The following is a 55,731-nucleotide window of genomic DNA, read 5'->3' on the forward strand; positions in this document are numbered from 1 at the left end:
GCTGCCGGGCCATTCGCGGGGTGTCTGGAGGAGGGAGAGCAGATTCAGCAGGCGTGCCGAGGTTTCACTCATACCGCCGATGATGCCGTGCCATATAGGACGACAACTGTCCGGCATACGGCTTTACGGCTACGGCTACGTCTGCGGCGGGTAGTCCTTGCCGTTCAGGGCGCGGTAGAGGAACCGGGTGGTCACCTCGACGGCCTCGTCCTCGGCCAGCTCGGGCAGCAGCTGCGCGGGTGCGTCCAGCATCGCGCTCATCAGCGTCAGAGTGGTCTCGACGGACGCCGGCAGGTTCCGTACGTGCGCCAAGTGGTCGGCCAGGTCTTCGAGCTGGGTGCGGCGGAACTGTTCGAGGGTGCGCGCGAAGTCCTCGTTGACCAGCGCCGCCTGGCGCAGCGCGAGCATGGTCGCCGCGTGCTCCCGGTGCACCCGCCAGTAGGCGGTCACGTGGTAGCGGATCGCGTCCGGGTCGGTGAAGTCGGACGTGTGCCCCTCGGCCGCGGCGAAGGAGTCGCTCGCCGTGGCCAGTTCGGCCAGCAGCGCCTTGAGCAGTTCTTCCTTGCTCGCGAAGTGGCGGTAGAAGGAGCCCGCCGCCCGGCCGGCTTCCGCCGTGATGTCGGTGATCTTCGTGTTCAGGTAGCCGCGGTCGGCGAACAGGCGCTTCGCCGCCTCGATCAGTGCCGCCCTGGTCTCGACCGCCTGCTCCGCGCGCTTCACGTGCCCTCCAGCTCCCTTGACAGCGCACGCTAGCAGCCCGCAGGATGAACTCAGATTCAGTGAATGGAGATTTATTATGAGGGTACTCGTGGTGGGCGGCGGGCCGACCGGGCTGACGCTGGGCATCGAGCTGGCCAGGCGCGGCGTCGCGGTGCGGGTCGTCGACAAGGCGGCCGCGTACTTCGACGGCTCGCGCGGCGACAGCATCCAGCCGCGCACGCTGGAGGTCTTCGACGACCTCGGCGTGCTGGACGCCGTACGGGCCGCGGGGGCGCCGCTCGCGCCGCTCCGCGTGTACCTCGACGGCAGCTTCGCGGGCGAGCACTGGATGACCGAGCCGCGCGACCCCGCGCCGGACGTGCCGTACCCGAACCCGTGGGTGCTGGGCCAGTCGCAGACGGAGGAGATCCTGCGGGCACGGCTGCTGGAGTTCGGCGTACGCGTCGAACTCGGCACCGGGCTGACCGGACTGGCGCAGGACGCGGACGGCGTGACCGCGCGGTTCGCCACCGGCGAGGAGGCCCGGTTCGACTACCTGGTCGGTGCCGACGGCGGCGCCGGCCTCGTCCGGAAGGCGATCGGCGTGGCCTTCCCCGGCACCACCGACGAGACCTTCCGGGTGCTGGTCGGCGACGTGTCCGTGCCGGGCCTCGACCCCGCGGTCGGGCACTGGTTCGCCGCGGCGGACAACCCGGTGTCCGGCACCGCGCTGACCCCGCTGCCCGGCACCGGCAGGTTCCAGTTCATCTCGCCCCTGGGCGGCGGGGGCGACGCCTCACTGGAGACGATGCAGGCCGCCCTCGACCGGTTCTCGGCCGGCCTGCGCCTGGCCGGGCACGGCTGGTCGACGGTGTGGCGGCCGAACGTACGGCTCGCCGAGCGGTACCGGGTGGGACGGGTCTTCCTGGCCGGCGACGCCGCGCACGTCCATCCGCCGACCGGCGGCCAGGGCCTGAACACGGGCGTGCAGGACGCCTACAACCTGGGCTGGAAGCTGGCCGCCGAGACCGCGCTCGACAGCTACGAGACGGAGCGGCGGGCGGTCGCGTCCCGCGTGCTCGGCGTCAGCACCGACCTGCTGGACAAGTACGCCGAGGGCCGGGCGGACGCGCACAAGCGCGGCGCGGAGAGCTTCGGCCTCGACATCACCTACCGGGCCCCGGACGCCACCGGCCCCCTCGTCACCGGCGACCGCGCCCCCGACGCCCCGCTGCTGGACGCGGACGGCAAGCACGTCCGCCTCTTCGACCTGTTCCGCGGCCCGCACTTCACCCGGCTGTCCTTCGGCGCGCCCGCACCGGACGAGGCGCACGCCTACGCCGTACTGCGCCCCGGCGAACGGCCCGGCGGCGGGCGCCACGTCGTCGACGCCGAGGGGCACGCGGCCACGGCCTACGCGGCCGCGCCGGGCGACACCTTCCTGGTCCGCCCGGACGGCTACCTGGCCTGAGCGGCCGGCGGGGAGGTGACGACCGGGACCGGGGCGCGCCCTACAGCCAGCCGTTGCGCTTGAAGCCGCGGTGGATGAGGAAGCAGACCGTGAGCGTGACGGCCGCGACCAACGGGTAGCCGAACACCCAGTGCTTCTCCGGCATGTAGTCGAAGTTCATGCCGTAGATGCCGCACACCATCGTCGGTACGGCCAGGATCGCGACCCAGGCGCTGATCCGCCGCATCTGCTCGTTCTGGGCCACGGTGACCTGGGCGAGGTGCGCCTGGAGTATGGAGTTGAGCAGTTCGTCGAAGGCGTTGATCTGCTCGGTCACCCGCTCCAGGTGGTCCGACACGTCGCGGAAGTACGTGGTGATGGCCGGATCGACCAGCGCCATCGGCTGGTTGGCGAGCGCCTGGAGGGGGCGGGCGAGCGGGGACACCGCGCGCTTGAGCTCCAGCAGTTCCCGCTTGAGCTGGTAGATCCGGCCCGCTCCGGTGCCGGAACCCTTCGTTCCGTGGCGCTTGTCCGGCGTGGGGGCCCGGCGGGCGCTCTCGGCGAAGACCTCGCTCTCGACGTCGTCTATGTCGTCCTGCACGGCGGCGGTGACGTCCAGGTAGTCGTCCACCACCAGGTCCGCGATGGCGTGCAGGACCGCCGAAGGGCCGATGGCCAGCTGGTCCGGGTCCGACTCCAGCTGCTCGCGCAGCGGGCCGAGCGAGCCGTGGCCGCCGTGCCGGACCGTGATGACGAAGTCGGTGCCGGTGAAGACCATGATCTCGCCGGTGTCCACCACCTCGCTGGTCTCGGTCAGCCGGTCGTGCTCGACGTAGCAGACCGTCTTGAACACCGTGAACAGCGAGTCGTCGTACCGCTCCAGCTTGGGTCGCTGGTGGGCGTGGACCGCGTCCTCGACGGCGAGCGGGTGCAGCCCGAACAGCTCCACGATGCCGGAGAACTCCTTCTCCGACGGCTCGTGCAGGCCGATCCACACGAAGCCGTCGCCGGATTCGCGCACCCGGCGCACGGCCACCTCGGCCGGGTGGTCGCCGGGCTGGCGCACGCCGTTCTCGTACACCGCGCAGTTGACGACGGCGGTGCCCAGGGGCGACCGTGCCGGGTGGCTGAGGTCGACACCACGGCGCCGCTGCTGTGGCAGGCGGACCGCTTTACGGAGGTTGCTGATCACCGACACGGGCACCAGTATGGCCCGCTCGTACGGCCGGGCGGGAGGCGCGGCGGCTCTTCCGCGCGCTGCCCGCCCGTACGGATTCTCCCGTTCCGCCGCGTACGCACCGGGCTCAGCGGCCCGCCACGTGACGGGGGCGCGCGGCGCCCAGACCCATCACCACCTGCGGAACCAGCAGCACCAGCAGCACGGCCACCGGCACCGTCCAGCCACCCGAGACGTCGTGCACGGCGCCCAGCACCGCGGGCCCGGTGGCCGCCAGGACGTAGCCGAAGCACTGGGCCATGCTGGACAGCTGTGCGGTGTGCCGGATGTCCGGGGCGCGCTGGACGATGAACAGCAGGGCCAGGCTGATGGCCGCGCCCTGGCCGAGGCCCAGCAGCGTCATCCACACGTACGCGCCACCGGCCGGCGCGGCGAGCATCCCGGCGAAGCCGGCCGCGCACAGCACCGCGCCGAGCGCCGCCAGCGCGCCCGCCGGCAGCCGCCGCCCGACGATCACCGGGGCGAGGAAGGAGCCCGCGATGCCCAGCAGCGAGGAGAACGACAGCATCCAGCCGGCGTCGCCCGCGCTCAGGCCGGCGTCCGTGAGCATGGTGGGCAGCCAGGCGGCAGCCGCGTAGTAGCTGAGCGACTGGAGGCCCATGTAGCCGGTGACCTGCCAGGCCAGCGGGGAGCGCCACAGGCCCCGCACGGGGTGTGCCGCCTGCTGGGCGGTGGCCGCGGCGGTACGGGTACGGGCCCGGGTCTGCGGCAGCCACACCACCAGCGCGACGACCGCCAGCGAGCCCCAGCACGCCAGCGTGGCCTGCCAGCTCAGCCCGGCCGCGCGCTGGACCGGCACGGTGACACCCGCCGCCAGTGCCGCGCCGCCGAACAGCGACATCGAGTAGAGACCGGTCATCAGCCCGGCCCTGGCCGGGAAGTCCCGCTTGATCAGACCGGGCAGCAGCACGTTGGCGACGGCTATCCCGGCGCCGATGACGATCGTCCCGGCGAACAGCGCGACCACCGAGTCCAGCAGCCGCAGCGCCGTGCCCGCGCAGATCAGCGCCATGGTGCCGAGCAGCGAGCGCTCCATGCCGAAGCGGCGGCCGAGCCGCGGCGCGACGGGGGCGAGCAGGCCGAAGCAGAGCAGCGGCAGCGCGGTCAGCAGGCTGGTCGCCGCGGCCGACATGCCGCTCTCGTCGCGGATGGTGCCGGCCAGCGGGGATACGGCGACGAGCGCCGGACGCAGGTTGAGCGCCAGGAGGATGACACCGGCACCCAGGTAGAGGGCGCGGCGTCCGGCGGCGCCCGGCGGCGGGGTGTGCGGGGCGGGGCCCTCCGCGGGTGCGTCCGGCCGCGCGGCGCCGCCGGTGCCGGAGGCGCTCACGGTGGCGGCCGGTCCGTCGTCATGCATGGTCTTCTTCTCCTGAACGTGCTGGGTCGTGCGGGTCCGCCGCCGGCTCGCCCTCGTACGGCCGCGCCTCGCGCAGCGCGTCCATGGCCTCGGTCAGGTGCTCCAGCGCGACGCGTTCGGCGGCGTCCGGGTCCCGGGCCTCGATGGCGTCGACGATGGCGGTGTGCGTGTCGGACTGGTGACGTACGGAATCGAGCAACGGCCGGCTGATGACGGCCTGGAGAGTGCCGCGCAGCGCGTCGCTGAAGTGCTCGTACAGCTCCGCGAGCACGCTGTTGTGCGCGGCCGCCGCGACGGTCCGGTGGAAGTGCACGTCCGCGTCGATGAACGCGCCGACGTCGCTGTTCGACCAGGCCCGGTCCCGCTCGGCGAGCGCGGCCCGCAGCGCGGCCAGGTCCTCGCCGGTGCGCCGCAAGGCGGCGTAGCGGGCCGCGTCGCGCTCCAGCGAGGCACGGACCTCGTACGCCTCCAGGGCTGCGGCCCGGCGCAGCCTGCGCTGTACGGCGGCCCCGAAGTCGCTGCTGGCCCTGACGTACGTGCCGTCGCCCTGGCGCGGCTCCAGCATCCCGGTGTGCACCAGGGCGCGGACCGCCTCGCGGACGGTGTTGCGGCCCACGTCCAGCGTCTCCACGAGCACGGGCTCGGCGGGGATCTTCTCGCCGACCTTCCACTCGCCGTCGGCGATCAGCTGTTCCATCTGCTCGATGACCAGGCCCACCAGGCTGGTGCGGGCGGTGCTGCGCAGCGGCATGGACGCCGTCCTCCCTCTCGATTCCACCGGTGATGGGAACATCCCATGTTTGGCGGTGTCAAACATCCGGCGTTAGCCTGGGACCGCCGGTGATCCTCGGGGTCCCGGTACGGCGGTGGGGCCCGCCGGCCCCCAACCGCGGCACGTCACGCCGCCAACGGTCCCTGCTTGCACAGCGGAAGCGCGGCACCCGCGCGCACCGCGCGAGTAGGAGACGCATGGAGACCCGAGCCCCTCACCCACCGGCACCCTGGCGCGGCCAGTGGGCCACCGTCGCCGCGGTGTCGGCCGGCGGCGGCATCGGCGCGGCCGCCCGGTACGGCGCCGGCCTGCTGTGGCCCACCACGCCCGGGACGCTGCCCGTCACCACGCTCCTCGTCAACGTCGTCGGCTGCGCGCTGATGGGCGTCCTGATGGCGCTGATCACCGAGCCGGGGTCGCCGCACCGGCTGCTGCGCCCGTTCCTGGGCACCGGAATCCTCGGCGGCTTCACGACCTTCTCCACGTACGCCGTGGATGTCGCGCACCTGGTGGAGACCGGACGCGCGGCCCTCGGCCTGACCTGCCTGGCGGTCACCCCGCTCGCCGCGCTGGCGGCGACGTGGTGCGCGCTGGCGGGCACCCGGTACCTGCTGGCCCGGCGGGGTGCGCGGTGAACTGGCTGCTGGTGGTCGTCGGCGCGATGGCCGGCGCGCCGTTGCGCTTCCTGGCGGACCGCTTCGTGCAGTCCCGGCACGGCACGGCCTTCCCCTGGGGCACGTTCGCGGTCAACGTCGCGGGTTCCCTCGTGCTGGGGCTGGTCACCGGCGCGGTGGCGGCGGGAGCGGCGTCCTCGCAGGCGCTCCTGCTGCTGGGGACGGGACTGTGCGGCGCGCTGACGACGTACTCGACGTTCTCGTACGAGACGGTGCGGCTGGTCGCCGGCGGGGCGCGGTTCCACGCGGTGGCCAACGTGGTGGCGAGCGTCACCGCGAGCCTCGGCGCGGTGTTCGCCGGTGTGGCTCTCGCGCGGGCGCTGTGGCCCTGAGCGATGCGCGGGTGACCGGGCGCGCCTGGTGGGCTCGGCTGTACGTCATGACACCCGCAAGAGTGAACGATTGAGGTCGAGTTCCGAACGGAACCTTTCTTCACCGCCGCCCGACAGCCAGCCGGAATACGCTGGTGGCGCGGTGCCCCGGACCCCGGTTCGCACGATAACGAGACAGCACGTGCACGTTCGCGTCAGGGGCGGGATGACCATGACTATCCACTACCGTATCGGCACGAAGAAGATCAAAGTAGTGCGTCCCGAGGGCGAGTTGGACCTCATGACGGCGCCTCGTTTCCGGAGCCTGCTGCGTCAGGGACACAGCCGTGCCACCGGCCCGCCCCGGCTGATCGTCGATCTCGCCGCGGTCACCTTCATGGACTGCTCCGCGCTGCGGGAGCTGTGCGACGCACAGGCCTGGGCCGTGGAGCAAGGGGGGTGGGTCCGGATCGTGCACGCCCAGCGGGGCATCGCCACCCTGCTGCGCGCGACGCGGCTCAGCAGCCGCTTCCCGCGCTACGCGAGCATCCGCGACGCGCGCTCCGACCAGTTGGCGAACTGCTCGCCCTGAACGGCACCCGACCGCCCGCCTCCACGGCCGGGTTCGCGAGGCACGGTGGTCACCAGGCAGTGACCGGGAGACCATGGCCGCCAGGTCGCCGACGGCACGCTCGACAGCGGCCTCGTCGAGGAGTACTTCCTCAACCGAAGGTGATTTCCTGGATCTGCTGGAGGACCGCATGGCAGAAGCCTTCTTACGGCGCCTGACCAGGTGGCAGGCCGAAGCGCAGCGCGAGGCCGTCGCCGATCTGTACGTCGAGGCGTACCGGGGCCCCTCGGGTGAGGAGTTCCGCGGACGGGGGGCCTTTCTGCGGCGGTTCGCCGAGCACGTCCAGCGCCCCGGGTTCGAGATGGTCATCGCCAGCGAACCGGCCCTGGTCGGCTGCGCCTACGGATTTCCCGCCGAGCGCGACGGCGGGTGGTGGCAGGGCTTCGAGGGCCGGGTGCCGCGCGAACTCGAAGAACTGACGGCCTCCGGGCAGGTGTTCGTCGTCGCCGAGCTGATGGTGCTGCCCGCGCACCGCCGCGGCCACGTCGCCACCCGCCTCCAGGAGACGCTGCTGGTCCGCAGCAGCGCCACGATGGTGGTCACCCTGGTCGGCACGGAGAACGGGGCGGCGCGCTCGGCGGTGCGGTCGTGGGGCTGGCGCCCGACGGGCCGGCTGCGCGGCGCGTCCGACGAGGAGCCCGAACTGGAGGCGTGGAGCCGGTCGCTGGCGCACTGAGCCACGGCCCAACGGTACGAAGAGAGCCGGGTGCGCGGGGCGGAACGCGTACGCGCGCGGCAGGGCCGGTATGACCCCGCCGCGCGCGTAGGCGCTGTCGGACCGTAACGCTCTCGTACCGTGGTTTCCCGGGTCCGTACGGCTGCCGCCGTGCTACCGGACCTGCCGGGGGAGCGGACCGGTCAGAGGCGCAGGCCCTTGAGGCCGTTGGCCCAGAGCTGGTTCACCTGCGCCCGCTCGTTCTGGTCCGGCTGGGAGTTCGTGCAGGACGGGCCGGGGCCGCCGCCCGACATCAGCTCGCTGCAGGGACCCTCGTAGTGGTCCGGCAGGCCCAGCACGTGACCCGTCTCGTGCGTGGTGACGCGGGTGGAGTCGTACTCCTGGTTCTGCTTGTAGTCGAGGAAGACGAAGCCGCGGCCGTGGCCGTCGGTGCTGGCGTAGGAGCCGCGCGCGTCGTCGCCCTCGCGGTACTGGAAGTCGCCGCCGCTGCCTTCCTGGAGCTTGACGTTCTGCACCGCGCTGTTCCAGATCCGCGCGCTCGCGGCTATCTGGCTCTTGAACGTCGGCGCGGCGCTGGCGTCGTAGGTGACGGTGACGGCCTTCAGGCCCGGGCGGGCCTTCTGCTTGGCCTTCACCGACTTCATGACGGCCTCGAAGAACGCCTTGGTGTCGGCCTTCTCCGCGGCCGAGCCGACGTACGCGGCGGCCGTGACCTTGGCGTGCTGGGGGGTGGGGGAGGAGGAGACGGTGCTCGCCGTGGCGGGGGCCGTGGCGGCCAGCGCGGCGACGAGGCCCAGGCCGAGCGCTGCCGACAGCGCCGTCTTGGGAGATCTCATGGGGGGACTCCTTAGCGCCCGTGGGGCCGTACGGCCGCCGTGTGGGGCGGCGGCCGGGGCCCTGCGGATGAACTTGTGGTCCGGAGAGTCTGTTCGAGATCATCCGGGGCGCGGAGATGCCAGGTGGCGATAGCACCAGGTGATACCCCTGGGGGGAAAGCGGCCTCAGCATGACCGGAGAGTCTGGTGTGACGTGCGCAAACGTCGTTATGCTCCGGTCGTGGAGCTCGAAGTGAGGCACCTTCGCGCACTGTGCGCGATCGCCGACGCCGGCAGCGTACGCAAGGCGGCCCGGCAGCTGGGCATGACCCAGCCTTCCTTGACGACCCAGCTCCGCCGCATCGAGAACGCCCTGGGCGGCCAGTTGTTCTTCCGCGAGCGGACCGGCAGCAGGCCGACGCCGCTGGGGCACTCGGTGCTGAGCCGGGCCCGGCCGATAGTGGCCGACATGCGCGCGCTGGTCGACGAGATCGCCGCGACCTCCCTGCGGGGCGGCGGCTCCCGGCTGCGCATCGGCAGCACCAGCAGCCGGGCCGTCGCGGGCTGGCTGCGGCGGCTGCGGGCCAGGCTGCCCGGGACGGAGACCACCATACGTATCGACGTGTCGGCCAACGCCCTCCTCCAGATGGTGGCGATGGGCCAGCTCGACGTCGCCTTCGTGCACGAGGTGGAGGGGGCGCCGCTGCGCCGCCCCGACGGGCTGGTGGAGCGCGAACTGGTCGCCAGGGAGCCGCAGTTCGTGGCGCTGCCGGCGCACCACCCGGCGGCCGCGCGGCCGGTGGTCGACCTCGCCGAGCTGGCCGGCGACCAGTGGATGGTCGACCCGTCCGTGGACGGCGAGTGGACGGGTCTGCGCCGGATCTTCACGGCGGCGGGCCTGGACCCCCGGGTGGTGCACGGGGACTACCTGACCGCCGCCGACCTGGTCGCGGCGGGCGAGGTGGTCACCCCCTGCCAGCCCACCTCACGCCCCCGGCACGGCATGGCCATCCGGCCGCTGCGCGGCGACCCCCTGGCCGTCCGCCTCTTCATGGCCCACCGCCCGGGCGCGGCCCCGGCCGCCCCCGCCGACGCCCTCTTCGCCGACCTCACCGCCTCCTACATGGAAGTGGCCTGGGCCAGCGCGGCGTACCGCGAGTGGCTCGTACGGCACGACGGTCCGCTGCCGATCGCGACGTAGCGCGGGGGCGGGAAGACCCGGCCGCCCGGTCTCACTTCGTCGGACGCCGCGGGTCGAGGCGCCCCTCGACCACCTCGCGGGCCACCTCGGTCAGCAGGCGCTGGTGGGAGCGGGCATAGGTGCGCAGCACGGTGAAGGCGGCGTCGGGCGAGAGGGAGTGCCGGGCGGTCAGTGCTCCTTTGGCCTGCTCGATGACGACCCGGTTGGCCAGGGCGTGTTCCAACTGGGCGGCGAGGGCGCGGCCGGCCTCGACCTCGTGCTCGCGCACCAGGGTGACGGCGGCGAAGTCCGCCAGCGACTGGCCCAGCGCCATCAGGTCACCGGTCAGCTGGGGGTGGCGGCCGGCGAGCAGCACCAGGGCGCCGACCGGTCCCGAGTGGCTCCGTATGGGCAGGGCCGCGACATGGGTGCAGTCCAGGGCCAGAGCGCGCGGCGCGTAGCGCGGCCAGCGCTGCCGGGCCACCGAGCCGGCCAGGGCCGTACCGCGCAGCGCCGTACCGGAGCGGCGGCAGGCGGGGCCGGGGCCCTCGTCCCAGGCGGCGGAGTCCTGTTCGAGTCGGCGTACGCCCTCGTCGGAGCCCGCGACCTGTGGTGCGTCGCGGGAGGTGGGGAGGAAGGCGACCCCGGTGGCGCGGACGCCGAGCAGTTCCCTGCTGTGCCGGGTGAGCCGGGCCAGCAGGGTCGGCACACCGGGCGGCCCCGGTGCTCCGCCACCCGCCAGCTCCACGAAGACGGATGCGAGGTGATGCGGAGCGGTGGTCATGGATTGAGGCTCCCTCGGTGGGTTCAGCTGCCCTGGGCGAGTTTCAGCGTTCCGCCGAGGACCTGCCGGGCGATGGCGTCCGGTGACTGCCCGTCGGCGTAGGCGCGAGCTTTGATCATTGCCAGTGCGTCCTGCACCGGGCAGCCCGCCTGTACGGAGAGCATGCCGGCGGCCTGCTGGACACGGTCCCGGTGGTCGGCGCCGTCGTACAGTTCGGGATCGGCGTCGGGGCCGAGAAGCACGATACGGGTGAGGGCGTCGGCTATCACGGTGAGCGCACCGGAGTGGGCCAGCCCGCTGCCCGGGTCGAAGACCGCGAGGGCGCCGATGCAGTGGTCGTCGGCCTGTAGGGGCGCGGTGGCCACCGCACGGATGCCCAGGGCGGTCAGCGCGGGCCCGTAGGCGGGCCAGCGGCGCTCGATGACCTGGCCGGCGGCCGAGACCGGGCGGTGGCTGACCGACGCGTCGTGGGCGGGGCCCTCGCCCAGTACGAACTCCAGGTCCTGGGCCGCGCGGGACGTCTCGTCCGACGAGGCGACGGAGAGCTGGCCGTGGTCGGCGCCCATCAGGGTGAGCGCCGCGCTGGACGTTCCGCACGCCTCCGCGACACCGGTCATGAAGCGGGGCCTGCTCAGCTCCTCACCGCCCCATGCGGCCATCCGCTCGGCGTACGACTCCTGGAGGCGCGCGGAGGAGAGGTGGCACTCCGCGGTCCTGCGGTAGGCGTTGGCCAGGTCCGTGTGCAACTGCCCGCTGACCGAGGCCGCCAGGATTTCCTGCTGCTCGGCGCACGCGGCGGCGTGCTCGGCACGCTGCCGGGCCCTGACCGCACGCCGGCGGGCCAGCTCCGCCTGAACGTCCCTGCGTGAGCCCCAGACCATAGTCACCAGCGTACGCCTGAGGTCGTTCTCAGTCGCCGCTATCGGTGCGGTCGGCCTCCAACAGCAGGACGACGCCCCCGTTGTGCCGGTCGAACGGGGAGCACAGGACGTTGCAGGAGATGGGCCGGCCGATGCGGTTGACGGCCGAGATCCGCGAGGGAGCCGTGCGCTTGCCCGACTCCAGGCACTTCTCGACGGCCGGGCGCAGCATCTCGGTGGGCAGCCCGAAGTCCAGTGCGAAGAACGGCTCGTCGATCACCTCGTCGGGCCGCAGGCCCCACATGTCCATCGCGCCGCGGTTCCAGCTCTTGACCCTCAGTTCCTTGTCCAGGACCACGACGCCCGCGGCGATGGAGGTGACCACCCCTTCGAGGAAGGCGCGGGCCTGGTCCAGCTCCTCCGTGCGGGTGCGCATCTCCTCGTTCATCGTCTCCAGTTCCTCGTTGCCGGACTGGAGTTCCTCGTTGGTCGTCTCCAGTTCCTCGTTGGTCGACTGGAGTTCCTCGTTGGTGGTCTCCAGCTCCTCGATGCTCGACTGGAGCTCTTCGTTGGTGGTCTCCAGTTCCTCGTTGGTGGACTGGAGTTCCTCGTAGGCCGTCTCCAGGTCTTCGCGCACCCGCTTGTTCTCGGCCTTGAGCTGGGTGGCGACCGTGACGTCGGTGAAGGAGATGTTGGTGGCGGCCAGCAGGCCGTTGGCGCCCATCAGCGGCTGCACGAGGATGTCGAAGTACTGGGTCTCCTCGCCGACCCGCCGCTCCGCGCCGTTGACCCGCAGCGTGCGGCGCTCGTGGGTGGCCTGTTCGATCAGCGAGCGCAGCTCGACGGGGCGGTAGGAGATCTCCAGGTCCTGGAAGGGCCGGCCGATGTCGTTGGAGGTCAGGCCGAAGCGGGCGCGCGCCTGGCCGTTGATCAGTACGGCGGTGCCCTCCCCGTCGACCGCGATGGCCGGGGACGGCGCGGCGTCGAGGATCAGGTCGCGCAGCTGCCGGCTGCGGGCGGCGACGGTCGGCTTCTCGCCGCCCGCCCCCACCCGGACCTTCGCGGGTGCCGGGTGGTACGGCGGTCCCGCCTCGCCGGGGCGCCGCCGGAAGGCGCGCTGGCGCATGCTGAGCACTTCGAACCGGTCGGCGTCGTTGAGCAGCATCTCCGCCTTGCCCAGGAAGAGGAAGCCGCGCTCCCGCAGGGCGAAGTGGAACCGGTCGATGACCTGCCGCTGCGCCTCGACGTTGAAGTACATCAGGGCGTTGCGGCAGACCAGCAGGTCCAGCCGGGAGATCGGGGCGTCGCGGGTGATGTCGTGCCGGCCGAAGATCACCCGGCGGCGGAGGTCGGTGCGGAAGCCGAACCGGGTGCCGTCCTGCTCGAAATAGGTGTCGCGCAACTCGGGGGAGAGCGGCTCCAGCGCCTTCGCCGTGTACAGACCGGAACGGGCTTCGCGCAGCGCTTCCTCGTCCACGTCGGTGGCGTAGATCTTGACCCGGTTCAGTGCCTCGTCGACGCCCATCGCCTCGGCGAACATGATGGCCAGCGAGTAGGCCTCCTCGCCGCTGGAGCAGCCCGCGCTCCACACCCGGACCTCCTCGTCGGAGCCGGTGCCCGCGAGCAGCTCGGGCACCACCTCGCGCTGCAGGAACGTCCAGGCGTCCGGGTCGCGGAAGAAGGACGTCACGTTGATCAGAATCGTGTTGAACAGCGCGTCGAACTCATCGGCATTCGTCTCCAGACGGTCCTGGTAGTCCGCGTAGGTGTCGGCTTCGACGTCGGACATCCGCTTGCGGATGCGGCGGCCCAGCGACGAGCGCTTGTAACCGGTGAAGTCGAATCCGCGGGCGTCCCGCAGGAAACCGAGCAGCTCCTCCAGTTCTTCGTCCGCCTCGACGTCCCGAGCTTCACCCATTACTGCCTCTTGGTCTCGACAAGACCGCGGATGACCGCGGCGATCTCTTCCAGGGGCAGCACGAAGTCCACCGAACCCGTACCCACCGCTGCCTCTGGCATTCCCTTGAATTCAGCCGTACGGGGATCCTCTGAGATCACCGTGCCGCCGCGCGACTTGATGGCACCCACGCCCATGGCGCCGTCGCTGCCGGTCCCGGTCAGCACACAGCCGATCGCCTGCGCCCCGTAGGCTCCGGCGACCGACTCGAAGAGCAGGTCGGCGGAGGGACGCAGGAAGTGGGCCCGTCCGCTCCCGGAGAGCGTCAGGGTACCCCCGGGGCCCGCCAGGAGGTGCCGGTCGGGGGGTGCGATGTACACGGTGCCCGGCCTGGCCCGCTCGTCGGCCTCGGCGAGCTTGACCCGCAGGGCGGTGCGCCGGGCGAGCACCTCGGCGATGAGCGTGCGGTGCCGTGGGGCGAGGTGCTGGACCACCAGGACCGGAACCGGCAGATGCGCTCCGAGGGCTTCGAGGACCGAGGCCAGGGCCGTGATGCCGCCCGCGGACGAAGCGACGGCCACGATGTCGTGGTGGTCCGCTGCGCAGCGGTCTGTCGTCACCCTCCGACCCTACCGAAACCCGGGCTCACCGGCGGCTGCGCGGACGGGCCGAGGCGTGGGAAAGCGGCCGGGCGAGTGGTGTGCACCCTCGCCCGGCCGCTCCGTTGCGCTGTCTCTCCTCGCGCGAGCGGACCAGCCCGCCCGCGGAAGGGTCAGCCCTGCTTGGTCTCCCAGAAGATCTTGTCGATCTGGGCGATGTAGTCCAGGGCCTTCTGGCCGGTCGCCGGGTCGTTGGAACCCTTGGCGGCGCTCAGCGCCTTCAGGGTGTCGTTGACCAGCTGGTGCAGCTCCGGGTACTTCTCGAAGTGCGGGGGCTTGAAGTAGTCGCTCCACAGCACCGAGACGTGGTGCTTGGCCAGCTCCGCGCGCTGTTCCTTGATGAGGACCGCGCGGGTACGGAAGTCGGCGTCCTCGTTGGCCTGGTACTTCTCCTGGACGGCCTTGACCGATTCGGCCTCGATGCGGGCCTGGGCCGGGTCGTAGACACCGCAGGGCAGGTCGCAGTGTGCGCTGACCTTCACCTTGGGGGCGAACAGGCGGGAAAGCATGTTCAGTCCTTCCTCGTGATCGTCTTCTCAGGTGCGAGATTACTCGCTACGGGAAGCCTTTTCTCGGGTGCCCCGGGGGTATTAGGGCAAAAGGCCGGTGCACGGCTCGGTCTGATGGAGGATGGGACCGGAGCGGGTGCGACCGGGCCGTGGACGAGGCCGGGCCCGGACCGGGAGGTGTGGCGGATGCCGGAGCGGGTGGAAGAACGCGGACCGGAGCAGGGGGAGGAGCACGGGCGGGAGCGCGCGGGGCTGCTGCGGGCCTTCGGCCTCGCCGAGGTCTACAACCCGTCGATGGTGCCGACGCTGCGGCCCGGCGACCAGCTGGTGGTCCAGTACGGAGCGGTGGTACGGCCGGGTGACGTCGTCGTCCTGCGCCACCCCTTCCGGCAGGACCTGCTGATCGTCAAGCGGGCCGTCGAGCGGCGGGACGGCGGCTGGTGGGTCCAGGGGGACAACCCGTTCGTCGAGAACGACAGCCGGGAGTTCGGCACGGTGCCCGACGAGCTGGTGGTCGCCCGTGCCTGGGTGCGGGTGCGGCCGCCGCGCGGGATTCAGCGCTCGCTGTCCGGCGTGGTGTCCTGGGCGGTCTCCGCGGTGCGGCCGGTGCGGCCGGTCCGCTCGCTGTCCAGGCGCTTGCGGGCCCGGTAGGCGGCGACGTTGGCGCGGGTCGCGCAGCGGTCCGAGCAGTAGCGCCGGGAGCGGTTGGTCGAGGTGTCGAGGTAGGCGTTGCGGCACGGGCGTGCCTGGCAGATGCCGAGCCGTTCGACGCCCAGCTCGGTGAGCTGGATGGCCAGGCCCATGGAGGCGGTGGCGGTGTAGCCGGCGGTGGCGTTGGCGGCGTGGTCGGCGATGTGCATGTGCCACTTGGGGCGCCCGTCCTCGTCGCGGAACTCGTGGCCGGAGACCTGCGGGCTGACCGGGAACTCCATCATGAGCGCGTTGAGCAGGTCCACCGCCCGTACCTCGTCGCCCTCGTCCGCCGCCTCGAAGACGGCGCGCAGCCGGGCGCGCACCGCGCGCAGCCGTGTCACGTCGCTCTCGGTCGCCCTGCGGGCCATCTGCTGGGCGACGCCGAACAGCTCGCGCACGGCCTCGACCGAGGTGAGGGTGTCGCCGCCGCGCTCGGGCTGCTCGGTGTTGACCAGGCGAACGGCATAGTCCGAGTAATAGGCCAGTTCCACTTGTAGTCCTTACGGGCGCGGTCTAGGGTTGCGTAATAGGTGTTGTTGCTAAGAGGGTATTACGGCCTGGAGGTAACGGTATGACCGAGACTGTCGTCGGCGCTGACTGGCAGGGTTGGCAGGACAGTTGGGACCGCCAGCAGGAGTGGTACATGCCGGACCGCGAGGAACGGTTCCGCGTGATGCTGGACATGGTCGAGGCGCTGGTCGGCACCGAGCCGCGGGTGCTGGACCTCGCCTGCGGCACAGGCAGCATCTCCGACCGGCTGCTCAAGCGCTTTCCCAAGGCCGAGAGCGTGGGTGTGGATCTCGACCCCGCGTTGCTGGCCATCGCCGAAGGGTACTTCGAGGGCGACGGGCGGGTCACGTTCGTCCGCGCGGACCTCAAGGACCCGGCGTGGACCGACGCCCTGCCCCACGGCTCGTACGACGCCGTGCTCACCGCCACCGCCCTGCACTGGATACACACCGGCCCGCTGCGCGGTCTGTACGGGCAGCTCGGCTCCCTGGTCCGGGACGGCGGCGTCTTCATGAACGCCGACCACATGCCCGAGGGGGGCACCCCGCGCATCGACGCCGCGGAGCGGGCCCTGCGGCACGCGCGGCAGGACGCGGCCAAGGAGGCGGGCGCGCTCGACTGGCGCACCTGGTGGGAGCGGGCCGCCGCCGACCCGCTGCTCGCCGCGCCGACCGCCGAGCGCTTCGAGATCTACGGAGAGCACGCCGAGGGCGACACCCCTTCGGTGACGTGGCACTGCGAGGTGCTGCGCGAGTCCGGGTTCGCCGAGGCGCGTGCGGTGTGGCGCTCGCCGTCGGACGCGCTGGTCCTCGGGCTGAAGTAGCCCCGTGCCCGGCCCGGCGGACGGGCCGCACACGTGACGGGCGGTACGTACCGGGCGCCGTTCGCGCCCGTACGTACCGCCCGTCACGTCCGTCATCTCCGTTCCGGGCGGTGTCAGAGCACCTTGGACAGGAACGACTTGGTGCGCTCGTGCTGCGGCTTGCCGAGCACGTCGCGCGGGTGCCCGGACTCGACGACCACCCCGTCGTCCATGAAGACCAGGGAGTCGCCGACCTCCCGCGCGAAGCCCATCTCGTGCGTGACGACGACCATCGTCATACCGTCCGCCGCCAGGCCCTTCATCACGTCCAGCACGTCGCCGACCAGCTCCGGGTCGAGCGCCGAGGTCGGCTCGTCGAAGAGCATCAGCTTCGGCTCCATGGCCAGCGCGCGGGCGATCGCGACGCGCTGCTGCTGGCCGCCGGAGAGCTGCGAGGGGTAGTTGCCCGCCTTGCCCGCCAGGCCCACCCGGTCCAGCAGCTTGCCGGCGCGCTCCCGGGCGGTCGCCTTGGACTCGCCCTTGACCTGGACCGGCGCCTCCATGATGTTCTCCAGCGCCGTCATGTGCGGGAAGAGGTTGAAGCGCTGGAAGACCATGCCGATGTCCCGGCGGCGCGCGGCGACCTCGCGGTCGCGCAGCTCGTACAGCTTGCCGTTGGCCTCCCGGTAGCCGACCAGCTCGCCGTCGACCGACAGCCGGCCGGCGTTGATCTTCTCCAGGTGGTTGATGCAGCGCAGGAACGTCGACTTGCCGGAGCCGGACGGGCCGATCAGGCAGAACACTTCACGGGGCGCGACCTCCAGGTCGATGCCCTTGAGGACGTGGGCGGCGCCGAAGGACTTGTGGACGCCCTCGGCCTTGACCATGGGGGTGGACTTGCTGGTCATGCGGCACCTCCGGCCGACGAACGGTTGGCGCCGCCGGACAGCCGGGCCCGTACCCGCTGGATCGGGGTGGGCGGCAGCTGGCGGCTGGCGCCGCGGGCGTAGTGACGCTCAAGGTAGTACTGGCCGATGCTGAGCACCGTGGTCGCGATCAGGTACCAGGCCGCGGCGAGGATGAGCATCTCGACGACGGGGCCGGCGTCGCGGCCCACGTTCTGCGCCGACTGCAGCAGGTCGTAGTACTGCACGGCGATGACCAGCGAGGAGGTCTTGAGCATGTTGATGACCTCGTTGCCGGTCGGCGGCACGATCACCCGCATCGCCTGCGGCACGATGATCCGGCGCAGCGTCTTGCCGTGGCTCATGCCCAGCGCGTGCGCCGCCTCCGTCTGGCCCTCGTCGACGGCGAGCAGACCGCCGCGGCAGATCTCCGCCATGTACGCGGCCTCGTTGAGCCCGAGGCCCAGCAGCGCGCACAGGAACGGGGTCATGAAGTCCGACCACTCGTCCTTGTAGATCGGCATGATGTCGATGTACTGGAAGACCAGGCCCAGGTTGAACCAGAGGAACAGCTGGACGTAGACCGGCGTACCGCGGAAGAACCAGACGTAGAACCACGCGACCGTCGAGGTCACCGGGTTCTTCGACTGCCGCATCACGGCCAGGACCACGCCCAGCACGATGCCGATGACCATCGACAGCACCGTGATGATCAGAGTGTTGCGCAGGCCCCGCAGGATGTCCGCGTTGAACAGGTACTCGGGTATCGCGCCCCAGTTGACCTTGCCGGTGGCGAAGGCCCGGACGAGCAGGGCGAGCAGCGCGAGAACGACCAGCGCCGCGACCCAGCGCCCGTAATGGCGGACGGGTATGGCCTTGATCGGCTCGGGCGCGGGCGGCGGGGCGTCCGCCGGCGGCTGGGCCGCCTTGTCGACGTCAACTGACACGGGTGTTGCCTTTCAGCGTTCGGCGGGAGGGACGGGCCGTGCGCGGGCTGGGCGGCACGCGGCCGGGCGGGGCTCGGGCGCGCTCAGCTGCCGCCGTTGAGCTTGACTTCCTTGACCGCGGCGTCGGTGACGTTCCACTTCTTGAGCACCTCGGCGTAGCTGCCCTTCTTCACGATGGCCTCCATGGCCGCCTTGAGGGCGTCGCGCAGCCGCGTCCTGTCCTTGGGCACCGCGATGCCGTACGGGGCGGCCTTGACCGGCGCGCCGCCGACCAGCTGGAAGTCGTTGCCGCCACCGGAGGTCTTGACGGCGTACGCCGCGACCGGGTAGTCGCTGGAGACCGCGTCCACGCCTCCGGTGCGCAGCCGCGTCTGCGCCTCGGTGTCGTTGTCGAACGCCTCGATGGAGATCGCGTCCGTGCCGGCCTCCTCGCACTTCTTGGACTGGTCCTTGGCCAGGTCGTGCGAGACGGTGCCGCGCTGCACCGCGATCTTCTTGCCGCACAGGGCTTCCCAGCCGTCGATGCCCTGGGTCTTGCCCTTCTGCGTGTAGATCGAGACGCCGACGTCGAGGTAGTCGATGAAGTCGACGCCGTCGCTGACCTTCTTGCCGGTGGCGCTGTCCACGCCCTGCTGGCGGGCCTTGGTGTCGGTCATCGCCGACATGGCGATGTCGTAGCGCTTGGACTTCATGCCGCCCATGAGCGTGTCGAAGGTGGCGTTGTTGAAGTTGAGCTTGACGCCCAGCTCCTTGCCCATCGCCGCGGCGAGGTCCGGGTCGATGCCGGTGACCTCGCCGTTGGTGCGGAACTCCACCGGCTTGTACGTGATGTCCGAGCCGACCTGGATCATCGCCTTGTCCTGGATGTCCTTGGGCAGCAGCTTGTACAGCGGCGCGTCGGGGTTGCGGTTCTTGGCCGCCTCGCGCTTGGCGACGGCCGCGTCGGTCTGGTCGCCGCAGGCGGTGAGCAGCAGCAGCGAGGCCGCGACCGCGGTCGCGGCGGCCACGGCTGAACGAGTCCTGCCGGCGGCCGGGCGACGGGTGGGGCTTGCGGTCATGCTGATCCTCCTGCGGATGAGAAAGAAGCCGACTGGCAGGGGCCGGGCACACACCTTCGGGCGTCGCGACCTCGTTTGGTGACGGAATCTTGCCATCCGGACACCGCTATCCGGACTGCCCTACAGGTCAAAATCGGATAACGGACGTGGACGAGGGCGTGCATGCCAGACGCCCCTTGGGTGTCGCGAGCCCGCTCGCAGCCGGTCCGGCAGCGGCCACCGGCCCGCGTCTCGAAGTACGGACAACCAGCAGGGCACTTCCGCCGTTTGGCGCCGTACGCCGCTATTGTCTGATTTATCGACCGGGGGTAACGAATCCGACTCGTCGGGGCCCGCGCCCGTCCGGTAGAAAGGTTCGTTACACCCCTCATCCGGGGCTCAGGGCGCGTGTGCGGCGCGCCCGGCGTCCGTACCTCCCCCTGCGGGACGGCCATCCGTCGCGCAGGGCACGGTCGCGGTGCCCGCCCACCCCTTAACCAGGGAGTGGTCACCCTCAACTGATAGACGAACAAAGGGGTTGGATCAGTGACAGCCAAGACCGCTCATTCCCCCAGCGGCGGCAGCACGGAAACGGACCGGGACGGCCAGGACCCTGCCTTCCTCCTGCACCGCGGCGGCAAGATGGCCATCCAGTCGACGGTGCCGGTGCGCGACCGTGAGGACCTCTCCCTCGCCTACACGCCCGGCGTCGCCAAGGTGTGCAGCGCGATCGCCGAAGAGCCCGAGCTGGTGCACGACTACACCTGGAAGTCCCAGGTCGTGGCCGTCGTCACGGACGGCACCGCGGTGCTCGGGCTCGGCGACATCGGCGCCGAGGCGTCCCTGCCCGTGATGGAGGGCAAGGCCATCCTCTTCAAGCAGTTCGGCGGCGTGGACGCGGTGCCGATCGCGCTCGGCACGACCGACGCCGACGAGATCGTCGACACCGTCGTGCGGATGGCGCCGTCCTTCGGCGGCATCAACCTGGAGGACATCTCGGCGCCCCGCTGCTTCGAGATCGAGCGCAAGCTCCAGGAGCGCCTGGACATCCCGGTCTTCCACGACGACCAGCACGGCACCGCGGTGGTCACGCTGGCCGCCCTGCGCAACGCCGCCCAGCTGACGAACCGTTCGCTCGGACAGCTGCGCGCCGTCATCTCCGGCGCCGGCGCGGCCGGCGTCGCCATCGCCAAGATCCTCGTCGAGGCGGGCATCGGCGATGTCGCGGTGTGCGACCGCAAGGGCATCGTCACCGCCGACCGCGACGAGCACCTGACCGACGTCAAGCGCGAACTGGCCTCCTTCACCAACAAGGCCAACCTCTCCGGCTCGTTGGAGTCGGCGCTGGACGGCGCGGACGTCTTCATCGGCGTCTCCGGCGGCACGGTGCCCGAGGAAGCGGTCTCGAAGATGGCCAAGGACGCGCTGATCTTCGCGATGGCGAACCCGAACCCGGAGATCCACCCGGACGTCGCGCACAAGTACGCGGCCGTGGTCGCCACCGGCCGCAGCGACTACCCGAACCAGATCAACAACGTGCTGGCGTTCCCCGGCATCTTCGCCGGCGCCCTCCAGGTGCGCGCGTCCCGTATCACCGAAGGCATGAAGCTGGCCGCCGCCGAGGCGCTGGCCTCCGTCGTCGCCGACGACCTGAGCGCCGACTGCGTCATCCCGTCGCCGTTCGACGAGCGGGTCGCCCCGGCGGTGACCTCGGCCGTCGCGGCCGCCGCCCGCGCCGAGGGCGTCGCCCGCCGCTGAGCCGGACACGCGCCACCGGAAGGGTCCCGCCGCCGTGCGGGGCCCTTCCGCCGTTCTCCGGCGCGGCGCGCGTCACACCGCGGCGTGGTACCGCCGGGACCCCGGGCGCCCTACGTTGGGATCATGTTTGCTGCCTACGCCGCCCGCATCGACCGCGACCAGCCGCTGAACGGCCTCGAACTGGGCGAGCGCCCGGCCCCCGAGGCGCGCCCCGGCTGGACGACCGTCAACGTCAAGGCCGCCTCCCTCAACCACCACGACCTGTGGTCGCTGCGCGGCGTGGGGCTGGGCGAGGAGGCCCTGCCCATGATCCTCGGCTGTGACGCGGCCGGTACCGACCAGGACGGCAACGAGGTCGTCCTGCACTCGGTCATCGGCCAGAGCGGGCACGGCGTCGGCCCCGACGAGCCGCGCTCCATCCTCACCGAGCGCTACCAGGGCACCTTCGCCGAGCAGGTCACCGTCCCCGCCTGGAACGTGCTGCCCAAGCCGAAGGAGCTGTCCTTCGCCGAGGCCGCCTGCCTGCCGACGGCCTGGCTGACCGCGTACCGCATGCTGTTCACCAACGCCGGGGTACGGCCCGGGGACAGCGTCCTCGTGCAGGGCGCCGGCGGCGGCGTGGCCACCGCGGCGATCGTGCTGGGCGCGGCGGCGGGCCTGCGGGTCTACGCCACCAGCCGCAGCGAGGACAAGCGCAAGCGCGCCGTCGAGCTGGGGGCCGAGGCCGCCGTGCCCACCGGCGAGCGGCTGCCGCGGCGGGTGGACGCCGTCATCGAGACGGTCGGCGCCGCCACCTGGTCGCACTCGCTGAAGTCCCTCAGGCCCGGCGGCACGCTCGTCATCTCGGGCGCGACCACCGGCTTCAACCCCGAGCGGACGGAACTGAACCGGATCTTCTTCCTGGAGCTGAAGGTCGTCGGCTCGACCATGGGCAGCAAGGACGAGCTGGCCTCGCTGCTGAACTTCTGCGCGGCGAAGGGCGTGCGGCCCGTCATCGACACGACGCTGCCGCTGGACCGGGCGCGCGAGGGCTTCGGGAAGCTGGCCGAGGGCGAGATGTTCGGCAAGGTCGTCCTGACGGTCTGAGGCGCGGGGGTACGGGAAGGGGCGCACGTGCGGGTGCTGCGCGCGGCCGGCCGTACGGCGTCGGCCTGGAGCAACGGCGGCGGGGTGACGCGGGAGATCGCCGCCGCGCCGCCCGGCGCGGGCTGGGACGCCTTCGACTGGCGGGTGAGCCTGGCCGAGGTGGGCCGGGACGGCCCGTACTCCGCCCTGCCGGGGGTGGACCGCATTCTGACCGTGGCCGACGGCGCCGGGCTGGAGCTGACCGTCGGCGGCACCCGCCACGAACTGCCCGCCTGCTACCGCCCGTTCGCCTTCCCCGGCGACGCCGCGACCGAGTGCAGGCTGCTCGACGGCCCGGTGGTCAACTTCAACGTGATGCTGCGGCGCGGGCGTTCGGTGGCGACGGTGGAGATGGCGCGCGGCGAGTACGCGTACGCGGCGCAGCCGCCGCCCGCACCGAAGGCGCCCGGCGAGCGACGGTCGAGGCTGGTCGTCGCACTGTCCGGCCCCGCGGCCCTGGACGCGGAGGGGCCGGGGCTCGGATCCCCGCTGCCGCTGGAGCGCTACGACGCGGTCCTGCTGCCGGGCGCCGCGGGATTCACGCTCCGTACGGACGGTGCCGCCGCCGTCGTCACCCTGACGCGAGCGCCTTCTTACGGCCCTTGTCCAGGACGCCGAGCAGGAGGACGGTGACCACGGTCACCGCGCCCGACGCGACGTAGTTCCAGGGCGCGTCGAGGTAGTTGGCGGCCCGCATGACGGTGCCGTCGTCGTCGCTGACGATGCGGTAGAGGATGGCCGCCGGCCCCTCCCAGAAGCCCGCGACGAGCACCAGGACGGACAGCAGCCGGTACCAGCCTTCATTCATGGGTCGCCTCCGTGTTCCGTGCCGACATGGCTACGTGCCGACATGACTCCGTGTTGCGGATACGACTGTATCAATCAACCGCGCTGTTTGTCTTGACGTGACTAGCCTTAGTCTGATATTCGTCACGATTCCAGCGAGGCGATACCCTGTACCCATGCGTGACGAAAAGGCGACCGGGTGCCGGGTCTGCGGTGCCGCGCTGCCCGCGGCGACCCGTGGGCGGCCCCCCGCGTACTGCTCGCGGAGCTGCCAGGCGAAGGCGTACCGGCAGCGCAGGAAGGACCGGGCGGCCGAGCCTGCCGCGGAGGCCGCGGACGTTCCCGGGCGGCGGCCGGGTGGTGCGCGGGAGCGGCGGCAGCGGGAGGTCGCCGAGGCCGTCTGGCGGATCGCGGCCGGCCGCGGCCTGGAATCCGCGAGCATGCGGGAGGTCGCGGCCGAGGCCGGAGTGTCGCTCCGCGTCGTCCAGTACCACTTCGGCAGCAAACACCGCCTGCTCGTCGAGGCGCTGCGGATGCTCCACGAGGAGAACGACCGCCGCGCCCGCGCCCGGATGGCCGGGCTGCCGGACCCCGGCGACCCGCGCGCCGTGCTGCGGGCCGTACTGATCGAGTTCCTGCCGCTGGACGGGCAACGGGCCATGGCGCTGCGGGTGTTCACCGCGTACTTCGTGCGCAGCCTGACCGACCCCGAGATGGCCGGGGTCTTCCTGCACGGCGAGCAGGCCGTGGAGTCGCTGGTCGCCACCCTGATCCGCGAGGGCGGTGCCGCACGGCCCGGTACCGACCCCCGGCGCGAGGCGGACCTGCTGGTGTCCGGCGTCACCGGGCTGGGCCTGGACGTGCTCTACGGGCGCCGCGCGATGGCCGAGGTCGAGGACGTCATCGACTACCACCTGGACCGGATCTTCTCCTGACCGGGCGCGGCGCGAGGCCGGGCGCGGCGCGGGCCGGGCGCTCAGGGGGCGGGCACGTTCACCAGGCTCCGGTGCAGGCGGTAGTGCCCCACGCCGGTGCGTCCCGGCAGGGCGGGTACGGCAGGGGCGTCCGTGACGCCCGGGACGGACGAGACGGCCGCGTGCAGGCGCGCCGCCGTGCCGTTGGCGGCGAACTCCTGCCAGGCGGCGGTGTCCTCCCACTGGGCGAAGTTGACGACGCGGCTGCCGTCCTTGGAGAGGTGGAAGTGGGCCCCGAGCAGCCCGGGGACCTGCTCCTCCTCCAGTGAGGCGATGACGGCATCGGCCAGCGCGCGCTGGGCCGCCGGACCGGTGGTCGCGAAGGCGGGGGTGACCAGCAGCCCGGGGCGTCGAACCGGGGCCCCCTGGGATGCGTAACTGCGATACCGCGTGTACCGGACGAGCCCTGGCCGCTGAATTCCGGGAATCGACTCGTCGATACGGCCGATGGTCGCGGGCCGCCGGTGGCGTACCCATTCCCGGTGCGCGTCGTCGTCCGTCCACTGCGCGTAGTTCAGGACGTGGCTGCCGTCCGCGCTCAGAAACGCGCTGAGGGCGAGCATCGCGTCGGGGCGCGGCTGTCCCTCCCACGCGTCGAGTACGGCGTCGGCGGCGCGGCGCTGGAGATCCGGCGCGGGCACGATCCAGGCGCTGACGAGAACGGTGCCGGCGTCCGGGCGCCGCATGGCGGGGTGTGCGGGCGTGTTGGGCATGGGGCTTCCTCGCTGCTCGGGGGCGTTCCGCTGCGGGAAGCCTGCAAGATCAAGCGCACTTGAGGTCAAGGCCGGGAAGTCCACGCGTCAACTTTCATTGACACGATCCGCGTGTCAACCTAAATTGACATCATGAGCGAAGCAACGAACCTCGCCGAGCGGGCGGGCGACCGGGACCCCCGGATCGGGCTGCGTGCCGTCGCCGCGCTCCGCCGGCTCTTGGAGCAACTGGAAGCCGTACAGGTGCGCAGCGCCCGCGCGAAGGGCTGGTCGTGGCAGGAGATCGCCGCCGAGCTGGGTGTCAGCAGGCAGGCGGTCCACAAGAAGCACGGGAGGCGTTGATGTTCGAAAGGTTCACGGCGAGTGCGCGCGACGTGGTGCGAGGCGCCCCCGCCTACGCGAGCGGGGCGGGGCCCGGCGGGGTCGGCGAGGGGGAGCTGCTGCTCGCCCTGCTGGACGGCACCGGGTCCCCGGGCGCCGAGGCGCTCGGCGCCCTCGGAGTGCGCGAGCGCCGGGCATCCGTGGAGCACGCGCTCGACGAGGCGCGCAGGCGGGGCGGCATGTCGTCCGTCGAGGCGGAGGCGCTGGCCGGGCTCGGCATCGACGTGGCGGAGGTCGTCTCGCGGGTGGAGCGGGAGCACGGCGCCGGCGCGCTGTCCACCGCCTCCGGCCCGGCCAAACGGCGCGGGCGCTCGCTCCGCAGCCCGTTCGGGCCGGAAGCCAAGTCCGTACTGGAACGCTCGCTGCGCGTCGCGCTCGGCCGCGGCGACAAGTACATCGGCGACGAGCACCTGCTGCTCGCCATGGTGACCGGGCCGGGGCTCGCCGCGGCCGTACTGGCCGAGCACGGTGTCACGCACGCCGACGTCGTACGCGCCTTGGAGCGGCCGGCGGCGGCGAGCTGAGACGGGGCGGCGGCGGGCCCGAGCGGAACGCGGCCCGCCGTCGCGGGCCCTACGGGTACGCGACCTGCACCGCGCCGATTCCCAACGTCCCCTGGCGCGGCAGCAGCTGCGCCTCCATGATCGCCGCCAGCAGCGGGTTCAGCAGCTGGCCGAGCCGCTCGGCACGGGACCGGCCCAGCGCCCGCCACGGCCCCGCGGCCAGCCGGTCCGTCATCCGCTCGACCTCGTCCCGGCCCTCGCGGGCCAGCTCCGTGGGGCGGCCGGACGGATCGATCCAGCCGCGCGCGGCCAGCCGGTCGTGCGCGGCGCTCCACTCCTGCGAAGTCCAGCCACGGCTCTTGAAATTGGCCTTCGGCGCGGCCCCGATCGCAGCGAACGACACCAGCGCCTCGCACGGTTCGAGATCGTACGTCAGCAGCGACGCCACATGGCCGTCCCCGCGGTGCTCGCGCAGCACCGTGATGGCGTGCCAGAGCGCCAGGTGCGGCGCGTCGGGCCACGGCAGGTCGCGGTTGGCGGCGGCCAGCGGGCGGGCCGCGACGGAGGCGTTCTCGGCGGCCTGGCGGGCCAGTTGGGCGGCTTCGGCGATCCGGGCGGCGGACACCCGGCCGGCTCTCATCAGGCCCGTCATTATGCGGTCCACCGCCTGCAGCCGCGCGTCCAGCACCTTGCCCGGCGCGGCCGTCGACCAGACCGACGGCACGTACCGGGCGATCATCCGCGGGCTGAAACTGTAGAAGGTCGCGGCCACCAGCTCCGGGCCTGCCGCGCCGAGCGGCGCCGTCCGCCAGGCGAAGTAGCTGGGCCAACGCGTGTCGGTCTCGTAGCCGAGGGCCGCCGCCTCCTCGAACGCCTCGGGTGCGAAGTACACGACGGCGTGGACGGGCTCCAGTTGGCGCCACATCCGGCGGGCCACGGCAGGGTATTCCGACATCGCTTACCTCTTGGCCTTCAAGATCCGTGCAGACAGGGAGAGTTGACTGTAAAGGCGGACACGGCCGTAGGTCTGCGATTTTCTCGCGGCAGATCCCGTCGTCGGGCAAAAAGCCGTGCGAGGGTCTGAGTTCCCCGATTACGGCGGGTGAATCCAGGCCCTCGCAGACAACTGTGCGTAACCGCCGCGCGGTACGCCGAAGAGGTCAGTCGCGCGGCTCCCGCCGGGCCGCATATGCCTCCGGGTCACGCAGCAGGGCTCCGACGTGCGCAGCAGTCGTGGCCAGACGGTGGCGTACGTCCTTCAACTGCTCGTCCGTGACGCCGTGGTCACGGGCCGCGTCCCGCAGGTCGTCGCGGAACCGGTCCAGCAGCCGGTCGAAGTCGCGGGCCGGCTCCCCGGACCCGGGCTCGGACGCCCATGCCGGCTCGGTCGGCGCACGGTCGGCAGCCGCCGTACGCGCCGCTCCCGCGCCGTCCCCCCGGCCGTCCGCGCCGGGCTCCGCCGCGGCGTCCCCCTTGGTGAAGTCCACGCGCTCGCCCGCCGCCCCGGACTCCCCGGCCGCGCCGCCGGAGCGGCCCGCGTCCGCCTCCCGGCCCTCCGCCGCGTCCGGCACGCCCGCGAACCGGCCCACCTCACGCGAGACCTCGGACAGCGCCTCGCGCAGCGCGCCCGCCCAGTCCCCGGTGCGTACATGCTCCTGGGCCTGTTCCTGTACGCGCTTGATGGCCTCCTGGACCTCCTCGCGCACGAACAGCCGCGCCTCCCGGGCCTGCTTGCGGGCCCGCTGGGCATCCTGCTTGGCCCGCCGGCTCTCCTCCTTGGCCCGCCGCGCCTGCTCCTTCCACTCCTCCTTGGCGCGCCGGAACTCGTCCTTCGCCTGCCGCCACGCGTCCTTGTCGCCGAAGCGGCCCTCGAAGTAGTCCGCCGCGTCCGGAAAACCGTGCTCCTCGCGGTCGTCCCCCTTGCCGCCGCGCCGCGCCTCGCGCGCCTCCTGGGCCGCCTCGCGCATCTCGCGGCGCAGATCACGGGCCGAACCGCGCACGTCCTCCCGGATGTCGGAAGCCAGCGCCGCCACCGACTCGCGGATCTCCATCTCCAGATCCGCCAGCTCACCCCCGCGGTCGGCCAGCTCGTCGCGGCCCGCCCCGGTGATCGAGTAGACCTTGCGGCCGCCCTCGGTCGTATGGGTCACCAGCCCCTCGGCCTCCAGCTTGGCCAGCCGGGGGTAGACCGTGCCGGCGGACGGCGCGTACAGGCCCTGGAAGCGCTCCTCCAGAAGCCGGATGATCTCGTAACCGTGCCGCGGTGCCTCGTCCAGCAGCTTCAGGAGGTAGAGGCGGAGACGGCCGTGGGCGAAGACGGGGGCCATGGCTTCAGAGCACCTTCTTGTCGGTGGGGGAGTTCCGGTCGCCGGACGACGGACGGCGCAACAGGGCCAGGCCACCGGAGACCGTGGTGACCTTCAGCGAGCCGCTGCCCGTACCGAGCCGGCCGGTGATCCGCTTGGCCCCCCACTGGCCGCTCACCCGCAGATCGTCGAAGGCGTTGGCGACCGTACCGCTCGTGGTGTTCGCGTCGACCTCGGTGTCACCCGGCGCCGGCAGCCGGATGGCGACCTCGCCGGAGACCGTCACGAGACTGATGTCCGCCCCCTCGGCGGCCGGATCGAGGTCCAGCACCATGTCCCCGCTCACCGACTCCGCCCTGACGGAACCGCCGGAACCGTCGATGAGCGTCAGGTCCCCGGAGACGGAATGGAAACGCAGATCCCCCGTGACGGCCTGGCCCTCCACCCGGCCGGACACCGTCTCCGCCCGTACCGGGCCGGTCAGCCGGACCAGGGTGCTGTCGCCGGTGACGCCGCGCAGGTCCGTACGCCCGGAAATGCCGGAAATCACGGCGCTCGCCCCGACCGTACCGACCTCGACGCGGGTCCCCGCGGGCACGGTGACCGAGACGACCGCGCTGCGTTGCCATCCCTTGCGTTCGAGGAACTTCAGGAACCCCTTCCAGGGCAGGTCCTCGTACGTGACGGTCAGCGTGCCGGCGTCCTGCCGGACGGTCAGCGGCGGACCGGACAGCTCGCCGATCTCCACGCGGGGGCGGCTGCCGTCCATCGTGCCGACGACGTTGACGGTGCCGCCGACGGTGCGCACTTGCAGTGCGGTGACCGGGCCCTCGATGTCCAGCGTGCGGGGGTCGGAGACCGACCACTCGGTCCGGGGTGACATGTCCTGGCCTCCCTAACGCGGCATATCGTGTCTCCGGTAACACGATATATCGCGGGGCGGCGAAGTCAAGTGCGCGTTGCTGCGCTTGGCGTGGGGTTTTGCGCTGCGCGCGGCGTTTGCGCTGTCGCGCGGGGGTGCGCTGGTTTCGTTGGGGGTCGGGGCCGCGTAGGGGGGTGACTCCTCACCGCACTCGCGGACGCCATGTCTTGAAAAGTGAACCTGGTGTGGCGAGCTGTCGGCTGCGGGGACACCCCCCTACACGTCCCCTCCGGCCGGTTTTGCGCCCCCGCGCGAGTGGGGGGAGGGAAAGATGCCAGCAGCGCAGCAACCAGGGGGCCTCGGCCACGATGGCGGGATAGCCGCTATCCGGGCCCGGGGCCGGGGACACGCAGGGGGCTCCCCGCAGCCGACAGCTCGCTCCTGCCAGGTTCAGCGTTCAAGACATGGTTCTCGCGAGTGCGGTGAGGAGTGCCCCCTGCGGGGCCCCGGCCCCCCACCCACCGGGCCTAATGCGCGAAACGCGCGCCAGCGCAAAACGCGCGCCAGCGCGAGACGCGGGCTATTCCTCGTCGTCGTCCAGCCGCGCCAGCCACGTGGCCAGGCGTTCCACCGGGACCTCGAAGTCCGGGTTCAGGTCGACGAAGGTGCGCAGCTGTTCGGCCACCCAGCCGAGGGTGACCTCCTCCTCGCCGCGTCGGCTCTCCAGTTCCTCGATACCGCGATCCGTGAAATACACGCGCTCTCCACCAGGGTTCTTCGGGACGTACCCGGCCAGGATAGGCAGGCGCCCGACCCCCTCGCGTCACTCGCACCCTGGGGATAACCTGATCACCTGTCAGAGGACGTCATGACCACGGCCCTGTAGCAGTGTGCGTTGCCGCTCAGGGGGAGCAGGAGGCCGTGATGCGCGATCGCGCACATCTCATCGAGCTGCCCGACGGGACGGCGGTCTGGGCCCGGGTGTCCCGGCTGGACGTGGCCGGTGAGCCGGACGGGGAATTCGACGACGTGGGGGCCTGGGAGACGCTCGGCGCCCGGGTGGAGGGGCTGCGTGAGCTGGTCGGCGGGGTCGCCGCGAGTCTGCGGGAGGCGACCGAGCGGGTGGCGCCGGACGAGACCAGTGTGAGCTTCGGGGTGGAGGTGTCGGCGAAGCCGGGCCGCGCCGTGGCGCTGCTCGCGGACGGTGAGGCGAAGGCGAACCTGTCGGTGACGCTCACCTGGCGCCGCAAGGAGGCGCCGGGCGATTCGGGTGCGTGATGGCGGCCCCGGAGGGCGGTCACGGGCGTGGTGAGGGGCGGGCGGACCGCGAGAAGTACGGGCGTCTCCTGGGGCACGCCGGGCGCGCCACCGTCGCCGTCTGCCCGCCACCGGGTGCGAGCGCGCACCCGGCGCAGCTGTGGGGCAGTGGTGTCTTCGTCGCCCCGGGGTGGGTGCTGACCTGTGCCCACGTGCTCGCCGCCGGTGACGGCCGGCGGCGCCCCACGGGGCCGGGCGGGGAGGTCGGCGTGGCGTTCGACGGCCGGGTGGTGGCCGCGCGCCTGGAGTACGACCTGAGCCGTCCGGCGCCCGTACGCCCGTCCGGCGAGGACGAGGGGCCGGGGCCCGACGACGCCGGGCCCGGCGCGGAGCCGGAGCCGGGGCCCCGCGTCGACCTGGCGCTGCTGCGGCTGCTCGATCCGGGGGTCGTGCACCCGTGTGCCTGGCTGAGCGACCAGCCGGCGGCGCTTCTGGAGGACGCGTTCATCTTCCGGGGGCACGACCAGGCGGCCGTCGATCCGTTCATCGCGGTCCGGTTCGGTGCCCGCGACGCCCGCGGCCTGCAGTTCGGCAGTGACGTGCGGGTGACTCCGGGGGCGTCCGGCGGTCCGCTGCTGGACTGCGACCGGGGCGAGGTCGTCGGGATCGTCAAGGGCAGTCACCGCGAGGATCTGGTGGGTCTCGCGGTGCCCGTCACCGAGCTGCGCCGGCTGGCGCCGCACCATCTCGTGCCGGGTGCCGCGGGGCTCGGCGAGGACCCGTACCACGCGCTGATGTGCGGGCACGACCGCTGGCACTGGGCGGGCCAGGACCTCGGGGGTCCGGGCGAGCCCACCTGGTTCGACGCCCAGCACGCGATCATGTCGGGGCGCGGCCGCCTGTGGGGCGTGCAGGAGCGGCTCCAGGCGCTCGACCTGCTGGCGTCGCTGCCCGCGCCCCGTGACCCGCTGGTGGTGGGCGCGGCGGTCGCGGAGGCGCTGGGCAGGGCGGATCCGGCGGGCCGTACCGGCCGCGCCGGGCCGTGGACGCTGCGTACCTGGCGGGACGGGCACGGCGCGCTGTACCAGGGGAGCGACCCGTACACGGAGCTGTGCGCCTTCGTGCACTACCTGCGCATCGTCGCGCAGCGCACGGCCGACGAGGCGCGCGGCGTGCCGGGGGACGAGGGCGCCGAGGCGCGCGCGGCGGCGGAGCGGCTGGCGCTGTTCGTGACGGCCAAGGCGGTGGTGCTGCTGCCCAGAGACCGCGAGCGGATCGGCCCGGTGCGGCGGCGCCCGGACGCGGTCCTGGTGGAGTTCGAGCCGCTGTACTACGACGACGCCGGCGGGCGGCAGCTGTTCAACTGGTCGGTCAGCGAGGGGTACGGGCAGGGTCAGTGGCAGCGCGTCGAGGTCCAGGAGGCGCACGGCGGGATGACCTTCGAGCAGGCCCGTGACCAGGTGTTGCAGCGGCTCGGCCCGCGGCTGTTGCGGGCCGACGACGCGGCGGGCGGCGTACGGGTGCGCCTGGAGGTGGCGGTGCCGGAGGAGCGCTGGCACACGCCGGCGGACCGCTGGCGGGTGCCGGCCTCGACCCGCCGTACGGCGCGTTTGCGGCCGTTGGGCCCGGCGCGTGCGGTGGTGCTGCGCGACCAGGGGCGCCGCCAGGAGGTGGACCCGGCCTGGCTGCGCCGCTGGGAGGGCCTGGCCGCGGCCGGGCGGCTGACCGCGCTGCGGGTGCCGGCCGGGGTCCGGGCCTCGGCGTCGGGACTGTCGCGGCTGCTGGAGGAGGCGGACGAGGGGGCGGTGCCGGCGCTGTGCCGTTCGGTGGCGGAAGGGGTGGGGCAGGAGGCGGTCGGCTGGACCCTGGACACCGGCCACCCGGTCGCACTGTGGGTCGCGGAGGGGCACGGCGCGCGTGACTGCGACCGGGCGTGTGACGAGTTCCACCGTGAGGTGCGGCAGTTGCTCGGCGCGCCGAAGGCGGTCGCCGAGATTCCCGAACTGGTCCGTGAGCTGCGGGCGAAGGCCGCGGAGGGGGGCGCCTCCTGGGCCCGCGACCTGGTGCTGCTGTACGACGACCCGGGCAACCCGATCCCCCAACTGTTCGCCCAGGGGGCGCAATTGTCACCTTCGTGACGCCCCCCGAGACCGGAAAACGCCCCGTATGCTTCCGTCCGGCTGGCTACTGTCCTAGCGTCGTGAGAGATTGCTAGAGGGCGGGTTCGGGGAGGACGGGAGAAGCGGGTACCCACGCTTCCCCGGGTTCTTCCGCGGTCTTTCGCCCCCTGCCCGACGGCCGGCTGGCGACGAGGAGTTCCGACGTGAGCGACTGGCTCATCTACCGTGGCGCAGGGGCTCCGCACGACGGCATCGAGCAGTTACCACCACCGCCGCCCTGGCGGGATTTCGACGGTGGTCCGCTCGTGGCGCCGCCCGCAGCCCTGGACCACGCCTCCGAGCGCAGGCTCGGCGTGCAGCGCCGCGAGGCGAGCTACCACCGGCCGGGCGAGACGGAGCGCGAGCTGGTCAACGCGGCGCTCTACCTGCGCCGCCCCCTGCTGGTGACGGGCGCGCCGGGCAGCGGCAAGTCCACCCTGGCGCACTCGGTCGCGTACGAACTGGGTCTCGGGCGGGTGCTGAACTGGTCGATCGTCAGCCGCAGTTCGCTGCGCGACGGGCTGTACGAATACGACGCCATCGGCCGCCTCCAGGACCTCCAGGTCGAGCGCGCGGCCCGGTCGCAGCCTGAGCCTGGACCGGCGGACGGCCCCCCGCAGGAGCAGGAGCCGGGCGGTGGCATCGGGCGCTACATCCGCCTCGGCCCGCTCGGCACGGCTCTGTTGCCGGCCGCCAAGCCGCGCGTCCTGCTCGTCGACGAGCTGGACAAGAGCGACATCGACCTGCCGAACGACCTGCTCAACGTGCTGGAGGAAGGGGAGTTCCGGATTCCGGAGCTGGAGCGGCTGGCCGGATCCGCTCCCGAGGTGCCGGTGCTCAGCGACGACGGCAGCCAGGTCACCGTGCGGGACGGCCGGGTGCGCTGCCGCGCCTTCCCCTTCATCGTGCTGACCAGCAACGGCGAGCGGGACTTCCCCGCGCCGCTGCTGCGCCGCTGTATCCACCTGAACATACCGACGCCCGACAAGGAGCGCCTCGCGGACATGGTCAGGGCGCACTTCGGCGAGAGCGCGGCGGCCGATTACGAGTCGGTGATCGACCGCTTCCTGGACCGTGAGCCCGGCGACGTACGCGCCGTGGACCAGCTGTTCAACGCGATCCACCTGACGCAGAAGGCCGGCTGGGCGGACGAGGACGAGGAGGAGACGCGGCGGCGCCTGACGGCCGAACTGCTGCGGCCTCTGGATCGGACCAGGTGAGCCGCGGTGCCGGCCGGCGAACCGGGCTTCGGCCCCCTCGGTGAGATCGTCGCGCGGCTGCGCGCGGCCGGTCTGCCCGCCGACGCCCGCGCCATGGCGGACGCGCTGTGGCTGGCCCGGTGGATCACCCCGGAGGCGCCCGGGGGCGGGCAGCCGCCCGCCGACGAGCCCGGCAGGCCCGGCGCGCACAGGCCAAAACCGGCCACGTTCTCCGTCGACCCCCGCGGCCGGGAGCCGGCCCCCGACGCCCCGTCCCGTACGGAGCCCGCCGCGCGCGACCGCCCCCGCCGCGCGGAGGTGGAGCTGCTGCCGGCCCAGGACGACCGCGCCCTCGCCCCCGGCCAGGGGCGGCTCGGCGAGGTCGGCATCCCCGTCGCCTCCGCCTTTCCCGGACTGCTGCCGCTGCAACGCGCCCTGCGGCCGGTGCAGCGTTACCACCCGCCCGTCGCCCCGGCCCGCCGGGAACTGGACGAGGCCGCCACCGCCGACCTCTCCGCACACGCCGAAATGATCATCCCGGTGCTGCGCGGCGTCCGCCGCCGCGCGGCCGGCATGCGCCTGCTGATGGACGGCTCCTCCTCGATGGCCGTATGGGAGCAGATGCTGCACGACCTGCGGCAGGTCTGCGAAAGGGTGGGGGCGTTCCGCGACGTGACGGTGCACTGGCTCCACCCGTACGGCGACGAGGTCGGCGTCGCGGCGGGGCCGGGGCGGGACGCCCCGCTGCGCCCGGCCGACCAGCTGCACGACCCCACGGGCCACCACCTCACCCTCGTCGTCAGCGACTGCGCGGGACCCCTCTGGCGCGACGGGCGCATCCAGCGGCTGCTCTACCGCTGGGTGGCCGACGCGCCCCTGGCGGTCGTGCAGCCCCTGCCGCAGCGCATGTGGTCGCGCACCCTGCTCCCCGCCCTCGCCGGCACTCTCGTACGCCGCCAGGGGCCGTACCGCGCCCTGGACTTCAAGCCCGCCAGGAGCCGCCGCCGCACCCCGTCCGCGACCGGACGCGGGTACGGGCAGGACCGCGAGCGTGCCGTACCGGTGCTCTCGGCGGCGCCCGCCGCCCTCGGCTCCTGGGCCAGGCTGGCCGCGGCCGAATCCGGCCTCTCGCTGCGCGGCGCCGCCGCCGTCGTACGCCGCGACCACGGCCTGGGCGCGGACCTCACGCGCCGCCACGAGCTGCCGGAACCGGCCCGGCTGGTACGCGAGTTCGAGCAGGCCGCCTCGCCCGACGCCCGCCACCTGGCCGTCCACCTGTCGGCCGTACCGCTCGCGCTGCCCGTCATCCAGCTCGTGCAGCGCGCCATGCTGCCCCAGACCGGCCCGGCCGAGCTGGCGGAGGTGCTGCTCAGCGGCCTGGTCGAGCAGCTCACCGACCCGGCGGTGCCGGCCGGGCGCGAGGCCGGCGGCCCCTGGTACGAATTCGCGCCCGGCGTGCGCGACGAACTGCTGAGCCGCCTGAGTGCCGGCGAGGCCGCCCTCGTCCTCAAACACTGCTCCCTCTACATCGAGCGCACCTTCGGCCGCAGCGCCCGCAACTTCCCCGCCGTGGCGGTCGCCATGCTCTCCGGCAGCGGCCGGGAGCCGGCGACCGGGCAGCGGGCCGTGCCCGAGCCGTTCGCGCGGGTCTCCGAGCGGGTGCTGCGCCGCTTCGAACCGGCCCTCAGGACGCCCGCACAGCCGGCGTACGCGCCCGACGGGCCCGCCGCCGAGGGCGCCGCCCTGCTGGCGCGCTACGAAAGCGGCGGCATGGTGAGGGACTTGATCGAAGCCGTACGGCTGCTGCGCGCCGCGACGCAGCAGCTGCCCGCCGCGGGCACCGACCTCGCCCGCGCCCTGCTGCACGGCTGGGCGAAGTGGCGGCAGCCGGACGCACTGGAGGAGGCGGAGCGGGCGGTAGGGGCGGCGGCGGAGGCCGTCGGCGAGGACCCGGCACAGCCGCCGGACGGGGACGGCGAGGCGCGCGTCAGGGCCCTGATCGTGCTCGCCAGGGTCCGCTACGCGAGCGCGCAGGAACGCGGCGCAGCGGGGTACCCGGACGGCGAGCGAGGCGCGCTGGAGGACGCCGCGCGCCAGCTGCAGGCCGCCTGCGGGCTGATGAGCCTGCTGGACCCCCGCGTATTGGAGAGCATGGTGCTGCGTACCGAAGTGCTGCGGCGGCTCGCCGCGCTGCCCTCGGCCGCCGTGTCCGGGCACGGGCGCGCCGGCGACCCGCTCGGCGAGGCCGAGGAAGCCCTGACCACCCTCCTCGAACAGTGGCCCAGCGGCGAACAGGTGCCCGGCGAGATCTACGCCGCGCGCGGCGGCGTCCTGCTGGACCAGGCGCACCGCGCCGCCGGCCGCGACGGCGCCGACGCGCCCACCGGAGCGCTCGCCCTGCGTGCCACCGCCGACCTGGACACCGCCACGGTCCTGCTGCGCCGCCGGGGCAGCTCCGCCGACCGCAAGGTGTGCGAGACGCTGCTGGAACTGGCGCAGGCCCGCAGCCTGCTCGGCGGCGCCCACGGCCCGCCCGCCGTCCTGCCCGTCCTGGAGCGCGCCCGCGCGCTCGCCCGCGAACTGGACGACCCGAACCTGGAGGCGGAGTCCCTGGCCCGTACGGCGACCGCGCACCGCGCCCTGCACACCCGCACCGGCGACGTCCACGCGCTGGACGCGGCGATCGACGCGCTGGCCGCCGCGCTCCGGCTGACCGCCCCCGACTCGCCCGAGCACAGCTCCCTGCTCGCCGAGCGCGGCGCGGCCCTGCTGCTGCGGGCCCGGCTGGAGCCCCCGGGCGAGCCGGGGAAGCGGCTGGCCAACGAGGCGGTGCACGTGCTGCGCGAGGCGCTCGCCCGGGTCGCCCCGCACGATCCCGCGTTGGGCTCCCACCGGCTGCTGTTCGGGCGCGCCCTGCGGCTGCGCCACGACCGGCAGCCCTCGCTGGCCGACCTGCACGAGGCCGACTGGGTGCTGGAGCTGGCCGCGCGCAGCTCGGAGGACCCGGTCGTGTGCGCGGAGGCGTGGCTGGAGGTCGGCGACGTCCAGCTGGCTCTGGACCGGCGCTTCGGCTCCCGGGAGCGGCACGACCGCGCCGCCGCGAGCTACCGCAGGGCGGCGGCCGACGCCGAGCGGGCGGGCAGCCCCCTGCTGGCGGCGCGCGCCCACCACCGCAGGGCCGGGGTCCTGGAGGACACGGCGGGGCCGCAGGCGGCGCTGCCGGTGTACCGGGAGAGCTGGGAGCAGTGGCAGCGCGCGTCCGAGGAGAGCGGCCCGGAGGCCCGGCGCACGAGGGAGCGGATGCGCGCCCTGGAACCGTCCGAATGACCGGCTGACCCGGCCGGTCCGGGGGTTTCCGTGCTCGGGCGCGCGGGAAACACCCGTCCACCCGGCCCAGAGGAGAACAGCGTGGCGACAGTCCCCGTCACCGGTACGGCCCCGGCCGCACCGGTCGAGCCGTCCGGCCCGTCGGCCGAGCCGCTGCCGGACTTCGGCGGTGTCGATGTGGCCGCGGTGGCCGCGCGGACGGGCCATCCGGTGCTGGGGGCGGTGGCGTCCCTGCTCCTGCGCAACTGGGCGCCCGCGTCCGAGGCGGTGGCGTACTACGACGACGGGCCGGGCCCGGACGTACGCTGAGAGGCTGGCGCGTACCGGCCCCCAGGCGGCGGTTTTTGGGCAATCGGGCGGCGGATCCGGCCAGTTGTCGTTGCCCTGTGCATGTCTTCCGGTGGCCGAGCCAGGTATGGCCACAGCGGGGCCCCGCCGGGGCGCCCGGACGTCGGAAGCAGGCAGGGGGCGGCGTCGTGGTGTGCCAGAGCCGTCCAGACACCGCGGTCCCCTTCCGCCAGTTCGTCCTGAAGACCCACAGCCGCTGCAACCTCGCCTGCACCTACTGCTACATCTACGCGGGCCCGGACCGCAGCTGGCGCGAGCGCCCGCCGCACGCGCCGCCCGGCACCGTACGCCAGACCGCCCTGCGCATCGCCGAACACGTACGCGCCCACGGCCTGCGCGACATCCGCGTCGACCTGCACGGCGGCGAACCCCTGCTCACCGGGCCCGGACCGCTGCTCGACCAGGCGGCCGCGCTGCGCGCCGCGCTGCCACCGGACTGCCGGGCGCACCTCGGCGTGCAGACCAACGGCACCCTGCTCACCGAGCCGGTGCTCGACGCCCTGGCCGGCGCCGGGTTCCGCGTCGGCCTCAGCCTGGACGGCGGCACCCCGGGGCTCAACCGCCGGCGCCTGGACCACGCGGGCCGCGCCTCCTGGCCCGCGGCCTCCCGCGCCGCCCGGCTGCTGGCCCGCCGCCCCGACGTCTTCGCCGGCATCCTGTGCACCATCGACCTCACGTCCGACCCGGCCGGGGTTTACCGCTCGCTGCGCGCGCTCGGCCCCCCGATGCTCGACTTCCTCCTGCCGCACGCCAACTGGACCAGCCGCCCACCGGTGCCACCGGGCCCGGCGGGCCCCACCCCGTACGGCGACTGGCTGTGCACCGTCTTCGACCTGTGGTGGGGCGAGCCGGGACCGGCACCCCGGGTCCGGCTCTTCACCGAGATCATCGGCCTGCTGCTGGGCCGCCCGAGCACCAGCGAAGCGGTCGGCCTGTCGCCCGTCGTCGCACTCGTGGTCGACACCGACGGTGCCATCGAGCAGGTCGACTCCCTCAAATCGGCGTACGAGGGTGCCGCCGCCACCGGCCTGGACGTCTTCCGCAACAGCTTCGACGAGGCGCTGGACCACCCGGGCATGGCCGCCCGCAGGCTGGGCGCCGGCGGCCTGTGCGCGCAGTGCCGCTCCTGCCCGCTGCTCACGGTGTGCGGCGGCGGCAACTACGCCCACCGCTACCGCGCCGGCGGCACCGGCTTCCGTAACCCGTCCGTGTACTGCGCCGACCTGGAACGGGTGATCCGGCACATCGCGTCCCGGCTGGCGTCCGAGGTGCGCGCGGGCTGACGACCACGGCCGGTGCGGCACGAGCCGCCGCCTCCGTCAACTGGCGTACCGCAAACACGTCCTGACGTGGCGTCGGCGCGAGGGAGGACACTTGGGCTATCGTGCCGAAGAGCCAGCTCGCGCACGCGCGGACCACCGCACCCCGAGGAGACGGTCGCATGGTCGGTCAGCCCGGTAACACCGGCTCCGGAGAGCACATCACCATCAGCTACGCGGGCTTCAACCGGCCGTGGGCGGCGTGGATCTCGCACCAGCTGGAACAGCTCGGACACGGCACCACGATGCTGCGCTGGGACCCGCCGGCCGACAGCCCCCTCACCGAGGAGCTGGCCGGCCTGCTCGCCGCCGAGGGCCGCCTGCTGATGGTGCTCGACGACTGGTACTTCAAGCTGGGCCCCAAGACGCACGAGGAGTGGACGGCCGCCCTCCAGGAGGTGGTGCCGGACCACTCCGACCGGTTCGCGGCCGTCAGCGTGGCCACCCAGCGGCTGCCCGCCACCGCGTCCGTGCTGCGCCCCGCCGACCTGCGCGACCTGGACGCCGTCGAGGCCAACCGGCGCGTCCTGAACCGCCTCGGCGTCCCGGCCGCCAAACGGCGCCCCGCCGACCCCGACGCCAACGCGCCGCGCTTCCCCAACGACCCGCCCGAGATCTGGAACATCCCCCGCCGCAACAACCGCTTCACCGGCCGCGACACCGCGCTGGAGGAGCTGCACGGCAAGCTGGCGGGCCCGGTGCCGGGCCTCGGCCAGCCGCTGGAGACCCGGATCGCCCTGTACGGCATCTCCGGCGTCGGCAAGAGCCAGATCGCCGCCGAGTACGCCCACCGCTTCGGCAACGACTACGACGTCGTGTGGTGGATCAGCGCCACCAACCGGGGCGCGGCCCGCGAACAGCTCGCCGAGCTGGCCACCCGCCTCGACCTGCCCGTCGGCCAGGAGCTGGGCGACCGCATCCGCGCCGTCCACGAGGCGCTGCGCGTCGGCCGCCCGTACCGCCGCTGGCTGCTGATCTTCGACAGCGCCGACGACATGGAGCAGATCGAGGACCTGGTGCCGGACGGCCGCGGGCACGTCCTGATCACCACCCTCACCCGCGACTGGTCGGGCTCCGGCAGCGCCCAGGAGATCGAGGTGCTGCCCTTCACCCGTATCGAGTCGGTCGCCTACGCGCGGCGGCGCGCCCCGCGGCTGACCAACATGGAAGCCGACCTGCTCGCCGAAGCCGTGCAGGACCTGCCGCTGCTGCTCGCCCAGACCGCGGCCTGGCTGGACGCCAACCCGATGGCGCCCAAGGAGTACATCGAACTGATCCGCCGCGGCGAGCCCAGCCTGGTCGGCATCCGCATCTCCACCGACTACCCGATGGCCTTCCAGACCAGCTGGGCCATAACGCTGAACACCCTGCGCGAGCGCAGCCCCGCCGCGGTCGAACTGCTCAAGCTGTTCGCCTTCTTCGCGCCCGACGCGATCCCCGTGCCCATGCTCGCCCGCGCCCGGCGCGGTGACCTGCCCGAGTACCTGGCCGACCTGGCGGCCGAGCCGATCAGCTGGAACACCGCGCTGCGCCGGCTCACCGAGTCCACCGCCGTACGCCTGGACTACCAGGTCGCGCAGACCACCACGGACCCCGCCGTGGAGATCGCGCAGATGCACCGGCTCTACCACCGGTTCCTGCGCAGCGACATGACCGAGGACGAGCGGGACGCCATGTCCGCCACGGCCTGCCGGGTGCTGGCCACCGCCGACCCGCAGAGCCCCTCCGACACCCGGACCTGGGAGCGCTACGCCGCCCTGATCCCGCACCTGGAGCCGGCCGGGGTGCTGGACAGCCCGGAGACCTCCGTCCAGGAACTGCTGCTGAACTGCGTCGAGTACCTGCGGGTACGCGGCGAGTACCGGATCGGCCTGCGGCTGTGCGAACAGTTCCTCTCCCGCTGGCGCACCCGCATCGCGCCCACCCAGCGCACCATGCTCGTGATCACCCACCAGCACGCCAACATGCTCCGCAGGCTGGGCCGCTACCGCGAGGCCGAGGCGGTCGGCAGCGCCATCGTCGAGGAACTGGCCGCCGAACGCGGACCGGACGACGGCTCGCTGCTGCGCGCCCAGGACGGCCTCGCCGGTACCCTGATGGCCCTGGGCTCCTACAGCCAGGCGCACGACATCTTCGAGGCGGTCGTCCGCGGCCGTACCGAACTGCTCGGTCCCGAGGCGCCGCTGACCCTCTCCTCGCGCAGCAACCTCGCCTCGGCGCTCAGCGCGCTCGGCCGCTACGAGGAAGCGCTCACCCTCTTCGGCGAGGTGCTGCTGGTCTGGGAGCGCGAACTGCGCTCCCGGCACCACCTCACCCTCGGCGCGGTCTCCTCCTACGCCCGCGTGCTGCGCCTGCTCGGCCGCTACACCGACGCGCTCTCCCGCCAGGAGATGAACGTCCGCCTCTACCACCAGGTCATGGGCCGGCACACCCCGATGACCCTGCGCGCCGAGCACAACCTCGCGCTGTGCATGCGCCGCTCCGGCGCCGTCACCCAGGCCGACGCGCTGATGGGCGACGTGGTGGAGCGCTCCCGCCGGGTGCACGGCCCCCGCCATCCGGAAACGCTCATGATGCAGGCCAACTACGCCACCTTCCTGCGCGAGCACGGCGACCTCGGCGAGGCCAAGGAACTGGGCGAGGAGGCCGCCGACCGGTACCGCACCCTGGTCGGCGAGGCGCACCCGTTCACCGTCGGCGCGCTCGGCAACACCGGCCTGGTGTGCTGGGAGTTCGGCGAGCGGGACAACGCCCTGGCCATCGCCGAACGGGCGCTGAGCGGCATGACCGGCGCGGTCGGCCCCGACCACCCCTGGACGCTGGGCTGCGCCCTGAACGCCGCCGGCGCCCGCAACCGCGTCGACGACGAGGAGAGCGCCGCCGAGCTGAGCCGGGACACCCTGGAGCGCGCCAAGCGGGTGCTCGGCGACACCCACCCGCTGACGCTCTCCGCCAAGACCGCCCTCGCCGACGACCTGCGGGCGCTGCGGCGCGGCCAGGAGGCCTCCAAGCTGGAGCAGGAGGCCGTACAGCAGCTCACCGAGACCCTAGGCGCCGAGCACCCCCACACCCTCTCCACCCGCCGCCGGCGCCGCCCGTACTGGGACTTCGAGCCGCAGCCGGTCTGAACGCACGAAGGCCCGGGGCCCCGCCGCGAACGTCGGTTCACGGCGGGGCCCCGGGCTGTCACACCGGTGGGGTGCGGGCTACGCGTCGAACGCCTCGGCGATCAGCGCGGCCTGCTCGGCCTGGTGGCGCTTGGCGGAACCCACGGCCGGCGACGAGGAGTGCGGCCGCGAGATGCGGCGCAGGCGCTCGCCGTGCGGCACGTCGGCACCGACGGACAGGTCCAGGTGGTCGATCAGGTTCAGACCCAGGAACGGCCACGCACCCTGGTTCGCCGGCTCCTCCTGCACCCACAGGTACTTGCCCGCGTTCGGGTACTTGGCGATCTCCGCCTGGAGCTCCTTGCCGGGCAGCGGGTACAGCCGCTCGATACGGACCAGCGCCGTGTCGAACGCGCCGCGCTTGACCCGCTCCGCCTCCAGGTCGTAGTACACCTTGCCGGAGCAGAAGATCACCTTGGTGACGTCCTCGGCCTTCGCCGCGTCGTCCGCGATGACCGGCCGGAAGCCGCCCGTGGTGAACTCCGCCGTCTTCGACGCCGCCGCCTTCAGACGCAGCATCGACTTCGGGGTGAAGACGACCAGCGGCTTGTGGTGCGGGTTGTGCACCTGCCAGCGCAGCAGGTGGAAGTAGTTCGACGGGAGCGTCGGCATGGCGACGGTCATGTTGTTCTGCGCGCACAGCTGGAGGAAGCGCTCGATGCGGGCCGAGGAGTGGTCCGGGCCCTGGCCCTCGTAGCCGTGCGGCAGCAGCAGGGTGACGCCGGAGGTCTGGCCCCACTTCTGCTCCGCCGAGGAGATGAACTCGTCGACGACGGTCTGCGCGCCGTTGGCGAAGTCACCGAACTGCGCCTCCCACAGGACCAGCGCCTCGGGGCGGGCCAGCGAGTAGCCGTACTCGAAGCCCATCGCCGCGTACTCGCTCAGCAGCGAGTCGTAGACGTTGAAGCGCGCCTGGTCCTCGGACAGGTAGAGCAGCGGGGTGTAGTCCTCGCCGGTCTCCCGGTCCACCAGCACCGCGTGGCGCTGGCCGAAGGTGCCGCGGCGGGAGTCCTGGCCCGACAGGCGGACCGGGGTGCCCTCCATCAGCAGCGAGCCGAAGGCGAGGGTCTCGCCCGTGCCCCAGTCGATCGTGTCGTCCTCCACCTGGGCCGCGCGGCGCTGCAGCTGCGGCAGCAGGCGCGGGTGGACGGTGACCCGCTCGGGGATGTTGACCTGGGACTCGGCGATCCGCTTGACGACCTCCTGGGAGATCGCGGTGTCCACGGCGACCGGGAACTCGGCCTGCGGCTCCGGCACCTCGGGGGCGGCCGGGGCGGTGGTGGCCTCGCGGACCTCCGTGAAGACCTTCTCCAGCTGGCCCTGGAAGTCCTGGAGGGCCTGCTCGGCCTCCTCCAGCGTGATGTCGCCCCGGCCGATCAGCGACTCGGTGTAGAGCTTGCGCACCGAGCGCTTCTTGTCGATCAGGTCGTACATCAGCGGCTGCGTGAAGCCCGGGTTGTCGGTCTCGTTGTGACCGCGGCGCCGGTAGCAGATCAGGTCGATGACGACGTCCTTGTTGAACGCCTGGCGGAACTCGAAGGCGAGGCGCGCGACCCGCACCACGGCCTCCGGGTCGTCACCGTTCACGTGGAAGATCGGCGCCTCGATCATGCGGGCCACGTCCGTGGCGTACATGGAGGAGCGGGCCGACTCCGGCGCGGCGGTGAAGCCGACCTGGTTGTTGATGACGATGTGCACGGTGCCGCCGGTGCGGTAGCCGCGCAGCTGCGACATGTTCAGCGTCTCGGCGACCACACCCTGGCCCGCGAAGGCCGCGTCGCCGTGCAGCTGGACCGGCAGGACGGTGAAGTCCGTGCCGCCCTTGCCGATGATGTCCTGCTTGGCGCGGGAGATGCCCTCGACGATCGGGTCGACCGCTTCGAGGTGCGAGGGGTTGGCGGCCAGCGAGACCTTGATCTGCTCGCCGTCCAGGCCGGTGAAGGTGCCCTCGGCGCCCAGGTGGTACTTCACGTCGCCGGAGCCGTGCATCGACTTCGGGTCGAGGTTGCCCTCGAACTCGCGGAAGATCTGCGCGTACGACTTGCCGACGATGTTGGCGAGCACGTTCAGGCGGCCGCGGTGGGCCATGCCGATGACGACCTCGTCCAGGCGCGACTCGGCGGCCGAGTCGATGACCGCGTCCAGCAGCGGGATGACGGACTCGCCGCCCTCCAGGGAGAAGCGCTTCTGGCCGACGTACTTCGTCTGGAGGAACGTCTCGAACGCCTCGGCGGAGTTCAGGCGGCGCAGGATGCGCAGCTGCTCCTCGCGCTCCGGCTTGGAGTGCCCGCGCTCGACCCGGTCCTGGATCCACTTGCGCTGCTTGGGGTCCTGGATGTGCATGAACTCGATGCCGGTGGTGCGGCAGTACGAGTCGCGCAGCACGCCCAGGATGTCGCGCAGCTTCATCATGGTCTTGCCGGCGAAGCCGCCGACGGCGAACTCCCGCTCCAGGTCCCACAGCGTCAGCCCGTGCTCGATGATGTCGAGGTCGGGGTGCTTGCGCTGCTCGTACTCCAGCGGGTCGGTGTCGGCCATGACGTGGCCGCGCACCCGGTAGGCGTGGATCAGGTCGAAGACCCGGGCCGCCTTGGTGACGTCGTCGTCGTGGCTGACGTCGATGTCGCGCAGCCAGCGCACCGGCTCGTAGGGGATGCGCAGCGACTTGAAGATGTCGTCGAAGAAGTCGTTCTCGCCGAGCAGCAGTTGGTTCATGATGCGCAGGAACTCGCCGGAGGCGGCGCCCTGGATCACGCGGTGGTCGTACGTGCTGGTCAGCGTCATGACCTTGGCGATGCCCAGCTTGTTCAGGGTGTCCTGCGAGGTGCCCTGGAACTCGGCCGGGTAGTCCATCGCGCCGACGCCGATGATGAGGCCCTGACCGGGCATCAGGCGGGGCACGGAGTGGACGGTGCCGATGCCGCCCGGGTTCGTCAGCGACGCGGTGACCCCGGTGAAGTCGTCCATCGTCAGCTTGTTGTTGCGGGCGCGGCGGACGATGTCCTCGTACGCCTGCCAGAACTCGAAGAAGCTGAGCGTCTCCGCCTTCTTGATGGCGGCGACGACGAGCTGGCGGTCACCGTTGGGCTTGACCAGGTCGATGGCCAGACCGAGGTTGACGTGCTCGGGCTTGACCAGCGTCGGCTTGCCGTCCTTCTCCTGGAAGGAGTAGTTCATCGACGGCATGGCCTTGAGGGCCTGCACCATCGCGTACCCGATGAGGTGGGTGAAGGAGACCTTCCCGCCACGGGCGCGCTTGAGGTGGTTGTTGATGACGATGCGGTTGTCGAAGAGCAGCTTCACCGGGACGGCGCGCACGGACGTGGCCGTGGGCAGCTCCAGGGAGGCGTTCATGTTCTTCGCCACGGCGGCGGAGGGGCCACGGAGGGTGACCAGTTCCGGGCCTGCGGGCGCCTCGTCGGGCTTCACGTCGTCCTTCTTGGCTGCGGGCTGTGCGGGTGCGGTCTTCACTGGAGCGGCCTTGGCGGGCGCCGGGGCGCTCGCTGCGGGCTTGGCCGGGGCGGCGGGCTGCGCCGCGGCGGGCTCGGCGGCCTTCGGCGCGGGCTGCTGCGCGGCGGGGGCCGCGGGCGCGCTCGGTGCGGCCGGTGGCGTTGCGGCGGCCGGGGTGGCGGGGCTGCCGGCACTCGCCGGGGTCGGCGCGGTGGCGCCCGCTCCCGGCTTGTAGTCGGCGAAGAAGTCCCACCAGGCTCGGTCTACCGAGTTCGGGTCCTGGAGGTACTGCTGGTAGATCTCGTCGACGAGCCACTCGTTCGGACCGAACGCGGCAGCAGGGTTCTTACCCTGCCCCTCTTGGTCAGTCGAAGTGCTCGAACTGTTGGGGGACTGTGGCGACACGGCGGCAACCGCCCTCTTCCGCTTCCTAAGGTGGTGGACAGCGGGAATAAAGGCTACGCCTCTCCCGACCTTTGGTGCAGTCCGGGAGGGTCAGTCGTCGTGCACGTCACATTCAGCAAGAGGTTTCGGGGCATGACTTGACGGGAAACACCCATGGTTCGCCCGCATCCGGGTAGGGGGTATCACCGTCGCACCCCGGAATTGAGTGCTTCCGCCACCGACCCTACGTCACCCGGCGTCAGCCCCGCGTGGAGTCGCTCCCCGGAAGAGTGACCCGGATGCGGCAGCCGCGCGGGGACTCGGCCACTCCTATACGCCCTCCGTGCAGATCCACCGCCCAGCGGGCGATCGCCAGGCCCAGGCCCGTACCGCCGTCGCTGCCCGGCCCGGACGCCGCCGGATCGCCCCGGTTGAAGCGCTCGAAGACGCGGTGCCGCTCGGCCGCCGGAATGCCCGGGCCCTCGTCCTGCACCTCCAGCTCCAGGCTCTCGGGCGTCTCGCCGCGCCGCGCCCGCACCGTGACCCGGCCGTGCCGCGGGCTGTGCTTGATGGCGTTGTCGATCAGGTTGGCCACGACCTGGTGGAGCCGCTCGGCGTCCGCGTGCGCCGTCAGTTCGGGCGGCGAGACGTCCAGGTGCAGGTGCACGTCCGTACGGGTGTGGGTGCCGGAGCCGGCGAGCCCCGACAGCGTGGAGGCGCCCCGGCTCATGTTGGCCTCCTTGAGCACCCCGGACAGGTACGGCCACACCTCGAAGCGCCGGGAGTGCAGCGGGACCACCCCGTTGTCCAGCCGGGACAGGTCGAGCAGGTGCTCGACCAGCCGCCCCAGCCGCTCGGTCTGCTTCAGTGCCGTGCGCATCGTCTCCGGGTCGGGGTCGCAGACGCCGTCCACCACGTTCTCCAGGACGGCGCGCAGGGCCGCTATCGGGGTGCGCAGCTCGTGCGAGACGTTGGCCACCAGTTCCTTGCGGTGGGTGTCCACCGCCTCCAGGTCGGCGGCCATCCGGTTGAAGGCGTCGGCCAGGTCGCCGAACTCGTCGCGCCGGCCGCCGCGCACCCGGCGGGTGTAGTCGCCGTCCGCCATCGCCCGCGTCACGTCCGTCATGTCGTCCAGCGGAGCGGTCAGGCCCTGCGCGACGAACTGGGTGACCAGCAGCGAGGCGATGATCGAGAAGACCGTGATGACCCGCAGTTCGGTGTCGGAGTGGATGGCGACGAACACCAGCAGAGTCGTGATGACGACCGAGACGATCACCAGCGCGCCGAGCGCCGCCTTGACCGAGCGGTACGGGTCCAGCGGGCGCAGCCCCTCCCAGACCCGCTGCCACGCCGGTTTCCAGAACCGTTCCCGCAAGCCGCCGAGCCCGTCCCACGCGCGCTCCCGCGCCCGGTCGGCGCCCCGCTCCCGGTCCTTGCGCGCGGCCGGCCCGCGGCGGGCGGGAGCCGTCATGCCGGCGGGGTCTCCAGCGCGTACCCGACGCCGTGGACCGTACGGATGCGCTCCGCGCCGATCTTGCGGCGCAGCGCCTTGATGTGGCTGTCGACCGTACGGGTGCCGGACGCGTCCGCCCAGTCCCACACCTCGGCCAGCAACTGCTCGCGGGAGAGCACCGCGCGCGGCGTGTTCGCCAGGCACACCAGCAGGTCGAACTCGGTCGGCGTCAGGTGTACGTCGGTGCCGCGCACCCGCACCCGGCGCTGCGCGTGGTCGATCTCCAGCTCGCCGAGGCGCAGGATGCCGCTGCGCGGCGTGTGGGCGGCCAGCGCCGCCCGCTCCACCCGGCGCAGCAGGACGTGCACCCGCGCGGCCAGCTCCCGCATGGAGAACGGTTTGGTCATGTAGTCGTCCGCGCCGACGCCCAGCCCGACCAGCATGTCCGTCTCGTCGTCCCGCGCGGTGAGCATCATGACCGGGACCGGGCGCCGGGCCTGCACCCGGCGGCACACCTCCAGCCCGTCGAAGCCCGGCAGCATCACGTCCAGGACCAGCAGGTCCGGCTGCCACGCCTCGGCGGTGTCCACCGCGGCGGGGCCGTCGGTCGCGGTCTGCACCTGGAAACCCTCGGCGCGCAGCCGGGCCGCGATGGCGTCCACGATCGTGGGGTCGTCCTCCACGACGAGGACCCGGCGCTGGGCGCCGGGCGTGGCCGCGGCGGTGCCGCCCTGGGTGGTCTGAGTCTGATCCATCGCCCGCCCCTGCGTGTCCCCGTGTGCGTGGTCGCATCCTGCTGGGCAGCAGCGTAAGGGCAGGGTGTGACCGTCGGCTACGCGCCCTTGCGCGCGAGGTGCACCACGTCGGGGACGCCTCGGACAACGGGGATCTCTTCGGTACGTACGCCGGTGAACCCGGCATTTCGCAGCGCGGTTTCGAACGCGGCGGACGGCTGCGCCGACCACACGGCGAGCACGCCGCCGGGCCTCAGAACGTCCTTGCAGGCGGCGAGGCCGGCGGGGGAGTAGAGGCCCCCGTTGTCCTCGGTGACGGTCCACTCCGGGCCGTTGTCGATGTCCAGGCACAGCGCGTCGAAGGCCCGCCCGCCGGCGCCCTCGCGTACGTACGCGACCAGGTCGGCGGCGACGACGTCGGTACGGGGGTCGGCGAGCGCCGCCCCGGACACGGCGGACAGCGGCCCCGCCCGGTGCCAGTCGACGACCGCGGTCTCCCTCTCCACCACGGTGATCCGCCCCCACCGCTCCTCCTGCGCGGCCCTGGCCAGGGAGAATCCGACGCCCAGCCCGCCGATCAGCACCTCGGGCGCCGGGCGCCCGCCGTCCAGCTCCGCCAGCGCCGCGTCCACCAGCAGCTGTTCGGAGCGCCCGTCGGAGGTGTCCATCAGGAAGCACCCGTTGGCGATGATCTCGAAGTGCTCCCCGCGCTGCCGCAGCACCACCTCGCCGTACGGGCCCTCGCGCCGGTCGAGGGTCAGCGGGCCCTCCGGCGGGGCGCCTGCGGGGACGGGTGCTCCGGGTACGTGCACGGGGTGAGGCACGGCGTGCGCGGGGTGAGACATGGCGTCCATCCTGGCGAATGCCGGAAGGCCGGGTCCAGCCGATAACGCTGGCCGCCCGGACGCGCCGGTGACGTACGTCACCGGCACAGCTCGCTCATGGGTTGAACATGCAGGCTGTCCCGGACGTAGATCCAGTGGACGGGGATCGACCACGCGGTGCGCACGGCCGAGGGGGTACGGACGTGGCCCGCCGGCGGCGCCACCCGGCGCCACGACGGAAGGGGCCTGGAACCAGTGAGCCGGGTTGCGACGGCAGACACCACCTCCGAGCGGACGGCCGCCGAAGGAGCGACGTCCCCCGACAGGGCGTGTGCCCAGGAGACGACGTCCCTCGAAGGGGTTCCCAGGCAGCGGAGCGCCGCGGAGCCCGGAGAGTCCGCTCCGGCCGCCGCGCCCCCGGCCCCGCTGCCGGACTCCGAGCCCGTACGGACAACGGCATCCGCACCGACCCCCGTATCCATACGAACCCTGCCGCGGCCCTGGCGCCTGCTGCCCACCCCCCTCGGCACCCCCTTCACCTTCGGCTACACCCTCCTCCTCGTCGTCACCTCGCTCTTCGCCGAGCACGCCGACCCCGACCTGGTCCACGCCCTGCTCCAGGCATCCAGCACGGACGTCGAGCACCTGGCGCAAGCACCCCTGCTGGTGCTCGTCGCCAGCGCCCTGTGGATCGCCGGCGGTATGACCTCCGCGTACGCCATCGCCTTCCTCTTCGTCCTGACGGCGCTGGAACGCCGCGCCGGCCCCCTGCGGACGGCCGCGGTCTTCTTCGGCGGCCACGCGGTCGCCACCCTCGCCACCGAAATCCCCGTGGGCGCCGCGGTCGCCCTCGGGCACCTCCCTGCCGATTCCCTCCAGCGCCTCGACTACGGCATCAGCTTCGGCGTGATGGCCTGCACCGGCGCGCTGGCGGGCCTGCTGCCCGCCTGGGCCCGGTGGCCCCTCCTGGCGGGCGTGGGCTGGTTCGCCGTCGACAACCTGCTGATCTCCGCGGACCCGGTCAGCGACTCCGGCCACCTCCTGGCCCTGGTCCTCGGGGTGCTCGCCTGGCCCCTCCTGCGGCGCCGCCGAAGCTGATCGCTCACAGCGAACACGCGTGAGGGAACATCCCGGGGCTCACAAGCATTGAGTGGGTGTTGCTCAACTTGCCTGCCGAAGGGGAGATCATGGCTCCGACGTCCGCCTCGCTCACTCTGCCCGTGCTGCCCCTCGACGACGAGGTGGTCCTGCCCGGCATGGTGGTGCCCCTGGACCTTTCCGAAGCGGACGTGCGCGCCGCCGTGGAAGCCGCGCAGTCCGCCGCCTCACCGGGTAACAAGCCGCGGGTGCTTCTTGTGCCGCGGGTCGACGGCGCGTACGCGGCCATCGGTGTGCTCGGCCGCGTCGAGCAGGTCGGGCGGCTGTCCGACGGCGACCCCAGCGCGCTCATCCGCGGACTCGGCCGGGTGCGGATCGGCGCCGGGACGACCGGCCCCGGCGCCGCCCTGTGGGTGGAGGGCACCACCGTCGAGGAGACGCTGCCCGACCCGCTGCCCGGCGCCGTCGCCGAGCTGGTCAAGGAGTACAAGGCCCTGACCACCGACTGGCTCAAGAAGCGCGGTGCCTGGCAGGTCGTGGACCGGGTGCAGCAGATCGAGGACGTCGCACAGCTCGCGGACAACTCGGGCTACTCGCCGTTCCTGAGCACCGAGCAGAAGGTGCAGCTGCTGGAGACCACCGACCCGGTGGCGCGGCTCAAGCTGGCCACCGAGGCGCTGCGGGACCACCTCGCCGAGCAGAACGTGGCGGAGTCCATCGCCAAGGACGTCCAGGAAGGCGTCGACAAGCAGCAGCGCGAGTTCCTGCTGCGCCGCCAGCTGGAGGCCGTCCGCAAGGAGCTGGCCGAGCTGAACGGCGACCCGGAGGACGAGGGCGAGGACTACCGCGCCCGCGTCGAGGCCGCCCGGCTGCCCGAGGAGGTCCGCAAGGCGGCCCTCAAGGAGGTCGACAAGCTGGAGCGCGCCAGCGACCAGAGCCCCGAGGGCAGCTGGATCAGGACCTGGCTCGACACGGTGCTGGAGCTGCCGTGGAACGAGCGCACGGAGGACGCGTACGACATCCCCGGCGCCAAGGAGATCCTGGACGCCGACCACGCCGGTCTGGAGGACGTCAAGGAGCGCATCACCGAGTACCTGGCCGTGCGCAAGCGGCGCGCGGACCGCGGCCTGGGATCGGTCGGCGGCCGCCGCGGGGGCGCCGTCCTGGCGCTGGTCGGGCCGCCCGGCGTCGGCAAGACCTCGCTGGGCGAGTCCGTGGCCCGTGCCATGGGGCGCAAGTTCGTCCGGGTCGCGCTCGGCGGCGTGCGGGACGAGGCGGAGATCCGCGGCCACCGGCGTACGTACGTCGGCGCGCTGCCCGGCCGCATCGTGCGCGCCGTCAAGGAGGCCGGCTCGATGAACCCGGTCGTCCTCCTCGACGAGATCGACAAGGTCGGCTCGGACTTCCGCGGCGACCCGGCTGCCGCCCTCCTCGAAGTCCTCGACCCGGCGCAGAACCACACCTTCCGCGACCACTACCTGGAGGTCGAGCTGGACCTGAGCGACGTGGTCTTCCTGGCCACCGCCAACGTCCTGGAGGCCATACCGGAGCCGCTGCTCGACCGCATGGAACTGGTCCGGCTGGACGGCTACACCCAGGACGAGAAGGTCGTCATCGCCCGCGACCACCTGCTGCCGCGCCAGGTGGAGCGGGCCGGCCTGGAGCCCGGCGAGGTCATGCTCACCGACGAGGCGCTGCACAAGCTGGCCGGCGAGTACACCCGCGAGGCGGGCGTACGGAACCTGGAGCGGGCCGTCGGGCGCCTGCTGCGCAAGACCGCGGCCCAGAGCGAACTGGGCGAGCGCGACCTGCCGTTCACGGTGGGCGTGGAGGAACTGCGCCCGCTGATCGGGCGTCCGCACCACACCCCCGAGTCGGCGCAGGACCCGGCCGAGCGGCGGACGTCCGTCCCCGGCGTGGTCACCGGCCTCGCGGTCACCGGAGCGGGCGGCGACGTGCTGTACGTGGAAGCCTCGCTCGCCGACCCGGAGACCGGCGCGTCCGGGCTCCAGCTCACCGGCCAGCTGGGCGACGTGATGAAGGAGTCCGCGCACATCGCGCTGTCCTTCCTGCGCTCGCACGGCGCCGAACTGGAGCTGCCCGTCGGCGACCTGAAGGAGCGCGGCGTCCACCTGCACGTACCGGCGGGCGCGGTCCCGAAGGACGGCCCGAGCGCGGGCGTGACGATGACGACGGCGCTGGCCTCGCTGCTCTCCGGCCGGCAGGTGCGCCCGGACGTGGCGATGACCGGCGAGGTCTCGCTGACCGGGCGGGTGCTGCCGATCGGCGGCGTCAAGCAGAAGCTGCTCGCGGCGCACCGGGCGGGCATCACGACCGTGGTCATCCCCAAGCGCAACGAGCCGGACCTGGACGACGTGCCCGCCGAGATCCTGGAGAAGCTGGACGTCCACCCGGTCTCCGACGTCCGCCAGGTCCTCGACCTGGCCCTGACCCCGGCCTCGGCCCCGGCCGCCCCGGAGGTCCCGGTCGCGGCGTGACGGACGCGGCCGGCCACAGCGGCCCGGAGCCCCTGACACGGGGCTCCGGGCCGCGCGTGTCTCGAACGCCGTACGTATCGTTGTACCGCGCGACTGCCCGCGGCACAGCGGCAGCGGGGAGGAGCGGCACGGTGACCATCGCAGCGACCGACAGGACCGAGATGGCCGACAGCGACCAGCAGAACCTGGACACCTTGTTCGAGCTTCTGTGCGACATCGTCCCCGAGGGCTACAAAGCGGAGATCGTCGGGGGGGCCATCCATATGTCACCACAGCGTCGTGTGCACTGGACGATCATCAGGCGGGTGCTGCGGCAGTTGGAAGACCGCTTCGGTGATGAGGCGGGAATCGACACGGACGTCCGTCTGGACCTTCCTGGCTACTGCAACGGCTTCGCTCCGGACCTGTACAAGATCGCGGACGGTGCCGAACCGGACGCCAAGGGGCGCTGGCGGTACCAGGATGTGGAATTCGTCCTCGAAGTCATCTCGCGAGGGACCGCCGTGAACGACTACGGCCCGAAGAAGGCCGCCTATGCCGCCGGTGGCATCCCCGTGTACTTGATCGCGGATCCGTACACGGGGCTGTGCCACCTCCACACGATGCCGAAGGACGACGAATACCGCGCGTACCGCACGCTCGACTTCGGAACGCCGATCGACCTCACCGACACCCCGCTCGGGATGATCCTGGCGACCGACGGCTTCCCGAGGGAACCACAGGACTGAGAGTGCGGCCGGATACTGGCCCCGGACGAGGGCGGGCCGCGCCGGGGCCCGCGCCCCTCACCCGTTCGCCAGCGCCTGCAACCGGTCGTACGTCCCGTTGAACCGGTTCCGGTCGCCGACCGTGGTGCCCGACGACGTGTACTGCCAGATGGTGTGGAAGCCCCAGCCGGCCGGGAGTTCGCCCACCGACGAACCGTAGCGGGGTATCCACAGGGGGTTGACGGCGCCGAAGCCGGCGTAGTTGCCGGTGCACTGCTTCCACCAGCCGGTGGAGGTGTAGATGACGGCGTCCCGGCCGGTGCGCGCCTTGTAGGTGGCGAAGAAGTCCTTCATCCAGGCGACCAGTCCGGCCGCGGTCTTGCCGTAGCAGGTCGAGCCGTACGGGTTGTATTCCATGTCGAGCGCGCCGGGCAGGGTCCGGCCGTCCTTGGACCAGCCGCCGCCGTGGTCCGCGAAGTAGTCGGCCTGGGCCGCGCCGCTGGAGGTGTCCGGAGTGGCGAAGTGGTACGCGCCGCGGATCATGCCGACGTTGTAGGAGCCGTTGTACTGCTGGGCGAAGTAGGGGTTGGTGTAGCTGGTGGACTCGGTGGCTTTGACGTAGGCGAAGCGGACCCCGCCGTTCCAGAGCGTCTGCCAGGGGACGTTGCCGTTGTGGCTGCTGACGTCGACGCCTTCGACGGAGGCGAGGGACGGCGGCGGTGCCTCGCCCGGCGCGTCGCCCTCGTGCTTGGCGACCTGGGAGCCGGCCCAGTCCAGGCCGGGGTGGGTGGGCTCGGGGGCCGGTCCGTGCGGGGCGGCGCCGGCGGTGCCGGGCAGGGTGAGGAGGAGGGCGGCGACGGCGAGGAACACGCCGACCAGGGCCGCGTACGAGCGGGGGCGGCGGCAGGAGGGGCCGGATCTGTGCACGGGCATACGTGCCTCCGAGGATCTCGGTGAACTGACCGTACCGGCGACGGCTTGGTGTGGCCATGTCAGGAACGTCAACCGACGGTACGCGCGTAGATGCGGGCCGCAAAGAGGGGAGCCGGGGTTCCGTTGGTCTACTCCTGCGAAATACTGGACACGCTGCGGCTTCGGCCGCCGCCGGAAGAAACTTTCACGGTCCGGAAAGCGGGAGAGGGCGCTGACGTGCACGACACCAGAGCCGACAAAAGGGCGGGGGGCGACGAGCCCAGTGGCGTGGACCAGGTGTTCCTGTCCCTGGAACGCGAGTTGGCGGTCTTCCTGCGCCGCGCCCGCGCCACCTCCGGCGAGCTGGCGCGGGACATCCACCCGGAGCTGGAGTCGGCGGCGTACGGCCTGCTCGTACGCCTCGCCGACGCGGGCCGGCAGCGCGCCACCGACCTCGCCGGCTACTTCGGCGTGGGCAAGGCGACGATGAGCCGGCAGCTGCGCGCCCTGGAGGACCTCGGCCTGATCGCCCGCGAGCCGGACCCCGCCGACGGCCGGGCCGTCCTCGTACGCCTCACCGACGAGGGCCGCGACCGGTTCAGCCGCGTACGCAACGGCCGCCGCGCCCAGTACGCCCGCAGGCTCGCCTCCTGGGACCGCCGCGAGGTCGCGGAACTGGCCAGGCTGCTGCACCGGTTGAACGCGGAGCAGGACGCGGAGGAGAGCTGCGCGAAGGGCTGAGAACCGGCGCGCGGGCCCCGGCGGGACCGTACGCACCGGCTCTCGGCCCGGTGCCCGGCGGGCGGAGGACGGCCGCCTCCTCCGCGGACGGCCGGCGCTCCGCCCCGCCGGTCACGCCTCCGGGTGCAGCCTCAGCGGGAGCCGGCGCAGCCGCCAGGTGCCCGGCCGCCGCATGCGCTCCCGCTTCTCCAGTTCCTCCGGGGAGAGGGCGAGCGCCAGGTCCGGGTAGCGCGTGAGCAGCTTGCCGAAGGCGACCTCCGCCTCCTGCCGGGCGAGCGAGGCCCCCAGGCAGTAGTGCATGCCGTGCCCGAAGCCGACGTGGTCCTCCGCCCGGCCCGCCGGCTGCCGTGTCAGGTCGAGCCGCTCCGGGTCGGTGTAGTGGCGCGGGTCGTGGTTGGCGGCGACGAGGCTGAACATCAGCATGTCGCCCTGGCGGACCTCCGTGCCGGCCACCTCGGCGTCCTCGGTGGCGTACCGCGGCTGGGTGGCCTGGATCGGCCCGCACCAACGCATCAGCTCGTGGACCGCGCGCGGCAGCAGGGCCGGGTCCTCGTCGAGGAGGCGCCGCTGGTCGGGGTGGGTGAGCAGGGCGACCGTGCCGTTGCCGATGAGATGGGCGGTGGTCTCGTGGCCGGCCAGCACCAGCGTCAGGACCAGGGTCACCATCTCGGTGTCGCTCAGCCGGTCGCCGTCGTCGTCCTGCACCCGGATGAGCGCGCTGAGCAGGTCGTCCCGCAGGGCCGCGCGGCGTCGTCCGATCAGCTCGTGGACGTGCTCGACCATGGCCGGCACCGCGGCGCCGACGCGGCTCGGGTCCAGGGAGGCGAAGGCGGCGCCGAACTCCCGCCACAGCCCCCGGTCCGCCTCGTCGATGCCGACCAGCTCGCAGATGACGGTGATCGGGAGCGGGTAGGCGAAGTGCTCGATGAGGTCGACGACGCCGTCCTCGGCGTGGCCGGGCAGCCGGTCCAGCAGCTCGTCGGTGACGAGTTCGACGCGGGGCCGCAGGTCCTGGATGCGGCGGGCGGTGAAGGCGCGCGAGACCAGGCGGCGCAGCCGGGTGTGGTCCGGCGGGTCGCTGGTCAGGATCGACTTCACGAGGTACTCGCGCAGGTGGCTGGGCACGCCGAACAGCTTGACGAGCCGTTCGCGCGGGTCCTCGCCCTGGTAGCCGGGCACCCGGCTCGGGTCGTTGACGAACCGCGGGTCGCGCATCACCTCGCGCACCACGTCCAGGCGGGTGACGAGCCAGAGGGGCGTGTCGTCGAAGAACCGGGCGCGGACGAGCGGGGCCTGTTCGCGCAGCTTGCCGTAGCCGGTGTACGGGTTGTCGAGCAGCTC

At 72.6% G+C, this 55,731-nt stretch carries 52 protein-coding genes (2 of these 52 only partly in view); 25 read left to right on the top strand and 27 right to left on the bottom strand.

What is annotated here, in order from left to right; genetic code table 11:
- Positions 1-72 carry the beginning of a helix-turn-helix transcriptional regulator gene (locus tag ACH4K4_RS12830; protein ID WP_398166910.1) on the bottom strand. The gene continues 966 nt to the left of window position 1, outside the view, so 72 of the gene's 1,038 nt are visible here — the first part of the coding sequence; it begins with the start codon at positions 70-72; the stop codon falls past the left edge of the window.
- A gap of 63 nt (positions 73-135) precedes the next feature.
- Positions 136-720 carry a TetR/AcrR family transcriptional regulator gene (locus ACH4K4_RS12835; protein WP_398166911.1) on the bottom strand — a complete coding sequence of 195 codons (585 nt, stop codon included), beginning with the start codon at positions 718-720 and terminating at the stop codon, positions 136-138.
- A gap of 76 nt (positions 721-796) precedes the next feature.
- Here ACH4K4_RS12835 and ACH4K4_RS12840 point away from each other — a divergent pair, with 76 nt between their 5' ends.
- Complete coding sequence (locus tag ACH4K4_RS12840; RefSeq protein ID WP_398166913.1) at positions 797-2,170, top strand: FAD-dependent monooxygenase; 1,374 nt, start codon at positions 797-799, stop codon at positions 2,168-2,170.
- Between the two features lie 40 nt (positions 2,171-2,210).
- On the opposite strand, the gene ACH4K4_RS12845 is transcribed toward ACH4K4_RS12840, so the two are convergent.
- The 3 genes from ACH4K4_RS12845 to ACH4K4_RS12855 all read right to left on the bottom strand — a co-directional run bounded on the left by ACH4K4_RS12845 (position 2,211) and on the right by ACH4K4_RS12855 (position 5,494).
- Positions 2,211-3,341: a magnesium and cobalt transport protein CorA gene (locus ACH4K4_RS12845; protein ID WP_398167200.1), complete on the bottom strand. Its 1,131-nt coding sequence runs from the start codon at positions 3,339-3,341 to the stop codon at positions 2,211-2,213.
- Positions 3,342-3,453: 112 nt separating this feature from the next.
- On the bottom strand, positions 3,454-4,743 hold the full coding sequence (locus tag ACH4K4_RS12850; RefSeq protein ID WP_398166914.1) for a CynX/NimT family MFS transporter: 1,290 nt from the start codon (positions 4,741-4,743) through the stop codon (positions 3,454-3,456).
- The gene (locus ACH4K4_RS12855; RefSeq protein ID WP_398166915.1) at positions 4,736-5,494 is read right to left on the bottom strand and encodes a FadR/GntR family transcriptional regulator; all 759 of its coding nucleotides are present in this window, start codon (positions 5,492-5,494) and stop codon (positions 4,736-4,738) included. Before ACH4K4_RS12855 ends, ACH4K4_RS12850 begins: the two co-directional genes overlap by 8 nt.
- Positions 5,495-5,712: 218 nt before the next feature.
- Here ACH4K4_RS12855 and ACH4K4_RS12860 point away from each other — a divergent pair, with 218 nt between their 5' ends.
- The 4 genes from ACH4K4_RS12860 to ACH4K4_RS12875 all read left to right on the top strand — a co-directional run bounded on the left by ACH4K4_RS12860 (position 5,713) and on the right by ACH4K4_RS12875 (position 7,807).
- Positions 5,713-6,150 (top strand): fluoride efflux transporter FluC, encoded by a 438-nt coding sequence (locus tag ACH4K4_RS12860; protein ID WP_398166916.1) that lies wholly within the window; start codon positions 5,713-5,715, stop codon positions 6,148-6,150.
- Positions 6,147-6,521 carry a fluoride efflux transporter CrcB gene (gene crcB, locus ACH4K4_RS12865; protein ID WP_398166918.1) on the top strand — a complete coding sequence of 125 codons (375 nt, stop codon included), beginning with the start codon at positions 6,147-6,149 and terminating at the stop codon, positions 6,519-6,521. Before ACH4K4_RS12860 ends, crcB begins: the two co-directional genes overlap by 4 nt.
- A gap of 211 nt (positions 6,522-6,732) precedes the next feature.
- Positions 6,733-7,092, top strand: coding sequence for an STAS domain-containing protein (locus ACH4K4_RS12870; RefSeq protein ID WP_398166920.1), 360 nt, complete (start codon positions 6,733-6,735; stop codon positions 7,090-7,092).
- Between the two features lie 169 nt (positions 7,093-7,261).
- Complete coding sequence (locus ACH4K4_RS12875; protein ID WP_398166921.1) at positions 7,262-7,807, top strand: hypothetical protein; 546 nt, start codon at positions 7,262-7,264, stop codon at positions 7,805-7,807.
- A gap of 182 nt (positions 7,808-7,989) precedes the next feature.
- Here ACH4K4_RS12875 and snpA read toward each other — a convergent pair whose 3' ends face one another.
- The gene (snpA, locus tag ACH4K4_RS12880; protein WP_398166922.1) at positions 7,990-8,643 is read right to left on the bottom strand and encodes a snapalysin; all 654 of its coding nucleotides are present in this window, start codon (positions 8,641-8,643) and stop codon (positions 7,990-7,992) included.
- A gap of 220 nt (positions 8,644-8,863) precedes the next feature.
- On the opposite strand from snpA, the gene ACH4K4_RS12885 reads away from it, so the two are divergent.
- On the top strand, positions 8,864-9,823 hold the full coding sequence (locus ACH4K4_RS12885) for a LysR family transcriptional regulator (protein WP_398166924.1): 960 nt from the start codon (positions 8,864-8,866) through the stop codon (positions 9,821-9,823).
- 31 nt (positions 9,824-9,854) lie between these two features.
- Here ACH4K4_RS12885 and ACH4K4_RS12890 read toward each other — a convergent pair whose 3' ends face one another.
- The 5 genes from ACH4K4_RS12890 to sodN form a co-directional block, all read right to left on the bottom strand.
- Complete coding sequence (locus ACH4K4_RS12890) at positions 9,855-10,586, bottom strand: ANTAR domain-containing protein (RefSeq protein WP_398166925.1); 732 nt, start codon at positions 10,584-10,586, stop codon at positions 9,855-9,857.
- Between the two features lie 23 nt (positions 10,587-10,609).
- The gene (locus ACH4K4_RS12895; protein WP_398166927.1) at positions 10,610-11,467 is read right to left on the bottom strand and encodes a GAF and ANTAR domain-containing protein; all 858 of its coding nucleotides are present in this window, start codon (positions 11,465-11,467) and stop codon (positions 10,610-10,612) included.
- 28 nt (positions 11,468-11,495) lie between these two features.
- Positions 11,496-13,364, bottom strand: a complete 1,869-nt coding sequence (locus ACH4K4_RS12900) for a CheR family methyltransferase (protein WP_398166928.1) — start codon at positions 13,362-13,364, stop codon at positions 11,496-11,498.
- Complete coding sequence (locus ACH4K4_RS12905) at positions 13,364-13,963, bottom strand: chemotaxis protein CheB (RefSeq protein WP_398166930.1); 600 nt, start codon at positions 13,961-13,963, stop codon at positions 13,364-13,366. Before ACH4K4_RS12905 ends, ACH4K4_RS12900 begins: the two co-directional genes overlap by 1 nt.
- Positions 13,964-14,115: 152 nt before the next feature.
- Positions 14,116-14,511, bottom strand: a complete 396-nt coding sequence (gene sodN, locus ACH4K4_RS12910; protein ID WP_030017226.1) for a superoxide dismutase, Ni — start codon at positions 14,509-14,511, stop codon at positions 14,116-14,118.
- Positions 14,512-14,697: 186 nt separating this feature from the next.
- Here sodN and sodX point away from each other — a divergent pair, with 186 nt between their 5' ends.
- Positions 14,698-15,162 (top strand): nickel-type superoxide dismutase maturation protease, encoded by a 465-nt coding sequence (gene sodX / locus ACH4K4_RS12915; RefSeq protein ID WP_398166932.1) that lies wholly within the window; start codon positions 14,698-14,700, stop codon positions 15,160-15,162.
- Here the strand turns inward: sodX and ACH4K4_RS12920 are convergent.
- A complete protein-coding gene (locus ACH4K4_RS12920; RefSeq protein ID WP_398166934.1) occupies positions 15,066-15,695 on the bottom strand; it encodes a CGNR zinc finger domain-containing protein in 630 nt (209 codons plus the stop codon). The genes sodX and ACH4K4_RS12920 overlap by 97 nt on opposite strands.
- Before the next feature lie 80 nt (positions 15,696-15,775).
- On the opposite strand from ACH4K4_RS12920, the gene ACH4K4_RS12925 reads away from it, so the two are divergent.
- The gene (locus ACH4K4_RS12925; protein WP_398166935.1) at positions 15,776-16,537 is read left to right on the top strand and encodes a class I SAM-dependent methyltransferase; all 762 of its coding nucleotides are present in this window, start codon (positions 15,776-15,778) and stop codon (positions 16,535-16,537) included.
- Between the two features lie 113 nt (positions 16,538-16,650).
- Here ACH4K4_RS12925 and ACH4K4_RS12930 read toward each other — a convergent pair whose 3' ends face one another.
- The 3 genes from ACH4K4_RS12930 to ACH4K4_RS12940 form a co-directional block, all read right to left on the bottom strand.
- Entirely contained in the window at positions 16,651-17,403 is a 753-nt protein-coding gene (locus ACH4K4_RS12930; RefSeq protein WP_398167201.1) for an amino acid ABC transporter ATP-binding protein, read from the bottom strand.
- 17 nt (positions 17,404-17,420) lie between these two features.
- Positions 17,421-18,368 carry an amino acid ABC transporter permease gene (locus ACH4K4_RS12935; RefSeq protein ID WP_398166936.1) on the bottom strand — a complete coding sequence of 316 codons (948 nt, stop codon included), beginning with the start codon at positions 18,366-18,368 and terminating at the stop codon, positions 17,421-17,423.
- A gap of 83 nt (positions 18,369-18,451) precedes the next feature.
- On the bottom strand, positions 18,452-19,426 hold the full coding sequence (locus tag ACH4K4_RS12940) for an ABC transporter substrate-binding protein (protein WP_398166938.1): 975 nt from the start codon (positions 19,424-19,426) through the stop codon (positions 18,452-18,454).
- 525 nt (positions 19,427-19,951) lie between these two features.
- Between ACH4K4_RS12940 and ACH4K4_RS12945 the strand changes: the two genes are divergently transcribed.
- The 3 genes from ACH4K4_RS12945 (at position 19,952) to ACH4K4_RS12955 (ending at position 22,921) form a co-directional block, all read left to right on the top strand.
- Positions 19,952-21,163 carry an NADP-dependent malic enzyme gene (locus ACH4K4_RS12945; protein WP_398166940.1) on the top strand — a complete coding sequence of 404 codons (1,212 nt, stop codon included), beginning with the start codon at positions 19,952-19,954 and terminating at the stop codon, positions 21,161-21,163.
- Between the two features lie 123 nt (positions 21,164-21,286).
- Positions 21,287-22,249: a zinc-binding dehydrogenase gene (locus ACH4K4_RS12950; protein WP_398166941.1), complete on the top strand. Its 963-nt coding sequence runs from the start codon at positions 21,287-21,289 to the stop codon at positions 22,247-22,249.
- Positions 22,250-22,276: 27 nt separating this feature from the next.
- Positions 22,277-22,921: a HutD family protein gene (locus tag ACH4K4_RS12955; protein ID WP_398166942.1), complete on the top strand. Its 645-nt coding sequence runs from the start codon at positions 22,277-22,279 to the stop codon at positions 22,919-22,921.
- Here ACH4K4_RS12955 and ACH4K4_RS12960 read toward each other — a convergent pair.
- Positions 22,860-23,096, bottom strand: coding sequence for a hypothetical protein (locus tag ACH4K4_RS12960; protein ID WP_398166944.1), 237 nt, complete (start codon positions 23,094-23,096; stop codon positions 22,860-22,862). The two genes, ACH4K4_RS12955 and ACH4K4_RS12960, sit on opposite strands and share 62 nt — an antisense overlap.
- A 154-nt stretch (positions 23,097-23,250) precedes the next feature.
- Between ACH4K4_RS12960 and ACH4K4_RS12965 the strand changes: the two genes are divergently transcribed.
- Complete coding sequence (locus ACH4K4_RS12965) at positions 23,251-24,009, top strand: TetR/AcrR family transcriptional regulator (RefSeq protein ID WP_398166945.1); 759 nt, start codon at positions 23,251-23,253, stop codon at positions 24,007-24,009.
- A gap of 41 nt (positions 24,010-24,050) precedes the next feature.
- On the opposite strand, the gene ACH4K4_RS12970 is transcribed toward ACH4K4_RS12965, so the two are convergent.
- Positions 24,051-24,761 (bottom strand): antibiotic biosynthesis monooxygenase, encoded by a 711-nt coding sequence (locus ACH4K4_RS12970; protein WP_398166946.1) that lies wholly within the window; start codon positions 24,759-24,761, stop codon positions 24,051-24,053.
- A 132-nt stretch (positions 24,762-24,893) separates the two neighbouring features.
- Here ACH4K4_RS12970 and ACH4K4_RS12975 point away from each other — a divergent pair, with 132 nt between their 5' ends.
- Complete coding sequence (locus tag ACH4K4_RS12975; protein WP_360141175.1) at positions 24,894-25,103, top strand: helix-turn-helix domain-containing protein; 210 nt, start codon at positions 24,894-24,896, stop codon at positions 25,101-25,103.
- Positions 25,103-25,666 (top strand): Clp protease N-terminal domain-containing protein, encoded by a 564-nt coding sequence (locus ACH4K4_RS12980; protein ID WP_398166947.1) that lies wholly within the window; start codon positions 25,103-25,105, stop codon positions 25,664-25,666. Before ACH4K4_RS12975 ends, ACH4K4_RS12980 begins: the two co-directional genes overlap by 1 nt.
- 49 nt (positions 25,667-25,715) lie before the next feature.
- Here ACH4K4_RS12980 and ACH4K4_RS12985 read toward each other — a convergent pair whose 3' ends face one another.
- From ACH4K4_RS12985 to ACH4K4_RS13000, 4 genes are all read right to left on the bottom strand, one after another.
- Positions 25,716-26,600: a hypothetical protein gene (locus tag ACH4K4_RS12985; protein WP_398166949.1), complete on the bottom strand. Its 885-nt coding sequence runs from the start codon at positions 26,598-26,600 to the stop codon at positions 25,716-25,718.
- Between the two features lie 205 nt (positions 26,601-26,805).
- A complete protein-coding gene (locus ACH4K4_RS12990; protein ID WP_398166950.1) occupies positions 26,806-27,972 on the bottom strand; it encodes a helix-turn-helix transcriptional regulator in 1,167 nt (388 codons plus the stop codon).
- Positions 27,973-27,976: 4 nt separating this feature from the next.
- Positions 27,977-28,834 carry a DUF4097 family beta strand repeat-containing protein gene (locus ACH4K4_RS12995; protein ID WP_398166951.1) on the bottom strand — a complete coding sequence of 286 codons (858 nt, stop codon included), beginning with the start codon at positions 28,832-28,834 and terminating at the stop codon, positions 27,977-27,979.
- Between the two features lie 559 nt (positions 28,835-29,393).
- Entirely contained in the window at positions 29,394-29,570 is a 177-nt protein-coding gene (locus tag ACH4K4_RS13000; protein WP_360141378.1) for a DUF6104 family protein, read from the bottom strand.
- Between the two features lie 167 nt (positions 29,571-29,737).
- On the opposite strand from ACH4K4_RS13000, the gene ACH4K4_RS13005 reads away from it, so the two are divergent.
- From ACH4K4_RS13005 to fxsT, 7 genes are all read left to right on the top strand, one after another.
- Positions 29,738-30,091 carry a CU044_2847 family protein gene (locus ACH4K4_RS13005; RefSeq protein ID WP_398166952.1) on the top strand — a complete coding sequence of 118 codons (354 nt, stop codon included), beginning with the start codon at positions 29,738-29,740 and terminating at the stop codon, positions 30,089-30,091.
- Entirely contained in the window at positions 30,091-32,208 is a 2,118-nt protein-coding gene (locus ACH4K4_RS13010; RefSeq protein WP_398166954.1) for a trypsin-like peptidase domain-containing protein, read from the top strand. Before ACH4K4_RS13005 ends, ACH4K4_RS13010 begins: the two co-directional genes overlap by 1 nt.
- A 185-nt stretch (positions 32,209-32,393) precedes the next feature.
- Entirely contained in the window at positions 32,394-33,449 is a 1,056-nt protein-coding gene (locus ACH4K4_RS13015; RefSeq protein WP_398166956.1) for an AAA family ATPase, read from the top strand.
- Between the two features lie 6 nt (positions 33,450-33,455).
- The gene (locus tag ACH4K4_RS13020) at positions 33,456-36,755 is read left to right on the top strand and encodes an SAV_2336 N-terminal domain-related protein (protein ID WP_398166957.1); all 3,300 of its coding nucleotides are present in this window, start codon (positions 33,456-33,458) and stop codon (positions 36,753-36,755) included.
- An 81-nt stretch (positions 36,756-36,836) separates the two neighbouring features.
- Positions 36,837-37,064, top strand: coding sequence for a YxD-tail cyclophane-containing RiPP peptide (locus ACH4K4_RS13025; RefSeq protein ID WP_398166958.1), 228 nt, complete (start codon positions 36,837-36,839; stop codon positions 37,062-37,064).
- A gap of 167 nt (positions 37,065-37,231) precedes the next feature.
- A complete protein-coding gene (locus ACH4K4_RS13030; protein ID WP_398166959.1) occupies positions 37,232-38,386 on the top strand; it encodes an FxsB family cyclophane-forming radical SAM/SPASM peptide maturase in 1,155 nt (384 codons plus the stop codon).
- Positions 38,387-38,544: 158 nt separating this feature from the next.
- Positions 38,545-41,550 carry an FxSxx-COOH system tetratricopeptide repeat protein gene (gene fxsT / locus ACH4K4_RS13035; RefSeq protein ID WP_398166961.1) on the top strand — a complete coding sequence of 1,002 codons (3,006 nt, stop codon included), beginning with the start codon at positions 38,545-38,547 and terminating at the stop codon, positions 41,548-41,550.
- A gap of 78 nt (positions 41,551-41,628) precedes the next feature.
- Here fxsT and ACH4K4_RS13040 read toward each other — a convergent pair whose 3' ends face one another.
- The 4 genes from ACH4K4_RS13040 to ACH4K4_RS13055 form a co-directional block, all read right to left on the bottom strand.
- A complete protein-coding gene (locus ACH4K4_RS13040; protein ID WP_398166963.1) occupies positions 41,629-45,444 on the bottom strand; it encodes a multifunctional oxoglutarate decarboxylase/oxoglutarate dehydrogenase thiamine pyrophosphate-binding subunit/dihydrolipoyllysine-residue succinyltransferase subunit in 3,816 nt (1,271 codons plus the stop codon).
- Between the two features lie 238 nt (positions 45,445-45,682).
- Positions 45,683-46,894: a sensor histidine kinase gene (locus ACH4K4_RS13045; RefSeq protein ID WP_398166964.1), complete on the bottom strand. Its 1,212-nt coding sequence runs from the start codon at positions 46,892-46,894 to the stop codon at positions 45,683-45,685.
- Complete coding sequence (locus ACH4K4_RS13050) at positions 46,891-47,631, bottom strand: response regulator transcription factor (protein WP_398166966.1); 741 nt, start codon at positions 47,629-47,631, stop codon at positions 46,891-46,893. The genes ACH4K4_RS13045 and ACH4K4_RS13050 overlap by 4 nt, the downstream gene beginning before the upstream one ends.
- A gap of 77 nt (positions 47,632-47,708) precedes the next feature.
- The gene (locus ACH4K4_RS13055; RefSeq protein ID WP_398166967.1) at positions 47,709-48,455 is read right to left on the bottom strand and encodes a spermidine synthase; all 747 of its coding nucleotides are present in this window, start codon (positions 48,453-48,455) and stop codon (positions 47,709-47,711) included.
- Between the two features lie 234 nt (positions 48,456-48,689).
- Here ACH4K4_RS13055 and ACH4K4_RS13060 point away from each other — a divergent pair, with 234 nt between their 5' ends.
- The 3 genes from ACH4K4_RS13060 (at position 48,690) to ACH4K4_RS13070 (ending at position 52,758) form a co-directional block, all read left to right on the top strand.
- The gene (locus tag ACH4K4_RS13060) at positions 48,690-49,532 is read left to right on the top strand and encodes a rhomboid-like protein (protein WP_398166969.1); all 843 of its coding nucleotides are present in this window, start codon (positions 48,690-48,692) and stop codon (positions 49,530-49,532) included.
- Positions 49,533-49,621: 89 nt separating this feature from the next.
- Positions 49,622-52,030, top strand: a complete 2,409-nt coding sequence (gene lon, locus ACH4K4_RS13065) for an endopeptidase La (protein ID WP_398166971.1) — start codon at positions 49,622-49,624, stop codon at positions 52,028-52,030.
- Positions 52,031-52,161: 131 nt separating this feature from the next.
- The gene (locus tag ACH4K4_RS13070; protein WP_398166973.1) at positions 52,162-52,758 is read left to right on the top strand and encodes a Uma2 family endonuclease; all 597 of its coding nucleotides are present in this window, start codon (positions 52,162-52,164) and stop codon (positions 52,756-52,758) included.
- A 57-nt stretch (positions 52,759-52,815) separates the two neighbouring features.
- On the opposite strand, the gene ACH4K4_RS13075 is transcribed toward ACH4K4_RS13070, so the two are convergent.
- Positions 52,816-53,670: a lysozyme gene (locus tag ACH4K4_RS13075; RefSeq protein WP_398166974.1), complete on the bottom strand. Its 855-nt coding sequence runs from the start codon at positions 53,668-53,670 to the stop codon at positions 52,816-52,818.
- A gap of 216 nt (positions 53,671-53,886) precedes the next feature.
- Here ACH4K4_RS13075 and ACH4K4_RS13080 point away from each other — a divergent pair, with 216 nt between their 5' ends.
- On the top strand, positions 53,887-54,390 hold the full coding sequence (locus tag ACH4K4_RS13080) for a MarR family winged helix-turn-helix transcriptional regulator (RefSeq protein ID WP_398166976.1): 504 nt from the start codon (positions 53,887-53,889) through the stop codon (positions 54,388-54,390).
- A 111-nt stretch (positions 54,391-54,501) separates the two neighbouring features.
- On the opposite strand, the gene ACH4K4_RS13085 is transcribed toward ACH4K4_RS13080, so the two are convergent.
- On the bottom strand, positions 54,502-55,731 hold the 3' portion of the coding sequence (locus tag ACH4K4_RS13085) for a cytochrome P450 (RefSeq protein ID WP_398166977.1). 132 nt of this gene lie beyond the right edge of the window; 1,230 of the gene's 1,362 nt are visible here — the last part of the coding sequence; its start codon lies off the right edge, out of view; the stop codon is at positions 54,502-54,504.

It is taken from the genome of Streptomyces sp. NPDC017529, assembly GCF_044329785.1.
GTDB lineage: Bacteria > Actinomycetota > Actinomycetes > Streptomycetales > Streptomycetaceae > Streptomyces.

Bases quoted from the DNA above. Each gene is read 5' to 3' on its own strand.
- ACH4K4_RS12840 (WP_398166913.1), top strand. From the start codon at position 797: ATGAGGGTACTCGTGGTGGGCGGCGGGCCGACCGGGCTGACGCTGGGC.
- ACH4K4_RS12850 (WP_398166914.1), bottom strand. From the start codon at position 4,743: ATGCATGACGACGGACCGGCCGCCACCGTGAGCGCCTCCGGCACCGGC.
- ACH4K4_RS12855 (WP_398166915.1), bottom strand. From the start codon at position 5,494: ATGCCGCTGCGCAGCACCGCCCGCACCAGCCTGGTGGGCCTGGTCATC.
- ACH4K4_RS12860 (WP_398166916.1), top strand. From the start codon at position 5,713: ATGGAGACCCGAGCCCCTCACCCACCGGCACCCTGGCGCGGCCAGTGG.
- ACH4K4_RS12870 (WP_398166920.1), top strand. From the start codon at position 6,733: ATGACTATCCACTACCGTATCGGCACGAAGAAGATCAAAGTAGTGCGT.
- ACH4K4_RS12875 (WP_398166921.1), top strand. From the start codon at position 7,262: ATGGCAGAAGCCTTCTTACGGCGCCTGACCAGGTGGCAGGCCGAAGCG.
- snpA (WP_398166922.1), bottom strand. From the start codon at position 8,643: ATGAGATCTCCCAAGACGGCGCTGTCGGCAGCGCTCGGCCTGGGCCTC.
- ACH4K4_RS12890 (WP_398166925.1), bottom strand. From the start codon at position 10,586: ATGACCACCGCTCCGCATCACCTCGCATCCGTCTTCGTGGAGCTGGCG.
- ACH4K4_RS12895 (WP_398166927.1), bottom strand. From the start codon at position 11,467: ATGGTCTGGGGCTCACGCAGGGACGTTCAGGCGGAGCTGGCCCGCCGG.
- ACH4K4_RS12900 (WP_398166928.1), bottom strand. From the start codon at position 13,364: ATGGGTGAAGCTCGGGACGTCGAGGCGGACGAAGAACTGGAGGAGCTG.
- sodN (WP_030017226.1), bottom strand. From the start codon at position 14,511: ATGCTTTCCCGCCTGTTCGCCCCCAAGGTGAAGGTCAGCGCACACTGC.
- sodX (WP_398166932.1), top strand. From the start codon at position 14,698: ATGCCGGAGCGGGTGGAAGAACGCGGACCGGAGCAGGGGGAGGAGCAC.
- ACH4K4_RS12925 (WP_398166935.1), top strand. From the start codon at position 15,776: ATGACCGAGACTGTCGTCGGCGCTGACTGGCAGGGTTGGCAGGACAGT.
- ACH4K4_RS12930 (WP_398167201.1), bottom strand. From the start codon at position 17,403: ATGGTCAAGGCCGAGGGCGTCCACAAGTCCTTCGGCGCCGCCCACGTC.
- ACH4K4_RS12940 (WP_398166938.1), bottom strand. From the start codon at position 19,426: ATGACCGCAAGCCCCACCCGTCGCCCGGCCGCCGGCAGGACTCGTTCA.
- ACH4K4_RS12950 (WP_398166941.1), top strand. From the start codon at position 21,287: ATGTTTGCTGCCTACGCCGCCCGCATCGACCGCGACCAGCCGCTGAAC.
- ACH4K4_RS12960 (WP_398166944.1), bottom strand. From the start codon at position 23,096: ATGAATGAAGGCTGGTACCGGCTGCTGTCCGTCCTGGTGCTCGTCGCG.
- ACH4K4_RS12965 (WP_398166945.1), top strand. From the start codon at position 23,251: ATGCGTGACGAAAAGGCGACCGGGTGCCGGGTCTGCGGTGCCGCGCTG.
- ACH4K4_RS12970 (WP_398166946.1), bottom strand. From the start codon at position 24,761: ATGCCCAACACGCCCGCACACCCCGCCATGCGGCGCCCGGACGCCGGC.
- ACH4K4_RS12975 (WP_360141175.1), top strand. From the start codon at position 24,894: ATGAGCGAAGCAACGAACCTCGCCGAGCGGGCGGGCGACCGGGACCCC.
- ACH4K4_RS12980 (WP_398166947.1), top strand. From the start codon at position 25,103: ATGTTCGAAAGGTTCACGGCGAGTGCGCGCGACGTGGTGCGAGGCGCC.
- ACH4K4_RS12985 (WP_398166949.1), bottom strand. From the start codon at position 26,600: ATGTCGGAATACCCTGCCGTGGCCCGCCGGATGTGGCGCCAACTGGAG.
- ACH4K4_RS12990 (WP_398166950.1), bottom strand. From the start codon at position 27,972: ATGGCCCCCGTCTTCGCCCACGGCCGTCTCCGCCTCTACCTCCTGAAG.
- ACH4K4_RS12995 (WP_398166951.1), bottom strand. From the start codon at position 28,834: ATGTCACCCCGGACCGAGTGGTCGGTCTCCGACCCCCGCACGCTGGAC.
- ACH4K4_RS13005 (WP_398166952.1), top strand. From the start codon at position 29,738: ATGCGCGATCGCGCACATCTCATCGAGCTGCCCGACGGGACGGCGGTC.
- ACH4K4_RS13010 (WP_398166954.1), top strand. From the start codon at position 30,091: ATGGCGGCCCCGGAGGGCGGTCACGGGCGTGGTGAGGGGCGGGCGGAC.
- fxsT (WP_398166961.1), top strand. From the start codon at position 38,545: ATGGTCGGTCAGCCCGGTAACACCGGCTCCGGAGAGCACATCACCATC.
- ACH4K4_RS13045 (WP_398166964.1), bottom strand. From the start codon at position 46,894: ATGACGGCTCCCGCCCGCCGCGGGCCGGCCGCGCGCAAGGACCGGGAG.
- ACH4K4_RS13050 (WP_398166966.1), bottom strand. From the start codon at position 47,631: ATGGATCAGACTCAGACCACCCAGGGCGGCACCGCCGCGGCCACGCCC.
- ACH4K4_RS13055 (WP_398166967.1), bottom strand. From the start codon at position 48,455: ATGTCTCACCCCGCGCACGCCGTGCCTCACCCCGTGCACGTACCCGGA.
- lon (WP_398166971.1), top strand. From the start codon at position 49,622: ATGGCTCCGACGTCCGCCTCGCTCACTCTGCCCGTGCTGCCCCTCGAC.
- ACH4K4_RS13075 (WP_398166974.1), bottom strand. From the start codon at position 53,670: ATGCCCGTGCACAGATCCGGCCCCTCCTGCCGCCGCCCCCGCTCGTAC.